General features: G+C 53.0%; 60 protein-coding genes (2 of these 60 running past the window's edge). 32 read left to right on the forward strand and 28 right to left on the reverse strand.

Going from position 1 to position 57,112, the window contains the following annotated elements; all coding sequences use genetic code 11:
• The 12 genes from AC6I8T_RS07390 to AC6I8T_RS07445 form a co-directional block, all read right to left on the reverse strand.
• A protein-coding gene (locus tag AC6I8T_RS07390) for a hypothetical protein (RefSeq protein ID WP_497833655.1) crosses the window boundary here: on the reverse strand, positions 1-517 show its 5' portion. Its footprint begins 293 nt before the window's first position; 517 of the gene's 810 nt are visible here — the first part of the coding sequence; it begins with the start codon at positions 515-517; its stop codon lies off the left edge, out of view.
• A 33-nt stretch (positions 518-550) separates the two neighbouring features.
• Complete coding sequence (locus tag AC6I8T_RS07395; protein ID WP_497833656.1) at positions 551-1,000, reverse strand: phage virion morphogenesis protein; 450 nt, start codon at positions 998-1,000, stop codon at positions 551-553.
• The gene (locus AC6I8T_RS07400) at positions 997-1,464 is read right to left on the reverse strand and encodes a phage tail protein (protein WP_497833657.1); all 468 of its coding nucleotides are present in this window, start codon (positions 1,462-1,464) and stop codon (positions 997-999) included. The genes AC6I8T_RS07395 and AC6I8T_RS07400 overlap by 4 nt, the downstream gene beginning before the upstream one ends.
• The gene (gene lysC, locus AC6I8T_RS07405; RefSeq protein WP_497834281.1) at positions 1,397-1,675 is read right to left on the reverse strand and encodes an Rz1-like lysis system protein LysC; all 279 of its coding nucleotides are present in this window, start codon (positions 1,673-1,675) and stop codon (positions 1,397-1,399) included. Before lysC ends, AC6I8T_RS07400 begins: the two co-directional genes overlap by 68 nt.
• A complete protein-coding gene (gene lysB, locus AC6I8T_RS07410; RefSeq protein ID WP_497833658.1) occupies positions 1,566-1,988 on the reverse strand; it encodes an Rz-like lysis system protein LysB in 423 nt (140 codons plus the stop codon). Before lysB ends, lysC begins: the two co-directional genes overlap by 110 nt.
• Positions 1,985-2,497, reverse strand: coding sequence for a lysozyme (locus AC6I8T_RS07415; RefSeq protein WP_497833659.1), 513 nt, complete (start codon positions 2,495-2,497; stop codon positions 1,985-1,987). The genes lysB and AC6I8T_RS07415 overlap by 4 nt, the downstream gene beginning before the upstream one ends.
• On the reverse strand, positions 2,478-2,693 hold the full coding sequence (locus AC6I8T_RS07420) for an HP1 family phage holin (RefSeq protein ID WP_497834282.1): 216 nt from the start codon (positions 2,691-2,693) through the stop codon (positions 2,478-2,480). Before AC6I8T_RS07420 ends, AC6I8T_RS07415 begins: the two co-directional genes overlap by 20 nt.
• Positions 2,694-2,701: 8 nt before the next feature.
• Positions 2,702-2,905, reverse strand: a complete 204-nt coding sequence (locus AC6I8T_RS07425; protein ID WP_497834283.1) for a tail protein X — start codon at positions 2,903-2,905, stop codon at positions 2,702-2,704.
• Positions 2,905-3,372: a head completion/stabilization protein gene (locus AC6I8T_RS07430; RefSeq protein ID WP_497833660.1), complete on the reverse strand. Its 468-nt coding sequence runs from the start codon at positions 3,370-3,372 to the stop codon at positions 2,905-2,907. The genes AC6I8T_RS07425 and AC6I8T_RS07430 overlap by 1 nt, the downstream gene beginning before the upstream one ends.
• A 91-nt stretch (positions 3,373-3,463) precedes the next feature.
• Complete coding sequence (locus AC6I8T_RS07435) at positions 3,464-4,132, reverse strand: phage terminase small subunit (RefSeq protein ID WP_497833661.1); 669 nt, start codon at positions 4,130-4,132, stop codon at positions 3,464-3,466.
• A gap of 3 nt (positions 4,133-4,135) precedes the next feature.
• The gene (locus AC6I8T_RS07440) at positions 4,136-5,248 is read right to left on the reverse strand and encodes a phage major capsid protein, P2 family (protein WP_497833662.1); all 1,113 of its coding nucleotides are present in this window, start codon (positions 5,246-5,248) and stop codon (positions 4,136-4,138) included.
• Between the two features lie 48 nt (positions 5,249-5,296).
• Complete coding sequence (locus AC6I8T_RS07445) at positions 5,297-6,142, reverse strand: GPO family capsid scaffolding protein (RefSeq protein ID WP_497833663.1); 846 nt, start codon at positions 6,140-6,142, stop codon at positions 5,297-5,299.
• 145 nt (positions 6,143-6,287) lie between these two features.
• On the opposite strand from AC6I8T_RS07445, the gene AC6I8T_RS07450 reads away from it, so the two are divergent.
• Entirely contained in the window at positions 6,288-8,051 is a 1,764-nt protein-coding gene (locus AC6I8T_RS07450; protein ID WP_497833664.1) for a terminase ATPase subunit family protein, read from the forward strand.
• Positions 8,051-9,079: a phage portal protein gene (locus AC6I8T_RS07455; RefSeq protein ID WP_497833665.1), complete on the forward strand. Its 1,029-nt coding sequence runs from the start codon at positions 8,051-8,053 to the stop codon at positions 9,077-9,079. Before AC6I8T_RS07450 ends, AC6I8T_RS07455 begins: the two co-directional genes overlap by 1 nt.
• Before the next feature lie 79 nt (positions 9,080-9,158).
• Here the strand turns inward: AC6I8T_RS07455 and AC6I8T_RS07460 are convergent, their stop codons facing one another.
• From AC6I8T_RS07460 to AC6I8T_RS07500, 9 genes are all read right to left on the reverse strand, one after another.
• Positions 9,159-10,700, reverse strand: coding sequence for a P-loop ATPase, Sll1717 family (locus AC6I8T_RS07460; protein WP_497833666.1), 1,542 nt, complete (start codon positions 10,698-10,700; stop codon positions 9,159-9,161).
• A 297-nt stretch (positions 10,701-10,997) separates the two neighbouring features.
• Positions 10,998-11,174 carry a hypothetical protein gene (locus AC6I8T_RS07465; RefSeq protein ID WP_208724202.1) on the reverse strand — a complete coding sequence of 59 codons (177 nt, stop codon included), beginning with the start codon at positions 11,172-11,174 and terminating at the stop codon, positions 10,998-11,000.
• 109 nt (positions 11,175-11,283) lie between these two features.
• Positions 11,284-13,512 carry a replication endonuclease gene (locus AC6I8T_RS07470; RefSeq protein WP_497833667.1) on the reverse strand — a complete coding sequence of 743 codons (2,229 nt, stop codon included), beginning with the start codon at positions 13,510-13,512 and terminating at the stop codon, positions 11,284-11,286.
• Positions 13,512-13,736, reverse strand: a complete 225-nt coding sequence (locus AC6I8T_RS07475) for a TraR/DksA family transcriptional regulator (RefSeq protein ID WP_497833668.1) — start codon at positions 13,734-13,736, stop codon at positions 13,512-13,514. The genes AC6I8T_RS07470 and AC6I8T_RS07475 overlap by 1 nt, the downstream gene beginning before the upstream one ends.
• Positions 13,736-13,966, reverse strand: a complete 231-nt coding sequence (locus AC6I8T_RS07480; protein ID WP_497833669.1) for a DUF2732 family protein — start codon at positions 13,964-13,966, stop codon at positions 13,736-13,738. Before AC6I8T_RS07480 ends, AC6I8T_RS07475 begins: the two co-directional genes overlap by 1 nt.
• Before the next feature lie 67 nt (positions 13,967-14,033).
• Positions 14,034-14,375: a DUF5347 family protein gene (locus AC6I8T_RS07485; RefSeq protein WP_497833670.1), complete on the reverse strand. Its 342-nt coding sequence runs from the start codon at positions 14,373-14,375 to the stop codon at positions 14,034-14,036.
• A complete protein-coding gene (locus tag AC6I8T_RS07490) occupies positions 14,339-14,527 on the reverse strand; it encodes a phage filamentation protein Fil family protein (protein ID WP_497833671.1) in 189 nt (62 codons plus the stop codon). The genes AC6I8T_RS07485 and AC6I8T_RS07490 overlap by 37 nt, the downstream gene beginning before the upstream one ends.
• A 9-nt stretch (positions 14,528-14,536) precedes the next feature.
• Positions 14,537-15,046: a phage regulatory CII family protein gene (locus tag AC6I8T_RS07495; RefSeq protein ID WP_497833672.1), complete on the reverse strand. Its 510-nt coding sequence runs from the start codon at positions 15,044-15,046 to the stop codon at positions 14,537-14,539.
• A gap of 46 nt (positions 15,047-15,092) precedes the next feature.
• Positions 15,093-15,296: a DNA-binding protein gene (locus AC6I8T_RS07500; RefSeq protein WP_497833673.1), complete on the reverse strand. Its 204-nt coding sequence runs from the start codon at positions 15,294-15,296 to the stop codon at positions 15,093-15,095.
• Between the two features lie 113 nt (positions 15,297-15,409).
• Between AC6I8T_RS07500 and AC6I8T_RS07505 the strand changes: the two genes are divergently transcribed.
• The 5 genes from AC6I8T_RS07505 to AC6I8T_RS07525 all read left to right on the forward strand — a co-directional run bounded on the left by AC6I8T_RS07505 (position 15,410) and on the right by AC6I8T_RS07525 (position 19,663).
• Positions 15,410-15,988, forward strand: a complete 579-nt coding sequence (locus tag AC6I8T_RS07505) for a helix-turn-helix transcriptional regulator (protein WP_497833674.1) — start codon at positions 15,410-15,412, stop codon at positions 15,986-15,988.
• Between the two features lie 11 nt (positions 15,989-15,999).
• Positions 16,000-16,878, forward strand: a complete 879-nt coding sequence (locus tag AC6I8T_RS07510; RefSeq protein ID WP_497833675.1) for a BRCT domain-containing protein — start codon at positions 16,000-16,002, stop codon at positions 16,876-16,878.
• A gap of 97 nt (positions 16,879-16,975) precedes the next feature.
• A complete protein-coding gene (locus AC6I8T_RS07515) occupies positions 16,976-18,016 on the forward strand; it encodes a phage integrase (protein ID WP_497833676.1) in 1,041 nt (346 codons plus the stop codon).
• Positions 18,013-18,825, forward strand: a complete 813-nt coding sequence (locus AC6I8T_RS07520; protein WP_497833677.1) for a hypothetical protein — start codon at positions 18,013-18,015, stop codon at positions 18,823-18,825. The genes AC6I8T_RS07515 and AC6I8T_RS07520 overlap by 4 nt, the downstream gene beginning before the upstream one ends.
• Positions 18,826-19,399: 574 nt before the next feature.
• Complete coding sequence (locus tag AC6I8T_RS07525; RefSeq protein WP_021182721.1) at positions 19,400-19,663, forward strand: hypothetical protein; 264 nt, start codon at positions 19,400-19,402, stop codon at positions 19,661-19,663.
• Positions 19,664-19,747: 84 nt separating this feature from the next.
• On the opposite strand, the gene AC6I8T_RS07530 is transcribed toward AC6I8T_RS07525, so the two are convergent.
• The 4 genes from AC6I8T_RS07530 to AC6I8T_RS07545 form a co-directional block, all read right to left on the reverse strand.
• Positions 19,748-19,933 carry a ribbon-helix-helix protein, CopG family gene (locus AC6I8T_RS07530; RefSeq protein WP_208725211.1) on the reverse strand — a complete coding sequence of 62 codons (186 nt, stop codon included), beginning with the start codon at positions 19,931-19,933 and terminating at the stop codon, positions 19,748-19,750.
• Positions 19,934-20,177: 244 nt separating this feature from the next.
• Positions 20,178-21,497, reverse strand: a complete 1,320-nt coding sequence (locus AC6I8T_RS07535; RefSeq protein ID WP_497833678.1) for a TolC family protein — start codon at positions 21,495-21,497, stop codon at positions 20,178-20,180.
• A gap of 4 nt (positions 21,498-21,501) precedes the next feature.
• Entirely contained in the window at positions 21,502-22,734 is a 1,233-nt protein-coding gene (locus AC6I8T_RS07540; RefSeq protein ID WP_208725212.1) for a beta-barrel domain-containing protein, read from the reverse strand.
• Entirely contained in the window at positions 22,727-24,928 is a 2,202-nt protein-coding gene (locus AC6I8T_RS07545; RefSeq protein ID WP_497833679.1) for a type I secretion system permease/ATPase, read from the reverse strand. The genes AC6I8T_RS07540 and AC6I8T_RS07545 overlap by 8 nt, the downstream gene beginning before the upstream one ends.
• A gap of 567 nt (positions 24,929-25,495) precedes the next feature.
• Between AC6I8T_RS07545 and AC6I8T_RS07550 the strand changes: the two genes are divergently transcribed.
• Complete coding sequence (locus tag AC6I8T_RS07550; protein ID WP_497833680.1) at positions 25,496-32,647, forward strand: Ig-like domain-containing protein; 7,152 nt, start codon at positions 25,496-25,498, stop codon at positions 32,645-32,647.
• Between the two features lie 56 nt (positions 32,648-32,703).
• On the opposite strand, the gene AC6I8T_RS07555 is transcribed toward AC6I8T_RS07550, so the two are convergent.
• Both AC6I8T_RS07555 and AC6I8T_RS07560 read right to left on the reverse strand, forming a co-directional pair.
• On the reverse strand, positions 32,704-34,182 hold the full coding sequence (locus AC6I8T_RS07555; RefSeq protein ID WP_208725214.1) for a SulP family inorganic anion transporter: 1,479 nt from the start codon (positions 34,180-34,182) through the stop codon (positions 32,704-32,706).
• Positions 34,183-34,367: 185 nt separating this feature from the next.
• Positions 34,368-34,616 carry a biofilm/acid-resistance regulator YmgB/AriR gene (locus tag AC6I8T_RS07560; protein WP_021186069.1) on the reverse strand — a complete coding sequence of 83 codons (249 nt, stop codon included), beginning with the start codon at positions 34,614-34,616 and terminating at the stop codon, positions 34,368-34,370.
• A gap of 440 nt (positions 34,617-35,056) precedes the next feature.
• Here AC6I8T_RS07560 and AC6I8T_RS07565 point away from each other — a divergent pair, with 440 nt between their 5' ends.
• The 24 genes from AC6I8T_RS07565 (at position 35,057) to AC6I8T_RS07680 (ending at position 56,732) form a co-directional block, all read left to right on the forward strand.
• Positions 35,057-35,488: a MarR family winged helix-turn-helix transcriptional regulator gene (locus tag AC6I8T_RS07565; RefSeq protein WP_021186068.1), complete on the forward strand. Its 432-nt coding sequence runs from the start codon at positions 35,057-35,059 to the stop codon at positions 35,486-35,488.
• Positions 35,489-35,490: 2 nt separating this feature from the next.
• Positions 35,491-37,176 carry an MFS transporter gene (locus AC6I8T_RS07570; protein WP_208725215.1) on the forward strand — a complete coding sequence of 562 codons (1,686 nt, stop codon included), beginning with the start codon at positions 35,491-35,493 and terminating at the stop codon, positions 37,174-37,176.
• Entirely contained in the window at positions 37,173-38,261 is a 1,089-nt protein-coding gene (locus AC6I8T_RS07575) for an HlyD family secretion protein (RefSeq protein WP_021186066.1), read from the forward strand. Before AC6I8T_RS07570 ends, AC6I8T_RS07575 begins: the two co-directional genes overlap by 4 nt.
• Positions 38,258-39,628: an efflux transporter outer membrane subunit gene (locus AC6I8T_RS07580; protein ID WP_208725216.1), complete on the forward strand. Its 1,371-nt coding sequence runs from the start codon at positions 38,258-38,260 to the stop codon at positions 39,626-39,628. The genes AC6I8T_RS07575 and AC6I8T_RS07580 overlap by 4 nt, the downstream gene beginning before the upstream one ends.
• Positions 39,629-39,856: 228 nt before the next feature.
• Positions 39,857-40,249, forward strand: a complete 393-nt coding sequence (locus tag AC6I8T_RS07585; protein WP_152521917.1) for a hypothetical protein — start codon at positions 39,857-39,859, stop codon at positions 40,247-40,249.
• Between the two features lie 174 nt (positions 40,250-40,423).
• The gene (locus AC6I8T_RS07590; RefSeq protein WP_036627713.1) at positions 40,424-41,152 is read left to right on the forward strand and encodes a beta-ketoacyl synthase chain length factor; all 729 of its coding nucleotides are present in this window, start codon (positions 40,424-40,426) and stop codon (positions 41,150-41,152) included.
• Positions 41,145-41,942: a lysophospholipid acyltransferase family protein gene (locus AC6I8T_RS07595; protein ID WP_021186062.1), complete on the forward strand. Its 798-nt coding sequence runs from the start codon at positions 41,145-41,147 to the stop codon at positions 41,940-41,942. Before AC6I8T_RS07590 ends, AC6I8T_RS07595 begins: the two co-directional genes overlap by 8 nt.
• A gap of 3 nt (positions 41,943-41,945) precedes the next feature.
• Positions 41,946-42,203 (forward strand): phosphopantetheine-binding protein, encoded by a 258-nt coding sequence (locus AC6I8T_RS07600; protein ID WP_021186061.1) that lies wholly within the window; start codon positions 41,946-41,948, stop codon positions 42,201-42,203.
• Between the two features lie 11 nt (positions 42,204-42,214).
• Positions 42,215-42,466 (forward strand): acyl carrier protein, encoded by a 252-nt coding sequence (locus tag AC6I8T_RS07605; protein WP_021186060.1) that lies wholly within the window; start codon positions 42,215-42,217, stop codon positions 42,464-42,466.
• A gap of 7 nt (positions 42,467-42,473) precedes the next feature.
• Positions 42,474-43,034, forward strand: a complete 561-nt coding sequence (locus tag AC6I8T_RS07610) for a COG4648 family protein (protein WP_497833681.1) — start codon at positions 42,474-42,476, stop codon at positions 43,032-43,034.
• Entirely contained in the window at positions 43,031-44,359 is a 1,329-nt protein-coding gene (locus AC6I8T_RS07615) for an AMP-binding protein (RefSeq protein ID WP_208725219.1), read from the forward strand. Before AC6I8T_RS07610 ends, AC6I8T_RS07615 begins: the two co-directional genes overlap by 4 nt.
• Positions 44,346-44,693, forward strand: coding sequence for a 3-hydroxyacyl-ACP dehydratase FabZ family protein (locus tag AC6I8T_RS07620; RefSeq protein WP_208725220.1), 348 nt, complete (start codon positions 44,346-44,348; stop codon positions 44,691-44,693). Before AC6I8T_RS07615 ends, AC6I8T_RS07620 begins: the two co-directional genes overlap by 14 nt.
• The gene (locus AC6I8T_RS07625; RefSeq protein ID WP_208725221.1) at positions 44,687-46,381 is read left to right on the forward strand and encodes a glycosyltransferase family 2 protein; all 1,695 of its coding nucleotides are present in this window, start codon (positions 44,687-44,689) and stop codon (positions 46,379-46,381) included. The genes AC6I8T_RS07620 and AC6I8T_RS07625 overlap by 7 nt, the downstream gene beginning before the upstream one ends.
• Entirely contained in the window at positions 46,374-46,790 is a 417-nt protein-coding gene (locus AC6I8T_RS07630) for an acyl-CoA thioesterase (RefSeq protein WP_208725222.1), read from the forward strand. The genes AC6I8T_RS07625 and AC6I8T_RS07630 overlap by 8 nt, the downstream gene beginning before the upstream one ends.
• Positions 46,787-47,398: an outer membrane lipoprotein carrier protein LolA gene (locus AC6I8T_RS07635; RefSeq protein ID WP_208725223.1), complete on the forward strand. Its 612-nt coding sequence runs from the start codon at positions 46,787-46,789 to the stop codon at positions 47,396-47,398. The genes AC6I8T_RS07630 and AC6I8T_RS07635 overlap by 4 nt, the downstream gene beginning before the upstream one ends.
• A complete protein-coding gene (locus AC6I8T_RS07640; protein WP_208725224.1) occupies positions 47,364-49,685 on the forward strand; it encodes an MMPL family transporter in 2,322 nt (773 codons plus the stop codon). The genes AC6I8T_RS07635 and AC6I8T_RS07640 overlap by 35 nt, the downstream gene beginning before the upstream one ends.
• On the forward strand, positions 49,682-50,254 hold the full coding sequence (locus AC6I8T_RS07645; protein WP_415175119.1) for a DUF3261 domain-containing protein: 573 nt from the start codon (positions 49,682-49,684) through the stop codon (positions 50,252-50,254). Before AC6I8T_RS07640 ends, AC6I8T_RS07645 begins: the two co-directional genes overlap by 4 nt.
• A complete protein-coding gene (locus tag AC6I8T_RS07650; protein ID WP_497833682.1) occupies positions 50,251-51,408 on the forward strand; it encodes a beta-ketoacyl-[acyl-carrier-protein] synthase family protein in 1,158 nt (385 codons plus the stop codon). Before AC6I8T_RS07645 ends, AC6I8T_RS07650 begins: the two co-directional genes overlap by 4 nt.
• Positions 51,401-51,874: a hotdog family protein gene (locus AC6I8T_RS07655; RefSeq protein ID WP_021186050.1), complete on the forward strand. Its 474-nt coding sequence runs from the start codon at positions 51,401-51,403 to the stop codon at positions 51,872-51,874. The genes AC6I8T_RS07650 and AC6I8T_RS07655 overlap by 8 nt, the downstream gene beginning before the upstream one ends.
• On the forward strand, positions 51,871-52,602 hold the full coding sequence (locus tag AC6I8T_RS07660; protein WP_497833683.1) for a 3-ketoacyl-ACP reductase FabG2: 732 nt from the start codon (positions 51,871-51,873) through the stop codon (positions 52,600-52,602). The genes AC6I8T_RS07655 and AC6I8T_RS07660 overlap by 4 nt, the downstream gene beginning before the upstream one ends.
• A complete protein-coding gene (locus AC6I8T_RS07665; RefSeq protein ID WP_021186048.1) occupies positions 52,602-53,834 on the forward strand; it encodes a beta-ketoacyl-ACP synthase in 1,233 nt (410 codons plus the stop codon). The genes AC6I8T_RS07660 and AC6I8T_RS07665 overlap by 1 nt, the downstream gene beginning before the upstream one ends.
• Positions 53,835-54,066: 232 nt before the next feature.
• Positions 54,067-56,265 carry a TonB-dependent receptor gene (locus AC6I8T_RS07670; protein WP_208725228.1) on the forward strand — a complete coding sequence of 733 codons (2,199 nt, stop codon included), beginning with the start codon at positions 54,067-54,069 and terminating at the stop codon, positions 56,263-56,265.
• A gap of 107 nt (positions 56,266-56,372) precedes the next feature.
• The gene (locus tag AC6I8T_RS07675; protein ID WP_013508612.1) at positions 56,373-56,516 is read left to right on the forward strand and encodes a hypothetical protein; all 144 of its coding nucleotides are present in this window, start codon (positions 56,373-56,375) and stop codon (positions 56,514-56,516) included.
• A 42-nt stretch (positions 56,517-56,558) separates the two neighbouring features.
• Complete coding sequence (locus AC6I8T_RS07680; RefSeq protein ID WP_013508613.1) at positions 56,559-56,732, forward strand: hypothetical protein; 174 nt, start codon at positions 56,559-56,561, stop codon at positions 56,730-56,732.
• On the opposite strand, the gene AC6I8T_RS07685 is transcribed toward AC6I8T_RS07680, so the two are convergent.
• Positions 56,729-57,112, reverse strand: partial view of a hypothetical protein gene (locus tag AC6I8T_RS07685; RefSeq protein WP_036627705.1) — the final stretch only. The gene runs 777 nt beyond the window's last position; the window shows 384 of its 1,161 coding nt (coding positions 778-1,161); its start codon lies off the right edge, out of view — the gene reads right to left on this strand; the stop codon is at positions 56,729-56,731. The two genes, AC6I8T_RS07680 and AC6I8T_RS07685, sit on opposite strands and share 4 nt — an antisense overlap.

Raw genomic sequence — 57,112 nt, forward strand, 5'->3', positions numbered from 1 at the left:
GTTTCGCCTTGTGAAATTCGTCATGGGCTTTAACATATCCCCTGTCCTTTTTTTCAGCCTTATCTATTATCCCCCTAAAAATAACCCCCACCATTTCAGTTAGAGTTATAAAACACCATCCTTTTTTTACCTTTTCAATTTCATCGGCTTCTACCCCAAGCTCAATTAACTCACTTTCAATGTCATGAACATATTGAAATAAGGAACGCCTAGATATTTCCCCTTGTCTTCTTGCCGTCTTAGAAGCAAAGACGATAGCCAACTCACTTACTGGTAGCGCTATTCCACGCAGTTGTGACAATATTTTATCCGCTTCATCTATCTTTTCTCTCAACTCCGCAGCCAGCCCAAAGACATTGAATTTTTTTACATCAAAATGAAAGAGTAATATTACTATTATCCCAGCGGCAAAACATACTGTTCCACCTGATACGTTTTTAATGGTTGCATTAATCGATCCCAATATCAAAAAAGCCACACCAAGAAATAATGCACTTTGTTTTACATTAATGTTCATCTTGACTTTATCCCCAACCTCTAAGGCAATGAATCACAATTCTAATTGTGAGAGGATTGCGTCTTCAATCAATTTCAGATCATCTGAATTGATACCCATTAATGGCCGTGCCTCATACTGCACCTCTTTACCATTACGGGCTGGTCGGTCGCGTAGCCCGTAATGATGCACGCGGGCCATACGCTGCACACGGCCCGTAAACTCAACCACGGCCGCATCTGATTCGGCCTTTGCTTTCATGTATTTTGCGGTGCGCAGTTTGGCGAACATCTCACGTTTAACCCGGCCTTTTTTACTGCGAACCGGCTGCATTTTGCGTGGTTTAAACGGCGTGCCGTCCGGTGCCTGCTGGCGTTTGATATTCTGCTGCTGGCTGGCTCGGAGCTTTTTGGCGATGTTTCGCGCCATCTCTTTACGTGCCGGGGTTGACAGGTTATTGATCAGCGCGTTCAGCCGGTCCTCGACCAGTTCCAGCCCGCTCATAACTGCCACTCGCTGATAAGCTCACCCTTTGAATACATCTGCACCGGTCGGGCGTCATTCTCCGGCAGTGGGTTCTCGCCAACGTGATTTACATGCAACTCATCACCTTCCTGCTTCACGATCACCCGTTCACTCAACTGGATATCAATACTGATATCACTGGCCGTGTCGCTGATCACATCAGCTTTAAAGGTAAAGCCGGTCTGCTGCTTCTCCTTCGTCGCCATCACATCGGGCTGGTTCACCCGCAGCCAGGCGAGCAACGGCACAATCAGCAGATCAATATCGCCGGTGTAGTCGGTGATCACCATATTCAGCTGATACTGATATTCAAACGACAGGGAAGCCGCGAGCGTCGAGACAATGCGGCCATTATCGATAAATACGTTCAGGCTGTCAGGGCTTCTTTGCAGCACCGGGACGCTGGCTGTCAGTGCCTCGCGCAGTTGTTTCGGTTTCAGCATCGTGTTCCTCCTGGCAGTCTTTAATGGTTTCCACCTGCAACCCGCAGGAGACGAGCGCCGCTTCTAACTGACGGTTATCCGCCGCCAGATCGCCCGCCGTTTTAAGGCTGTTGCCCGGTATCAGGCAGCTTGTCACGCGTGGACAGCCAGTCCAGATAATTTCTGGCGCTGGTGAAGGCGGGACGGGTGTGCAGCCGGATAACAGCGTCAGGCAAAGGAGCAGCAGACCAGTCGCGTAATGTCGGGTTCGCATCGGTTTCCCTCTGTATTTGCATTTCACGGTTGAGCGCGCCGGTACTGGCCCGCCCCTGCATCAGCCGCAATGTGGCATCGCGTTTCTGGCCTTCACGGTTTTCCGCATTCAGCCGGGTGATGGCTTTATCCCGGCTTTCGATACCGGCCGACAGAGTGCCGATAATCTTCTGTGCACTCACCAGCTCTCCACTGGCGACTGACCAGCGCCAGCCGGTAAAGAACAATGCCAGCAATGCAACGGCTAACAGCGTGGAAATAACACGGGTCATGCTGCCCCCTGAAGGCACCAGGCCATTTCCCGCCCACGGCGGTTATCCAGCCCCACGTTAAACACGCCATTCACATACACCCAGCGTTTCAGCTGATGACAGGCATCAGACCAGCGGCCCTTATTCAGCAACTGCACCAGCGTGGAGCCGCAGGCGTTGCCCGTACCGACGTTGAAGGCAAACGACACCACGGCGTCGTAAACCTTCTGTGGCAGCTGCATGAAGATGCAGCGGGAGAGGGCCGCCTCGGTGCGCAGCACGTTGGTGATGAAATTGCCCGCCGCCTGCCGTTCGGTAATGCTCCGGCCCGGAACGACACCGGACGTGTTGCCGATGCCGTCGGTCCAGACTCCGGCGCTGCACTGGTACGGTTTCAGGCGACAGCCCTCGTAATCCGCAATCAGCTTTAACCCCTCAACGGAGGTATGCAGTTGCGGGAAGCCCGGCAGCGTGGCGGCAATTGCCAGAACCGCACCAACGGCGCAGCGCTTAACGGTTTGCAGATTCATAGTCCCCCCGGCTGATGCGGCCACTTGCGAGAAGCTGATAGGTCTTGCGGCGGTAGTACCAGCTCACCAGGAACATGCCGACGCCCAGCACCATGCCGAGCAGGGTCGCCATGTCCTGCAAATTCCACTTACCGAGCCAGCCCAGCACCGCCGCCACGCAGTAGGTGATAAAGGTGCTGATGCGCTCCAGCGATATATTCATATTCAGTCCCAGAGGTTGACGGTTTCCCCGGTCGACGATTCCGGCAGGTCGGGCAACTCAACGGCATAGCCGTGTGGCAGTACCGGCCCGGCATCCGCCAGACCGTTATTGGCCGCATAAACCAGCTCCGTGACCTGCTCAGTGCGCCCGTAATAGCGGTGGCAGATTTCATCGACCGTATCGCCCTGAAGTGCGTACACCTTCATCACAGCAGGTCCACAATGCAGCCCGGACGCGAGGCGACACGGCTGATACTGAATCGCGCATCGCGCCAGTATTCGTCGGCGCTGATCTCAATCTCACCGGCCTTTTTCGTGCCGGTGGCGTCATAGCCGCGATAGCGTTCGGCAATGGTCGCGGCGGTGGCAGAAGCCACGGCCGCGATGTACTGCGTGATTTTCTCGCTGATGCCGTCCAGGGTTTCGGCCGGAACGTCAGCGAGCGTCTTAAAGCTTCCTGCCATCTGGTCGGTGCGCCAGTCATACAGCTCGGCATTCACCTCGGATATTGCCGTCAGTACCGCCTGGCGCAGCCGGGGTGCTGTGACCGTGCCTTCGTAGCGCAGCGCGTCGCGCAGCTGCTTCAGGTCAATGTCAGGCCAGAAAAACGTATTCTTTACCGGCGGCTCGGCACTCTCTGCCGGTCGCGGTGCGGGTATCACTACCGTTGTCATAGTTGGCCTCTGAATAGGTGGGCGGTGGAGGACAGCGCAGGAGCCTGAAAGGCCCGTTGCTGTCCTGCCGCCCGGCGCGGGGCGCGTCCGGTCAGCGGCTGGCCTGTGCCTGCTTTTTCATGGCAGTCGCCAGCCGCTCAATGTCTTTTTTCACGCCGCAACCCTCATGCAGTTGCAGCGCACGTTTAAGGTGGATCATCGCCTCATGAGTCCCGCCCGCGTCGCGATACACATACCCGGCGATTTTGTGCAGCTTGGCGCGCACCTCATCGGGCATGTCTTCGGCCTCGGTCAGCCGGATGGTTTCCAGCAGCGGTGCCATATCCACCGCCTCTTTTGCCGTCCAGGCGCGTGTCGCGGCGCTGGCAACTTCCTCGGCCAGCAGGTAAGGCAGGCTGTCGCGTTTGAATCCGTCGGGCGATACCAGACCGTGTTTCAGGGCATAACGGGCAATCTCCAGCGCGCCGGTTATGTCGCCTGTGTCCAGTCGCCAGATCATGACGGTCATCACGATGGCATCCTGCGCACCGCGCCCGCTGTTCATCACGCCTGCAATCCACGGCAGATAGTCGGGCAGCATCTGGCGTTTCAGTTCTGCCTTGCGTTCCTTGCCATAGATTTTTTTCAGGCGGCGCTTGTCCTCGTTGAGTTTCACGAGCATCTGCTCATAGCCGGTGGCGTGGCGCAGCGGGTTTTTATCCCGCTGCTGTGCGGCTTCGGCCTGGACGCGCATCCGGTGACGGCGGGCGGGACTCAGCATGAATTACTCTCCCGCTTCCTGGGTTTCGGTTTCGTTATCAGGTTCGGTCTGAGTCGTGGCGGCAGCTGCTGCTTCCGGCTCGCTGAAATCACCGGTCACGATGTTTTCCACCAGGCAACCGGCCGCGTAATCCTCGATCACGTAGTCCTCGTTGATGGACTCGTAGTTTTCGATGCGGTCGCGTTTCGCCACTTCATCAATCAGGCGGCGGTGTGTACCTTCCTGCCAGTAGATGGACAGGTTATCCAGACGGGTGATCATCAGGGCATTAGGCGGGAAGTACGGCACACGGACAGCGGGCAGGTTGCCGATACGCTTCTGGCTGATGATCAGATCGGCCGCCAGTTGTTCGGTGTTGGCCTGACTCTGGTTAACCAGCGGGAAATACTTGTCAGCCAGCAGCTGACGACCGCAGATAACAACCAGCTCAGGGTCTTCCTGATACCACGGCTCGATCAGGTCGTTGGTGGCATCCATCACCAGCGCGTCGAGGCTGGCGTAATCACCACCTTTGCCCACACGGATTTTGTCGGACACCGTGCCGTCTTCCGCCGTGACGTTGTTCATCACGCGGTCAGGGGCGTTATCGCGGTACTTCTGCAACCAGCCTTTCGCCACGTCCTGCAACATCGGGTTGGCCGCACGGTTGGAGGTTTTGGCGCGGCTGGTGCCGTTAAAGCCGATCATGATGCGATCAAGCGCCTGCCGTTTAATGATGGCGTCACGCAGACGGGCCTGAAAATCTTCATAGCGCGCCCACAGGTCGAGCTGGTTATAGCGGATATGAAAGTCAAAGTTGACCTGGGCACACTCGTAGCCCTCGGCATCGAGTGCGGAGAAATCAGCGGTTTCACGCTCATCGCCGCCCGCCGTGTCGGCGGTGCTGGCAATGGAGCCGGATACGCCGATCCCAATTTTTTCGCCCTTCATCTCCATCACCGGCACGATGTTGATGTGGGTCAGAAACTCGGATGACTCCTGCACGCGGTTCATCAGGGTCTGTGATACCGCCGGTTCGACGGTGAATTTCTTGTTCATGTCGCCGGTTTCGACGCCGTTCAGCTCGGCCAGGCGGGACATGTAAGCGTTAAATTTAAAGCGGGTATTCTGGCGCATTGGCGCTCCTGTTCATCAGTGTTCGGGGTGTTCTCAGACCGTGACTTATCAGCAGTCGGTCTGCGCGCTGCCTTTGCCGTCGCCACCGGTGGAAGGCGGGCGGCGGGAAAAGCTGCCGTCGGTTTTCGCGAGCGTTTTCTGTAGTGCGCTCATGGCTTCGCGGTCTTCACCGGTTTGCTTCTCCAGCGCCTCAAGGCGGTCAGAAAAGGTTTTTTCCAGCGTCGCCAGCTGCTGCGCATGTGCATCACTGTTCTGCTGAACCTGCTCGGCAACCGTTGTCACCGCCGCGCTTACGTCGCTGAAACGCTCGTCATCGGTTTTTTCTTTGCGGGAAAACAGCTCTTTCACGCGGGTCAGCAGTGACGGGCCTGCGTCGGCTTCTTCGTAGAATTCGATCAGGGTTTCTTCAGCAGCGGTAAACAGGTTGTCTTTATCCTGCTTGCGGGACGCCAGCGGGCTGGCTTTGGCGGTGGCGCTGAAACTCAGGTACTCCGTGCCGAGACTTGACGGGTCATCGGTGACAGCAAGGCCAATGAGATACGCCTCGCCGGTGTCGGCAAATTTCGGGTTTACCTCGATGGAGGTGTAAATCTTCTGGCGCGCTTTGGTCAGCTCAACCAGATCCGGGGTGGGGTCGATATAGCCATACAGGGCCAGCTTGCCTTTCAGCGCGCTGTTGGTGATTTCCTCTGCCTCGACTTTCGTCACGTCGCCAAAACGGCGAAAGGTGCTGTCAGCAGCATAACCCTTGATGTGCTCCATATTGACGCGGGCACCGTATACGGCCGGGTCGTAGTTCTTTGCCATCTGGGTGATCCACTCACGGGAAATCACGCGGCCGTCGGTGGTTGCGCCTTCCGTTGCGATGCGAAAACGCTTTGCTTTAGTTGCCATTAATCAGGCTCCGGTCTGTTGATGGGTTCGGTTCGGGGCCAGTTTCCCCGTCAGCACCGCATCCCTCAACGAATGCCCGCCCGCTCATCAACCAGCAGACAGCGAGGACAGGCGCACCCATTTTGCGGCCGGTAGCCTTAGCGGCATGAACATGACACCCGGCACCACCATCAGCGATCCGCGCCGTCAGGCGGCACTGCTTTACTGGCAGGGATATTCCGTGCGCCAGATAGCGGAGACGCTCGGACAGAAAACGCCAACCGTGCAGAGCTGGAAACTCCGCGACGCCTGGGAAGAAGTTGCGCCCATCAGCCGCGTGGAATTCAGTCTTGAGGCGCGGCTGACTCAGCTCATCCTCAAAGACGTGAAGGAGGGAAGGGATTACAAAGAGATAGACCTGCTCGGGCGACAGATTGAACGGCTGGCCCGCGTTGAACGTTACCGTGGCAGCGGTAACGAGGCGGATCTCAATCCGAACGTGCGCAACCGCAACCGGGGCGAGCGTCAGCCGGTTATCAAGAATATTTTCAGCGACGAGCAGACCGACAAACTGACCGGCCTGTTTATGGATGGCTGCTTTGAGTATCAGCTAAACTGGCATAAAGCCGGGCTGGTGCACCGTATCCGCAACATCCTCAAATCCCGCCAGATTGGTGCGACGTTCTACTTTGCCCGCGAGGCGCTGCTTGATGCGCTGACCACCGGGCGCAACCAGATTTTCCTGTCAGCCAGCAAGGCACAGGCGCACGTCTTCAAAAACTACATCATTGATTTCGCCCGCTCGGTGGATGTTGACCTGAAAGGCGATCCGATTGTGCTGCCAAACAGTGCACGCCTGATTTTTCTCGGCACCAACGTACGCACCGCGCAGAGCTACACCGGCAATCTGTACCTGGATGAATATTTCTGGATCCCGAAATTCCAGGAGCTGCGCAAAGTTGCCAGCGGTATGTCGCTGCACAAGAAATGGCGCACCACGTACTTTTCGACGCCGTCGAGCCTGTCGCACAGCGCGTACCCGTTCTGGTCGGGCGAGCTGTTTAATAAAGGGCGTCGCAACAAAGATGACCGCATTGAAATTGACCTGTCACATTCGCATCTGGCGAAAGGGGCACTGTGCGGTGACGGCCAGTGGCGGCAGATTGTCACGGTTGAAGATGCGCTGACGGGCGGCTGCAACCTGTTCGATATCGACCAGCTGCAACTTGAGTACAGCCCGGCCGAATACCAAAACCTGCTGATGTGTGAGTTTGTCGACGACGAGGCCAGCGTGTTTCCGTTCGCCGAGCTACAGGGGTGCATGGTGGACAGCCTGGAGGAGTGGACCGACTTTAACCCGTATGCGCTGCGCCCGTTCGATTACCGCCCGGTGTGGATTGGGTACGACCCCTCGCATACCGGCGACAGTGACGGATGTGCCGTTATCGCACCGCCGCTGGTTGCCGGGGGTAAATTCCGCGTGCTGGAGCGCCACCAGTGGCGCGGTATGGACTTTGCCGCACAGGCGCAGTCGATTAAAGAGCTGACGGAGAAATACACCGTTGAATATATCGGTATCGATGCGACCGGCATCGGCCAGGGTGTGTTTCAGTTGGTGCGCCAGTTCTACCCGGCCGCGCGGGAAATCCGCTACACGCCCGAGGTGAAAACCGCAATGGTGCTGAAGGCGAAAGACACCATCAGCAGCGGGCGACTGGAATACGACGCGGGCCAGACCGACATCACCCAATCCTTTATGGCTATCCGCAAAACCATGACCGCCAGCGGCAACCGCTCCACCTACGAAGCCAGCCGCAGCGAAGACGCCAGCCACGCCGACGTCGCCTGGGCAGTCATGCACGCACTGTTAAACGAACCGCTTACCGCAGCCAGCGGCGGCGCAAATCCTTCTTTCATGGAATTCTACTGATGAGCAAACGCAGAGGCCGCAAGGCATTTACCGCCCGTACTCAGCCCGCCCCGGTGGCATCACAGCCGGTAGAGGCGTTTACCTTTGGCGATCCGACGCCGGTGATGGATAAGCGCGATATTCTGGATTATGCCGAGTGCATCCATAACGGCCGCTGGTATGAGCCGCCGGTCAGCTTTCACGGCCTGGCGAAAAGCCTGCGCTCGGCGGTGCATCACAGCTCACCGCTGTACGTGAAACGCAATATTCTGGCCTCCACCTTTATCCCGCATCCTCTGATGAGCCAGCAGGAATTCAGCAAGTTTGCGCTGGATTATCTCGTCTTTGGCAATGCGTTTGCCGAGCTGCGTCGTAATGCGCTCGGCCAGCCGCTGCGCCTCGAAACCTCACCGGCCAAATACACGCGGCGCGGGGTAGATGATGGGGTGTACTGGTTTGTGAATGAATGGAAGGACGCGCATCAGTTTGAGGCCGGACAGGTGTTTCACCTTATCGAGCCGGATATTAATCAGGAGCTGTACGGCCTGCCGGAATACCTCAGCGCGCTTAACTCCGCCTGGCTGAATGAGTCAGCGACATTGTTTCGCCGCAAGTATTACCAGAACGGCGCGCACGCCGGTTACATCCTGTACATGACCGACGCGGCGCAGAGCAGCAGCGATATCGACCGGATGCGCCAGGCGATGCGTGATACAAAAGGCTTAGGTAATTTTCGGAATCTTTTCATGTATGCACCGAACGGAAAGCCTGACGGGATTAAGATTCTGCCGCTGAGTGAGGTGGCAACGCGGGATGATTTTTTCAACATCAAGAAGGCCAGCCGTGACGATCTGTTAAGCGCACACCGCGTGCCGCCGCAGATGATGGGGATTATCCCGGATAATTCGGGCGGGTTTGGTGATGCTGTGAAGGCGGCGCAGGTGTTTGTTCGTAATGAATTAACACCATTGCAAGAACGTATGAAGGAGATAAACAAATGGCTCAATCACGATGTTATTGCTTTTAGACTATATAAATTTGATGAATGAGTTTATTCAGGAGATGATTATTCGAAATCATTGCTAATGATGTTTTATGGAATGGCTCCCACTGTAAGGGAGCTTTTGTTTAGATGGATAAATGTGCAAGTAGTGCATTGTGAATGTAAATTTTTTGGGTGAAAAGAATACTATCATCACCTCTAAAAGAAAATCTCATTCGTGCTTTGCTGCCTTCGGGTTTGTTGAAATTTCCGATTACACCAATTCTATACAAATCCTTTAATATTTCGGATATTTTTGTTTTTTCAAGGAGGGTTCTTACATCCTCATGGATGTTTTTCATCTCTTCAGTGTGCTTGCTGAATTCGCTTGTGGTCGAGATCTGCTTATATCCATAAAGAATGTTTTTTATGCCTTCAATTTCTACGGATTTATACTTTGTTTTTAGTTCTTCTGTTAGCTCGTTCCAAGATAATGAAGAGTAGCGCTTCCTGATTGCCTCAAGTGTTTGTATGTTGAATTCCTTTTCATCAGGGTAGCTGTCTTGCGCTGATAATAAAAGTCTGACAATATCTCTTGGCCGATACCAAGAATTGTGAAGAAGATAAGTTTGTGGTTTTTTCCCATGAATAGTGTTGGGGAAGTATGTACTCCAAAGTTCTGCGCTTTCTAGTTTTGGAAAACCATTTTCTACTCTTGCATTATTTATTCGTTGTTCAATTATATGCATCAATGGTTGCTGTATGGCATCATACCCTGGCCTATTCCAAAAGATTTCGGTTCCAAAATCAGTTAGAGGTTTATTGATTTCCTTACCAAGGGTTTCAACTGAATTGGTTACTTCAGAACGGATGGCTCCATAAATGCAAAGGTTGAAGCCTTTTCTTTTTGCTACAGCATTTATCTTTTCGATGGTTACTATAAGGTCTCTAATCAGTCTGGAGTCTCTTTGATATTGTTTTGAAGTTGAATAATTTAACTCTAACTCATCAAAAAATATGTTTATAGAGTTTTCTGATGCTTCGAGCGATTCAAAATCATCATCAAGCTCCCGAATAAATTTAGAGAAATTTACTTTTGCAATGCCTGTATTATCCCAATCAAAATCTAAAGTAACTTTCGGGTTCTTACTTAATTCTATATTGCCTTTTCTTAGGTTTGGTATTAACTTGGCAAGGCCAGACTTGGTTTTTTCTGGGACTTCAGAATTTATCTTTGCATGGAATCTATTTAGGTCGTCCCCTTCCTTGAATAAGTTTATTTTTTCGATTTGTGAAAGTCTAGATATTGTTTTATAAATAAACCATCTCCATATGTTTTCATAATCCTTTCCATCATAACTAGTGCTGTTTTCAATAACCTCCTGAATATGAGATGCGTGATTAAAGTCTTTTCTCAAATCCTCATCTATGTCAGATTTAAATAGTATGAACTTAGAGTGATAATTTTTACTTTCATCAAGTTTGAGTGCGATATACCTAAGTAATGCCGTTTTTCCAGTGCCTTTGAGACCGGTTATAAAATATTTGTCACGAGCAAGATATTTATCGATAAGAAGAGCGGGTGGAACGACAAAAAGCTTTTTAAAACGCTCTATCTCAGTTGGTGTATTAGATAACATTTCATTCTTGGCATCTGTTGTACCAAGGTAAATATCCTTTAACTTCATTAATGTTACTCCATAATTTTCTAAGAATTTTCTTATACCACCCAGGATTTAAGATATCAACATTGATGCATTCCTAAAAATGTAGCGCGCAATGCTTTCCCCGCCACGCCTGCCCGCTTTATGCATCGCTTTTCATGCATGTGCATGTCATGTCCCAAATCGCGCCAGCCATGAGGGCAGGGACGATTAGCGATCCTATTCCGATCATGCAATCTCATGCACGCACATGCGTTTTGCTGCACCATCAAAAAAGCCGCCAAATCGGCGGCTCAGGGTAGGGGAGTGACTCAGCAGGTATCAATCTGCCTGGAAGAAGATAGCGTCCTGGAAAGATGAGGTGTCAATGGTTCCGGCCATATCACTAATCATCGACAGTGCCATTTTTAATTCATCTTCCTTGCAGTGAGCAATCAGTGAGACGTCAGCAATAAACTGGATTCTAGCCACTGTCTCGCTCAGATTATCGATATCCATCAGCGCATTAACTCCTTATCTCTAAAATATACTGTATGTATAAACAGTATCACGCCGTTAAGGAACCGTAAAGAATCGTATCACTCAGATAAGTCTGAACGGTCGTTTATTAAACATCACTGTTTCCCTTATGGCGCGCGGCCAATGCCTGGAATCGTTGCAGGGCCGTTGAGGCTTTTCTCCTGTCGCGGAAGAGATGACCACTGGTTCCACTCCAGAAAACCTGATCACCAACCTTGAGTTTGTGTCCCATCATCATGCGTGTGACTTCCCCCTCGGACAGACTCAGCCGTGAGACATCATAAAAAGTCTCTTTTAACTTCTCGCGTTGTTCCTGATATCGATCACTTTCCGGTGCTGGTCGAGGCTTTGGCGGTTTTTCAGGCGTACTTTCGTACAATCTTTTCAGAATCCGCTTTCTCTCAGCTCTGGTTGGTGGTCGTGAAAAATCAACAGGGGAATCATCTGGTGATGGCTCCGTACAGTTATTGACAGAACTCCGAGAGGGCGCAGACGCGCCCTGAAGGTCAACGGCCAAATCAACGGCACGTTTGGGGACGATCTTCCACTGTGCCAGGCGGGTTAAGATTGGCGTGTCTGCACCAACTTCAGTTGCAAAAACGCCTTTGATACGCACGGTTTCCTCGCCGTATTCGTTTACGTCATCGCTCGGCTGATACCAGGTGCGCACTGCTAAATCATCACGACGGACGAACGGCCCGCCCTGAGCGTTGACATAGCCAGCCCAATCACCAGCATCGGCTGCATCGTGCGCAGCAGCAAATTCAACACTCAGACCGTGAGCGGTTTCGCTGTCAGCCATGCGGCGGAGCTCACGATAAACCGTTACCGGCGCGCCACCCACAAACTGAAACTGGCGGATGTGCCAGCGTGCCGCCCAAGCGGAAACGGCTGATGCTGTCTCTTTAAGCTCTTTGCCGCTTTCGTCGTCCATCTCTCCATCGAGTGCATAGCCGTCGATATTTTTAGATATGTATTTCGCCACGTATCCGGTGGCGCTGCCTTTTTCCGGGTCGATAGCTTCGGCGTGAAAACGCGCTCTGAGAGCCTTTTCGCTTTTCAGCTCTTTGTTGTCTTCCTGCCAGGCGTAAGCGCTCATAACTTCACGCACGCGATCGACATTTTCAGGAAGCATAAACATCAGCATATGCCAGTGAGGGGTCGCATCATGATGAGGTTCAGCAACACGTATGCCAAAGATACGGATTTCTTCACGATGCAGCTTTGCGCGGATTTTCTGCCAGAGGTTGCAGAGGTACCGTTGCGTGTCCGCCGGGCTGGCTCCGTTCCATTTACGATTACGATGGCCGGTCTTAATAGTGGCGTGGTAGCGGGCTGGTGCGGTGAGGGTATAGAACTCGCCGATAAAGCCCATCTCGTTGCAGATATTTTCAAAGCCCCGGATGCGCGTCATCAATTCGCAGCGGCGAATAGCGGGATTAGCCACACTGCCGTCGTATTTTTCAATCAGACTGATGCGGTTGCCTTCTTCGTCTTCTAACTCCATGCCTTTAAGGAATTCACGCGTGCGACGTTTCTGCTCACGCCATTCCGCAACGGTCATATTGCTGGCGTATGGGGTGTGCTTTTTGCTGACGTTAGCGAGTGCGATCTGCAAGTGCTCGCGCCAGGCAGACGCAACACGACGCAGTCGGCCTTTCCACCATTTTTCAGTCTTCATACGCATGATGGCCGGGGTAACTTCTTCCGGATCAAACAAACGTGATGTGACTTTATCCCACAGCGGCGGTGTCTGGTTCAGTTCGCGGGTGATGGTCGCAGCGGTCATATAAACTCGATGCGTGTATTTGTAATCTGTCTCGTCGCTGCCCTGGCTATGAGCCTGTACCAGTTCGGCCATAATAAAATTAGCCACGTCACCAGCCAGCAGATCAACATCAGCACGCGCCATATCAGGCAGACGGTTAAAGCGCTTCATCAATTCCCACAGCGTACCGCCAGCGCGGGCTGCCCCCGTTTTTTCTCCAGCATTTTCGGCCAGCAGGTTAAAGGTGGCTGACTTCATTTCGTCGAGCCGATACTTTGCGTTTACGCATTCAACGCGTGGCAATGTGCGCTCAACAAAAGTTTTTGTTAAGTACGCATTGGCGCGTGCTGTTCCCTGTGCTTTCTCCAGCTCACTGGCACGACGTTTAACATCGAGTTGGATCAGTTTCGGCTGCTGTTCGAGAAGTTCCTGCGCATGTGCTAAAGCCGCAATCATCTGACTGCGGCTATATATTTGCTCATAAGTAGGATAGGGACTGGCAATGGCTTCCCGTGGAGCATTCCACGGGTAAGCGAATTCCTCATGCATCAGGAATTACCCATCAGGTGTTTGTTGCGCTGTTCCTCAATTTCCTGGCAGGAAACGCAGCGGGTTACACCCAGATAAGCGCGGCGGCGCTTTTCAGGAATTGGGGCTTCACAGTCTTCACAAAATGAGGCGCTTACAGCAGGACCGCGATTTACGATAATCGCGATGTTGCGAGCTAGCGTTTCGTCGGTGCGCTGCTGCACGATGTCCATTGAGTCAGCCATTAATGCGCCTCCTCAATTTGTGCCTGTAGCTTTTCCGCTTCCTGATAAAGAAGCTCTGCGGCCTCGACGTGGGTAAGTTCATCCCGGCGAATTTTTGAGGCCAGGATGTTAAGGCGGGAGACCATAAGGTCAGCACGACCGCGGCGTTCTTCGCGACGTGCGTCATTCAGCATCATATCAAGTTCAATATATGAAGCTGGTTGACTGGATTTAGTAAATTTATTCAGCATGTGATTTTCCTTTCTTCAGGCAAAGCGAATACCGGCGGGTTTACGCCAATTAAGTGCTTTGGGTTATTTAATTAGAAAGAGTCATTCGTTTAGGGAATAAACTCACAACGGCTTTCAGGTGGTTCATTGCGCGAATCAGCGCGTTTCTTTCTTCGGTAGTTAGATCAATAAAATCGTCTGAGTGCCGGTCTTTGCCGATGTTCGCCAGGAAAAAGATGGCGCTTAACGCACGTTTGTTATCCTGATAATTGCTGTCAGTCACATCGCGCATTTCAGCAATAAAACGGGCCACATCTTTTTCGCAATTACCGCCCATCAGTTGTGCGCGAAGCAGGGCAACATGATTAAGTGCGGCAACTCGTTGACCGGCTGTCAGTTCGACCAGCATGGAATCGCCTTCGATAGCCATGATTTGCCTCTCTTTGGTAATGCCTGAGACTTTGCTCCAGATGATGACGGCGCGGCTGGATTCCAGCGTTTACCATCTTCTCCCATAATCCAGCCGTGCCCGTAAGACATGGATGGGCTTTGGCGTTTAAGCTTTGCTGCCATTGAGATCATGAATGCACCTCAACTCATGCCGAGTGATGCACCGATACCGCTGATAGCATCGACGGTCGAGGACAACGCTGGGTTAGCCTGAATTCGCGCCTGCACCGCGATTGCTGCCAGTGTTAAGCAGCGGATACCGCTATTAACGTTTTGAAGCAAACCGCGTTTACTGCTGGCGGTCATAGGCTCTGTAGAAATTGCGCCAGCGGCTAACTGGCCCACTTCTGCGGTTGCTTTCATGACATACAGAGGTAACTTTTCATTTGCGACTTCGTTGATTGGTACGCATGGCAGGCACTGAATTTGTGCCAGCAGGCCATCGACGAGCGTTGCATCTTCAGTTACGTCGGTAAGAGTAAGCACTTCTGTGACAGTAAGCTGATGCGGCTGATCCGGGTTGAGCTTGTTGCGCAGCGTTTGAGCGCGCATCCCGGCTTTATTCGCAACGTCTTCCATGTTGTGCGCTAAGGCGAATTTCCGACAGGCATCGTCATAGTGCGCATGGGTGGAAACCTTAAAATCAAACATGTTCAGATTCCTCATTGCCCAAGATAATAAGTGGCAAATTTGAATGTTAACGTGACTGAAAATCAGCTTCTTTGGTTAAAGCGATCATGTTAACGAGAACTTTTTCCATTTTGCGAACTTTCGATCTGATTGGTAGGCGACCATCTTTCACCATCAGACGGCAGGTTTCATAAGGGATTCCGGTCACTTTTGAGAACTCAGGCAGCGACAGATAAGGGCTGCTCAAGGTAATTGAAAGTGGAGAATTCATCGTGCATCCTTATTCGTTAAGGTAAATACGGGTATATGCGTGATCTTGTTCAATTATGACTAAGTTACAATTCAAAATTGAATGAGTCAACGCTCAAATAGTGGAAAAGTTGAATGGAATTTTCAGGCGGGCAAGCTGTTGTCGATAGGTTATTGAAAGCATACGGTTTTTCCACCCAAAGGGAGTTGGTCGAAAAAATTGGTGTGGGTCATGGGACTGTAAGCACTTGGATACGTCGCGACCATTTTCCTGGAGAAGCTGTTGTTCAATGTGCCTTGGATACTGGGATTTCCCTTGAGTGGCTTGCTACTGGGAAAGGGGAACCAAATTTCAGTTCAAATCGCAAAAGTGAACAGCAGTCTGTTAAAGTTGAAATACTTCCATTCAACGTTATTGACGCCGGACAGCTTGAGCAGGGGGAACCTGTTTCTATTCAGGTATCGTTATTGCCCGCAGATCGCAAAGTTCTGGAAATCGTTCATGTACCCGAAGCCAGAACTTTCTTCCTTGTCGAGAAAGCTCTCGTAAGGCCCACTGATGGAATTTGGATTACTCAACGTGCCGATGTAGTTCGCTGCGAGTCCATTCAGAGAACACCGGGAGATAATTGGCGTATAGATGGTGTTGACTGGCCTGTCAACGATGTTGAATTAATTGCTAAGGTAATAGGTTGTATTAAACATAAAATTTAGATGGGGATGCTATGGATAGAAAACTCAGTATTTTTAATTACGCACGCAATAGAGAGAAGCTACTAACTAACCTTATCAATATCATAGAAGGTATGACCTGCGATGGTCGTATTGATGAAAAAGAATTGCTCTTTCTGGATACATGGTTGTTGGAGGCTGAAGCAATTAGTGAAAACTATTGTGTCCAGATAATCAGAGATAAAATTGCAGGCATTCTGGAGGATGGGATAATTGAAGAAGTTGAGTTAAAGCAATTCAAAGAAGATTTGCTCAATATTCAACAGAACCTTCTTGATACACCAGATGTCGACTTTTACTCAACTGAATCGGACAAACATCTCCTTGAAGGATTGTGCAAAGGCATTCTGGCAAATCATGAACTTTTAGAAGAAGAGGTACGTTATCTTCGGTGGTGGCTCTCTAGTAATAGTCTGCTGAAATCCAATTTTCCAGGTAAGGATCTCTACCTTTTAATCGAGAGAATATTAGCTGATGGTGTAGTAACACCTGAAGAAAGCGAAGAACTCAAACAAGCGATGATTGCTTTTACTGGCTGTGATTTGGAGACCGGTGCTGTAGATGGTTTATCAACACGTTCACCGCTCCAGCATGTTGACCAATTACAGCTGAATGGTGCAGTAATTTGCCTTACCGGAAAATTCTTGTACGGTTCGCGCACCTCCTGCGCTGAGGAGATAAAAGCAGCAGGTGGCATCATCGTTGACGATATCACTCAGAAAGTAGATTACCTGATTATTGGCACGTTAAGCTCCAGGGACTGGCGATATCAAAGCTATGGTCGAAAAATCGAGAAGGCCATTGAATATAGAGAGAAGGGTGGTTCTTTGAAAATTATCAGTGAAGAACTCTGGCGACAGTATTCAGTTTGATAGCGACTCGGTGGTCAATGTATAGCTTCCACAAATCAAACATTGACCACTGTTTTTATATACAGTAAAAGTTCTCCCAAAAACTTTGGGGGAGTGTATGTCAGTCAGGAAAGCAGAGAACGGCAAGTGGATATGTGATTTTTACTCGGCAGGTAGAGGAAGTAAACGTATCCGAAAAATCTTCACTACTCGTGGAGAAGCCTTACGCTATGAACGGGAACAACTGGCGAAATCTGGTATAACTTCAGTTGTTACGAAACAAGCAGAGGAACAAGCCGTTCGTTTAAGTGAGCTGATCACTGATTGGTACGAACTACATGGAAGGTCTCTGACTGATGGCGAAGCAAGGTTACAGAAGTTGAGATCCCTCTGTCTTAACATGGGGAATCCTGATGCATTTTCGATCAATCAGGAAATGTTTGCGAGCTATCGTAAGCAACGACTTGCAGGGGATTTCACGCCTAAACCTAAAAATGGTCAAAAAAGGTTGCCAAAAGAATCGACTATCAACCGCGAGCACGCATATCTACGGGCGGTGTTTAATGAGCTGAAGCGGTTGGGGCGCTGGAAATCGGATAACCCACTCGAAGGAGTGCGGCTATTTCGTGAAAGTGAAAATGAGCTTTCATTCTTGTATGAGGATGATATTAAGCGATTGCTTCAAGAGTGTGATGCATCATCTAATAAAGATCTCGGAATTATTGTCAGGATTTGCCTTGCGACAGGTGCTCGCTGGAGTGAAGCGGAACAACTTAAACAATCACAAGTTATGCCATTTCGCATCACTTATACCCACACTAAAAGCAAAAAGAACAGAACAATACCTATCTCAAAGGAACTTCATGCACTGATTCCTAAACGTCGTGGTCGCTTATTTGAAAATGCTTATGAAGCTTTCTCCTTTGCTATTGAAAGGGCCAAAATTGAGCTACCTCATGGCCAGAGAACGCATGTTTTACGTCACACGTTTGCCAGCCATTTTATGATGAATGGTGGCAATATACTCGTGTTACAGCAGATATTAGGTCATTCATCAATTCAAATGACGATGCGCTATAGTCACTTCTCTCCTGAGCATTTAGAAGCGGCAATAAATCTTAATCCCTTTGATCGTGTATGTAAGGAGAAAATAAATTGAATTCAATTAAACATTATTTTACGATGAATTCAGCTAAAAATATTTATCTTTGTCTGACTGCCGCAGGAGTGGCGGTGTTCCTTTTTTACTGCATGAGGGTTGGTTTTTTTCCAACTGGGATGTCTCTCTCTGATACCATTTTCTTTTTGTTAGTGATCGCATCATTTAGTTTTGTGTTCGGTTTTTTTATTTTCTGTTGGTATTCTATATCACTATTTTTTCTATATTTTTTAGTGCTGGTATCAAGATGGACTTGTCGGAGTATTTTCAAAGTAAAAAGTAACTTCAGATATCTCTCCACGGGGATTCATAGAATGGGGAAAAAGATCAAAATATTTGATTCTATGCCTGTACATATCCCTATCTCATTTATTGGGATTTACGTTATTACCGCTTTTGTTGAAGCAGGGAAAATTAGACTTCAGTCCGTGGTATTATCTATCACCATTACCTCTTTACTACTGGCTGCAATTATACATCTCTATTTGGCAATCAAAATAAAAAGAAAAACAAAAAATAGATTCGCGATTACGTTTGGAATAGCAATAATCGTACTATTTTTTATTTTATCAGATATATCACCACTTGCTAGTGATATGAGTATGAAGCTGATTGGGGTCCGAAAGGAAAATGCAACGTTCATTCTTAGCGGTAAAGATCTTCAGATGGCACGGTACTTGACTGGAAATGATAGCCAGTTTTTTTTCCATGGCGACGTTCTTTTTACGGGGATCGGTACAAGCTCATTGATAATTATCAACCACAAAAAACTTACTGTAAGTAACGAAAATTTAGCGCTCTCCTTTTGAGATGAGATGAGATGAGCTGAAAAATTAGTGACTACCAACAGACGTTAAAACCCAAGTAACCCCATATTTACCGTTTTTAACTTTATGATTTAAAACAACTATTTGATTTTTATGGCTTATTCAAAGTCTTTAAAATCCCTCGATCGTAAGGTCGTGCGGGTTCAAGTCCCGCCCCGGGCACCATATTTATCTGCCGATAAAACCGAATAAAATCAAAGCAATAAGCAGTGATGTCGTGACCGCCCAAGGGCGGTTTTTTTGTTTTTGTTCTGGCGTGACTGTGCGGTCTGAATACCACGCAAGCCAATCCCTCATGTAATATCTGTCAGGCTAATATTTCATCGCTTCCCACGTACAGATATCCTGGAGATCCAGGAGAATGCCTAATGATTTTTCGGCTTATTAGTCGGATATATACCGGTTATATTGTTAAAACTATCGCAACAGTATCTTCACAAATCACAACCGGGTCATGATCCGCGGCGTGTCGGGGAGTTAGTCACCTGTCACAGATGCGGGAAACGTTGGGGAAATATGAGTGACTACCGTTAGCAACTTTTGCCGGGAGAACTTAATGATTATTTCACTGGAGAAAAGTAACGCCCTACAACGCATGCTGAAAGGAGCGAAATATTTACTCCGCGGTGACAAAGCAATAGGGCTGGAAGTCAGACGTGATGACAAAACTCGCAAGCTAAAGGAAGTTAATTGCCGCAGTCTGGCACCACTGCTGCGCGATGGTCTGGTTGAGTTTGCCTATTTGCCAACTGATATCACAAGGTACTATGAAGTCAGGCTGACAGAGGCGGGTGTGAGATTGGTAAGAGAACTGACTTAATGGACGTAACCTGTGCAAACGTTTGTTTGCACTGAATCGTCGCGGCGTAATTACGCTCGCCGCGACAATATACCTGGCTTGTTGTTATTGATTAAGCGACCGCTCATAGATATCGATGGCTGCCGTTATAATCGCTCCCTGGGACATACCACCCTGGCTGGCGAGTAACTCAATCCGCGCAATTGTGTCCAAAGGAAGCTTATAGGTTTTGGGTTTGATGCCGCGCTTTTCATCGCTACGTTTCTGAATATCACTGGCTGATTGAATCATGATTAACCCCTTGGTATCAGGGACATGAACGGCTAAAAGTTCCCTTCTCATCCTGAGCACTTGCGTGATCCCGTGAAGCGTCTTGAACATCGAGTTAATTGTAGCTGATTTCGTGTTTTACTCTTTGTTTAGAAAAGTTTTTTTCAATTTTGTGCACGACTTAAAAACTCCGAAATTATGTACCCCGGAGGAAGAGGGGGGAGAGAAGTCAGTCCCCCCTCAAGATGCGAATGTTTCTCTCTTGTTATGTTTCAGGGCGAAGATCAAACCAGTCAAAGATCATACTGGCAGTTGCCACCAACTTAACGTTATTGCTGTATATGTCATGTTGGGCATTGACCGTTGCAACCTGGTTGTTATAGCGATCGTTTTCTGCCGTCAGCACATCCAACAGGGTTCTTTTACCCAGGCGTAACCATTGCTCATAGTAAATTTTGCTCACCTGATCGGTTTCTTTACTCAGCTTCTGATATTCCCGGCTTTGTGCTTCGGCGGCATCGCGGCTTTGGGTCAGGTTATGCACCTGATACTCCATATCCATTTTGGTCTGGGCATACTGCGATTTTTTGGCTGAAGCACGGGCAGCAGACGCCTGAGCAGCCGCTTTTTCTGAACCACCGGTAAAGGCATTCCACTGAACATTCAAGCCGGTGTACCACTGTCCGGCTTTGCCATTGCCATCTTTTGCCGTGCTTTTTGACACCACCCAGTTGAGTTGCGGCAGGCTGCTCGCTTTGGTTGCGGCAGTCAAGTGCTGAGCAGATTGCGCTTCCGCCTCGGCTTTTAACAGGGAGGGATGCTTGCTCACCCTGCTCATAACCAGGGCGGCCGAAATGGGCTGCATTGTCCAGTCGAGTTTTTCAGGTAACGTGACAGCATCGCCAGTCAGGCGTTGCAACATGATCTCTGATTGCCGACGCTGATCGTTAATTCGCTCCAGGGACGTTTCAGCGGAGAGCAGTTTGGCTCTGGCCTGCACCAGCTCACTGTAGCGGCCTGCATCCGTCTGGGTAATTTCACCCAGCATATTAACCAGCTCACGCATGCGCTTGACGTAACCCTGCGTAATTTTTTGATTTTGCTGATAACGGCTCAACTCAATCAACTGACTCAGGGTGTTGAAGGCAATCTGTTGTTTCTCAAATTCATATTGGTGTGCTGCGGCATGGGATTGCTGCGTCGCGCTGCCAATATTTTCGCGATTTTTCCCCCAGTCAAAAATTGTGGTGGTGACATTGACTGAAAAGCTACTGTCTTTCAGCCGATTATTGGTCGTTTCACTGCCACCGCCAAAAGAGGCCATCGGTGCCGTGCTGCCCAGCTGAATCTGCGGCCAGCGCGCACCTTTTACCTGATCGATGTCGTAATTGGCCGCCGTTTTATCCGCTCCGGCAACCTGAATTTCCGGGCTGTAACTCAATGCCTGATTAACCATCTTCGCCAACAAAGTACGCGTGTCTTTGTTCATCACGGTATCGAAGGTGCCGGACTGGATGGCATCCGGTGAGGCAATCACCCCGGTGCTGCTGGCAAGTAGTGCCAGCGTAATGAATGTCTTGCGCATATTATTATCTCTCCCTGAATGCTTCGCGCGCTTTTAAAACCGGCTTGAGCAGGTAAGACAGGATGGTTTTTTCACCCGTTTTAATCTCTACACTGGCCGTCATTCCCGGAATAATGGGAAAATTTTTCTCTTTAACCTGTAAATCCGTGCCGTGCGTGCGGACATAAACACGATAGTAAGTCGCATCTTCGCGGCCAGAGCGCATTTTGGTTTCATCAATAATGGTGTCGGGGCTGATACTCTCGATAACACCGTCGAGCCCACCATAAATGGCGAAGTCATACGCCGAGATTTTTACCGTGGCGGGTAGACCCGGACGTAGAAATGCCACTTCAGCGGGTTTGATACGCGTTTCCAGCAGCAGATTATCCTCAGAAGGGATCAGCGACATGATCTGCTCCCCACGAGAAATAACGCTGTCGATGGTCGTGGTTTTGATACTGTTAATGGTCCCTTTAACCGGTGCCGTAATCAGCGCATGGTTAATGACGTCCTTACGTCCTACCAGACGGGCTTCGACCTGCGCAAACTCGGACTCCAGTCGCGTTAACTCGCTGTTGGCATCAGAACGATATTTGTTGGTACGGTCGGCGATTTGCACCCGGAGATCATTCGCCTGACGGCGCAAACGCAGGATTTCCATGTCAGAGATCAGTCCACGCTTCGCCAGCGGTTCGGACAGGCTCACCTCTTTTTCCGCCAGCTCGAGGTTATGTGAGAGGGAGCTGATGCTATCGTCCAGCAGCTTGCGTCGGGTTTGATACGCCTTGGTTTCATCCTGAACAATAGTATGGAAATCTTTTATCTCGTCCGGGAAATCCAGTGGCAAGTCATAGGCTTCAGCACGGGCACGGGCGATGGAACCCTGAAGACCGTAGGACTTGGACAACTCCTCCTGATAGTTGGCTTCTGAGCGCGTTGAGTCGAGTCTCAGCAGCGGCTGTCCTTTTTCGACCAGTTGGCCTTCTTTTACGTACAGCTCCTGTAGTGTGCCATCCTCAAAACTCTCAATGGTTTGCTCATGGCTGGCAGGGATCACCTTAGCTTCGCCTTTGGTAACCTCTTCAACCACAGCAAAATGCGCCCACACCAGTGATGTTACGACCACAATCACCAGCAGCCAGAGCACCAGCATACTTTTTGGCGTCTTCTGCATAATGATGGCGTTTTGCAAATCGTCCAGGAAGGACATATCTTCCGCCTGAAGACGCGTTTTCGACTCTTTAGTGTTACGCATTCGTCGTCTCCTTACGTGGCGGTGCGGTGCGTGATGAATTTTTAGCTACTGAAGCCTGCGAGAGTTTGGCCATAATTTGCGCCTTAGGTCCGTCGGCCAGAATTCTCCCGTCTTCCAACACGATTATGCGATCGACCAGGCTCAACACCGGGATTCGATGGGTCACAACGACCAATGTTTTCTGTTGAATAACCTCCTTCAGACGAGCAATAAACTGCGCTTCTGAGTTGCTATCCATGGAGCTGGTGGGTTCGTCCATTAACATGATGGCCGGATCGAGCAGTAAGCATCGGGCAAGCGAAACTTGTTGTTTTTGCCCACCGGAAAGTCCTTGTCCCATTTCGCCGATCGGCATGTCATATCCTGCGGGATGGCGGCGGGCGATAGCATCGATACCGGCAAGTGCTGCGACTTGTAAAAAGCGTTCCGTGCTCACGGCGGGATTACCCATGATGATGTTTTCCCGCAGCGTTCCCTGGAACAGGCGATTGTCCTGACAAACATAGCCACAGGCGGAACGCCAGTCGGCGGGATCAATCTGGTTCACGTCAAGACCATCCATCGTCATCTTTCCTGCGGTGGGGAGGTAGAGACGGGCGAGGAGTTTTAACAGCGTCGATTTTCCACTACCAATGGTGCCTAAAATGGCTACTCGTTCGCCGGGGCGGATATTGAGATTCAACGGGTGCAGAATTTTCTCTGGCTCCTGGATCCCGGTTTTCGGGTAATGGAAGCCCACCTGACGCAATGCGATCTCGCCTTTCAGCGGTGGTGAGGGTAAGAAATGCGCCTGCTGGTCACGCTCTGTCGGCATCGCCATTAACTGGTTCAGGGAAATCAGGGCGGTTTTTGCCTGCTGATAGCGAATGGCTAACCCGACCACAGCCGCCAGCGGCGATAAAGAACGTCCGGAAAGAATCACCATCCCCACCAATGAACCCATAGTCAGGTCACCGGCATGAATCAGATACACACCCCACAGAACGATCAACACGGTACAAACCTGTTGCACGTAACTGACAAAATTACTGGTCAGGGTTGAGAGGTAACGGGTTTTCATTGAAGAGGCGGCAGCCAGCGCGCTGAAGTCGTTCCAGCGTTTTTGCATCACGCCTTCACCTTTGGCCGCTTTGAGGGTTTCCAGCCCCACGATAGTTTCGATCACCAGCCCTTGTTTCTGCGAAATTTCACTGATGTTCTCTTTCATATAACGAGACAGTGGCCACTGGATCGCCACGGCAGCGATGATAATGACCGGGATCGCCATCATCGGTATAAACGCCAGTGGTCCACCGATGGCAAACATAATGGCGATAAACAGTAAACAGAAGGGAAGATCGGACAATGTCGCCAGGGTTGCAGAGGAGAGAAAATCCCTCACTGACTCAAATTCACGCAGTTGGTTAGCAAAAGAACCGGCCGACCGTGGTTTGCACTCCATACGGATCGCCAGTGTCTTGCGAAATAGCAGTGAACCCACCACCAAATCCGCTTTTTTCCCGGCGGAATCCACCAACCACGAACGGATTTGCTTCGCGGTGAACTCAAAGCTAATGGCGATCAGCACGCCAATCGCTAATGACCATAAGGTGGCGTAAGCACCGGTTGGCACAACGCGGTCATAAACGTTCATGGTGAAGAAGGTGGTCGACAAGGTCAGGATGTTGGCGAGCAGTGCTGCCAGCGCGGCGCTATAGAAATACTGGCGGTAACGCCATAGATTGGAAAATAGCCAGTGACCAGTTTGGTCGATCTCCGGCAGGATATCTTTTTCTCCGCGTGCAGTCGGCTGGATCTTCACTTTCGACAGCAAAGCAAACCCGGCTACTTCCTCTGCCATCGTCTCCGCAGAAAGATGGCGTATCTGGCCGTCAGCGGGCGACAGCAGCGTATACTGTTTGTCCTGCTTTTCCTGGAGGATGCAATATTCACCGCGTTTGTTGGTGATAATCAGTGGGTAGAGCGATTCTGACAGCATCAGAATATCGCGCTCAACCCAACCGGCCTGAATTCCGGCCTGCTCCAGCATGCGCACAGCAATATCGGGTGTGAGTCGTTCGCCGCGCGGCAGCCCGGCATAGAGCACGTCTTCACTGGCGGATTTCCCGTGGTGTTTCACCAGCCATGTGACGGCATGAAGTAAAGTATCAATCTCCGTCTTTTCAGCCGGAGGGGGACTTAGATTTTCTTTCATAATGGGTAAGTTCCAATCCTGGATAGTAATAATTCATTTCCTGGTTTTATTAGTCAGCATGTCAGGGGTATTAATCGGTCTGGTGTCAGGCGCGAATATAAAAACCCTATCACTAATATATTATTCCTATTACGCGAATTCTCTTTTGCGGAATAAGAATTCTCTTAATTTTTTATTGTTATAATTCAATGTTAATTTCATTTTTTGACAAAGAACATATCAATCACATCGTCCTTTAAGAACGACCTGGCATGATAGTTAGGAAAGAAATCTGATGCCTGTGATTAATTTATGACATCTGAATGGAGTTGATTTGTCATTATTAATAACTATAAATAACATAATGTTATGTTTATTTTCGGTGCAAATATTTACCTTTAATAAAATACTTTACTCACAATAATTTCAGATATAAAGCTGCTTATAAATATACCTTTATGATAAGTGCGCCTTTATTATTGGTTGTGCTTACTTCCAGGAGGAGGTAATGCATGGAAAGAGTTTCTTCTCAACGTGTGACACTACGCGATGAATTGAATTATTGAATTAAGACACCAGGAAATGACTATGACATCCTCAACGTCAACAGGCGGAACGCTGAACAAAGCAGCGAGCGGCGTTATTAAGGAAAATAACGTTGTTATTAAGGTTGAACCCTTAACCCAATTAACAATTCAGTCTCCACCACAAGGTCAGATTGAAATTCAGGCAGGCGAAGATATCGCCTCAATTCAAAGTCTCAAATTTATTCGTCACGGCGACAACCTGGAAATTTTTAGCGCAGATGGCGCACGCGCCGCGGTGATTATTGAAGGTTATTACGCCCAGGAAACCCCACCGGACATCTACGGTATTGACGAGCAAGGTAATCGCTACACCTGGTCTTCCATCGGTGCCACCTCAATGGTTGCTGCATTGACCGACGGCGAAAGCAGTGTGCAGGAAGCAACTCCAGCAATGGAGGTCACTGCCGAGGCAGCTGAAGAGAAGCAGGAAGATGACGACAAAGGTGCGGCAGGTCTGTTCGGCCTTTCTCCTGGCTGGGCGGCAGCGGCAGCGGGTCTGGCAGCGGCAGTAATTGCCGGTGGTGTGATCGCCGCTACCGGCGGTGGCAAAGACGATGGCAACAGCAATAGCGGTAACAACGGTAATGGTGGCAACGGTAATGGTGGCAACGGTGGCGGCACCACAGGGCCGACCGGTACGCTGAGCAACATTCAGTTCATTAATGACAATGACCCCAATAATCCGACAATCATCACGAATGGTATGACCAACGACAGCACACCAACCATTATCGGTAAGGTTGCGGGTGCAAAAGAGGGCGATCGCGTCGCGATAAAGGACGGTGATACGGTCTTGGGTTATGCGATAGTGGATAAAAACGGCGACTGGTCATTTACCCCGATTACCAACTTGGGCGAAGGTTCACACCAGATTACTGCTGAATTGCAGGACGCAGACGGAAATGCAGGCCACTCTCAGCAGGTTGATTTGATCATTGATACCACCGCGCCGGAAGCGCCAGGCAATATCACCGTAGATGGTAAACCCGCAGATAGCGAGAACATCACCGGAAACAACACGCCAACCATTGGTGGTGACGCCGAACCGGGCAGCAATATTACCATCACTGATGGCGAAGGAAATGTTATCGGTTCTGCTGTGGCAGATGAAGACGGCCACTGGGAAATTACTCCTAATCAACCAATTGGTGATGGTAATCAAGATCTTACCATCGATGTGACCGACCCCGCTGGTAACAACAGTTCTTCTGAGTTGCCAATCAACGTCGACACCATCCCACCAACCGGGACGCTGAGCGATATCCAGTTTATTAATGATAACGATCCGGCTAACCCAACAGCCATCACCAATGGTTCCACCAACGACACTACGCCGCTGATTACTGGCAAGGTCGATGGGGCTGAAAAAGGCGATCGCGTAGCTATTAAAGATGGCGGTACGCTGCTGGGTTATGCAGAAATTGATGCAGAGGGGAACTGGTCATTTACCCCGCAGAAACCGCTGGGCGAAGGCCAACACCAGATCACCGCTGAATTGCAGGATGCTGCAGGCAATACCGGAGACGCTCAGGATGTTGGACTGAACATCGATACCACTCCGCCGGAAGCGCCAGGTAATATCACTATCGATGGTAAACCTAATGACGGTGAAAACATCACCGAAGGCAATACGCCCACTATTGGCGGAAGCGGTGAGCCGGGCAACACCATTATCATTACCGATAAAGAAGGTAATCTGATTGGTTCTGCTGTTGTTGACGAAAATGGTGACTGGGAACTCACCCCGGACCAGCCGTTGGGCGATGGCAACAACGGCCTGGTCGTTACCGAGAAAGATCCCGCAGGTAACAGCAGCCCATCGACAGATTTGCCGATGAACGTTGGTGGTGGCGGTTCGTCTGGCGGTGATACTGAAGGTCCGACCGGTACGCTGACCGATATCGTGATGACCAACGACAACGATCCGGAAAATCCTGTGGCGATCGGCGATGACGGCCTGACCAACGACCCAACCCCGGTGTTCAGCGGTAAAGTCGATGGCGCACAGCCGGGCGACAAAGTGGTGATCAAACAGGGTGAGGATGTGCTGGGTGAAGTGGCGGTCGGCGAAGATGGTAGCTGGACCTGGACCCCGACGAAACCGCTGGGTGAGGGTGATAATAACCTGACCATTGAGCTGCAGGATGAGGCCGGTAATAGCGGTGCCAGCGAGCCGGTTTATGTGAACATTGATACGGAGGCACCCAACCCGCCGACCGATCTCACTATCGACGGCAACCCGGCAAACGGCACCAGCAACGACAGTGCCAACAGCCAACCGGTCATTGGCGGCAAGGCGGAACCGGGCAGTACCATCATCATCACTGATAGTGAAGGTAATGAAATTGGCTCGACGGTCGTGAATACTGACGGCTCGTGGGAGCTGACTCCGAACCAGCCGCTGCCCGATGGTAACAACGGTCTGGTGATCACCGTGAAAGACCCGGCGGGTAACAGTAGCACAGCGACAGATCTGCCGATGAATATCGGTGACGGTACGCCGGGCGGTGATACTGAAGGTCCGACCGGTACGCTGACCGATATCGTGATGACCAACGACAACGATCCGGAAAATCCTGTGGCGATCGGCGATGACGGCCTGACCAACGACCCAACCCCGGTGTTCAGCGGTAAAGTCGATGGCGCACAGCCGGGCGACAAAGTGGTGATCAAACAGGGTGAGGATGTGCTGGGTGAAGTGGCGGTCGGCGAAGATGGTAGCTGGACCTGGACCCCGACGAAACCGCTGGGTGAGGGTGATAATAACCTGACCATTGAGCTGCAGGATGAGGCCTGTAATAGCGGTGCCAGCGAGCCGGTTTATGTGAACATTGATACGGAGGCACCCAACCCGCCGACCGATCTCACTATCGACGGCAACCCGGCAAACGGCACCAGCAACGACAGTGCCAACAGCCAACCGGTCATTGGCGGCAAGGCGGAACCGGGCAGTACCATCATCATCACTGATAGTGAAGGTAATGAAATTGGCTCGACGGTCGTGAATACTGACGGCTCGTGGGAGCTGACTCCGAACCAGCCGCTGCCCGATGGTAGCAACGGCCTGGTGATCACCGTGAAAGACCCGGCGGGTAACAGCAGCACATCGACAGATTTGCCGATGAATATCGGTGACGGTACGCCGGGCGGTGGCACTGAAGAGCCGACCGGTACCACCACCATTACTGCTGAAGACGACGATGGCAAGGTGATTAACACCGAGAACCCGACTAAAGACAGTACACCGACTTTCAAAGGTCAGGTGACGGGTGCCCAGGCAGACGATTACGTGGTGATCAAGGACGGTGAAACGGTACTGGGAACGGCGACCATAAATGAAGACGGTAGCTGGGAGTTCACGGTGCCGGAAGGTGAGGCACTGCAAGACGATGCTCACTCCATTACCGCCACTGTCACCGACAAGGCGGGCAACGAAGGGCAACCGTCCACTGCGCTGGATTACACTCAGGACACCGTCCCGCCAACCGCTACCACCACCATTGCGGCCGAAGACAACGATGGTAAGGTGATCAACGCTGAGAACCCGACCAAAGACAGCACACCGACTTTCAAAGGTCAGGTGACGGGAGCCCAGGCAGACGATTACGTGGTGATCAAAGACGGTGACAAAGTACTGGGAACGGCAACGATAAATGCAGACGGTAATTGGGAGTTCACGGTGCCGGAAGGTGAGGAGCTGCAAGACGATGGTCACTCCATTACCGCTACTGTCACCGACAAGGCGGGTAACGAAGGGCAACCGTCCGCTGCGCTGGATTACACTCAGGACACCGTCCCGCCAACCGCTACCACCACCATTGCGGCCGAAGACAACGATGGTAAGGTGATCAACGCTGAGAACCCGACCAAAGACAGCACACCGACTTTCAAAGGTCAGGTGACGGGTGCCCAGGCAGACGATTACGTGGTGATCAAAGACGGTGACAAAGTACTGGGAACGGCAACGATAAATGCAGACGGTAACTGGGAGTTCACGGTGCCGGAAGGTGAGGAGCTGCAAGACGATGGTCACTCCATTACCGCCACTGTCACCGACAAGGCGGGCAACGAAGGGCAACCGTCCACTGCGCTGGAATACACTCAGGACACCGTAGCACCAACCAGCACCACCACGCTGATCATCGAAGACGATGATGGCAATGTAATTGACGCCGAGCACCCGACTAAAGACAACACGCCGACCTTCAAAGGTCAGCTCACGCCTCCTGAGAAGGGCGCCATTGTCATCATAAAAGACGGTGAAACCGTACTGGGTTCAGTTGTGGCGAACGACGACGGTAGCTGGGAGTTCACGGTACCGGCAGGGAAGGAACTGGCTGAAACTGATCACTCCATCACGGCCACCATCACTGATGCGGCAGGCAATGAGGGGACCACCACCGATCCGGTGAACTATGACCAGGATAACACCAATCCAGAACCGGCCACTGATGTCAAAGTGACCAATGACCAAACCGATACGGATGTCGGAGCGGGTGGTCTGACTAACGACAACACGCCAACGTTGAGCGGCAAGGCAGAAGCAGGTTGCACGGTCTACATTTACGACAAATATGGTAATGCGATTGCTTCTGTCGTCACTGAGGCGGATGGCAGCTGGCGTATCCAACTACCGACGGTGTTAACCGATGGTTTGTACAACGAAATGACGGTTCAGGTCGTGGATCAAGCGGGTAACGCGTCAACTTCGACGCCGGTGCCTGACTTTACGGTGGATACCCTTAACACCAATAAAACCACGATTGAGACTGATGCGGAAGCGGCTGAATCGACACCAACCTTTAAAGGTCAGGTTGAGTTGGGTACAGAAGATACCGATTTCGCCAATATGACCATCACCATTTACGATCGCAATGGCCTTGTGATTGCCACAGATATTCCGGTTAATGCGAATGGTAGCTGGGAATATTCCGTACCTGACGACGAAGCACTCGGATCTGGCGCGCATAATATCTCGGCAGTGGTGGTTGATGCCGCTAACAACGAATCACAACCGGGCTATCTGAATGGTACTGAGGACGGAGGCTGGACGATTCCTGCGGTGCTCTACTCCGACGCAGGGGGCGGTGAAGGGGATATGTTCGGCTATGCCATGGTGGTTAGCGGTGAATATATTTACATCAGTGCACCAAATGGCGGCACAAACGCAGCCGGTCAGCCAACCAACCAGGGGATCATTTACGCCGTCAAAAAAGAATTTTCTTCCCTGTTAGATGGCAGCACCAGTATCGAGAAGTTATTCGCCGCGAACCCAGGCATGGGAACGATTATTTCGAATAATGGTGATGCTAAGGGGGATGGCCAACCTGATGTGAACAGCTATCAGGGTTATGGCATGAAAGCGCTGGACGGCGGCTGGGTGGCGATTTACATGCACGAAAAGGACACTGTCTACTTTGTGAAGGAATCGTTACTTACTGATAATAATTTCGATCTCAGTCTGATTTCTAACGCAGAGAATGGAAAGAGTCAGTATGGGTTCATGATGACCCTTGCCAATGGCCTTGACAGCTGGTTCGGTTTCAATGTCAATTCCATGGAGAATGAGGACGGAACGCTAACGTTCCTGATCGGTGACATTCATGGGGCCCGTGAGCAGACAGGTAACATCACTACTGTCACCTTTAATCCGAATGGCACCAACCCGGATGGCAACTGGACAAACATGCACCTGATCCGAGATCCGAATGACACGACGGACAATGCTGCCTGGGTTCCGCAAGAGACGCTTCCAGCTGGTATGGTGATTGGTAAAATCGGCCATGAAAATACGAATGGCACAGTCGGTTCAACCCAAAGCTATAACTTTGGTACGGATATCGTGTACATGGGGGATGTTTTTGGCAATGGTTCTAACTATGTTGCCTTTATGGATGCGGCATCTGCTCATACCGGTGCATCTTACCGGGGTTCCTGGTATTTCTATAAGATTCCAGATACCGGTTTGCCGAATGACTTCAGCATCGGTGATGTGGCCGACGAAGATTTAATTGTTATTGATAACATTGGTGCGGGGTATTTGAACCTCATCGCGAATGATGTGCTCGGAGACTTTGGTAGCAATGAGTACAAGCCGATTAGTCATAACATTGCCATGCTCGGTCATTTCGGTAGTGGTGAGCACACGGATATTGCCATTGCTTCTGCTGGTGATTCCCAGGGTGGGTCTAACGGTAAGGTATGGATACTCCATAGTGACAAAATCACTGATGACATGACGGTCGGTGTCAATGCTGATAATCCGAAGTTTAACACCGATGTAGGTTATGCCATTGTCAGTAAAGTCCAGGCTGGCCGAGGTGATAAAGGAGAAGGCTTTGGTCTGAATGTCATTGGCGGTTATGACATGAATCGCGATGGTACTCAGGATCTTATCATCAGCGATCCGTTGGCAATGAAGGATGGTAAATGTGTGGGTGCCGTCTATATCGTCTACGGCGGTCATCAAGCGGACTATCTGCAATACCTGGCTTCGTTGGGTACGGATGCGACGGGTGAGATTGATATACAGGTCATCCTGAATAACGGTTGGGGCGAGGTCCACTACGGAAGTGTTGATAATCAGAGGTTTGGTTGGTCGGTTGAAGTCGTTGATATGAACAACGATGGTGCACCGGATATGTTGGTAGGTGCTCCTTCGGAGTTGGGAACGGGCGCCACCAACACTGAAGGTGAAGCGACTAACCCGCAGTACAACGGCCAGGTGTACGTGGTTTACAACACCCATTCAGCCCCGGCTGAGGATGCCGCTCCGAGTTCTCGCAGCTACAGCTTGCCGGCTGATGAGCAAAACCATGACGATGGCGGTATCCCGCTGTTGCTGGATGGTGAACACCAGAACGTTGATCTGGCGGCCCTGACGGAGTCCCTGAAGGATACGCACAGCATCGATATGACTGACGGCAACAACACGCTGAAGGTGAATAACCAGACGCTGGATAGCTGGGAAGGCGCTGATGGTGATGCGCTGATTGTCAGCGGTGAGAATGGTCTGGTGCAGTTGACCGGTGGCATTGAGAACTGGCACAGCAACGGCACCGTGACCGTCGATGGTAAGGTTTATACGGAGTACCAGAGCAGCGGTATGGCGGAAGTACTGATTGAAGACAGGATTCACGTCAACATCCTGTAATCATTAAAGAAAGGAAAAACGGCCAGGCGTGGTGACACGCCTGGCTTTTTTGCTTCTTATCCCAGCGTACCTGTCAGACGCCGATGAAAATCGCTGCTGCGATGATCCAACCCGATAAAGGTCACCTTCGCACCATGACGTTGATAGCGGTACTCAATCGCATCTAACGCCGCAACGCTGGAAGCATCCCAAATCTGTGCATGGGTCAAATCAATCGTCACCAATGCCGGATCGTGGGCGTAATCAAAATGTTCAAACAGGTCATTGCTGCTGGCAAAAAATAGCGGTCCGCGCACGGTATAATGAACCTGTTGTCCGTCCTCACTGAGTTGACGTTCGGCCTGGATCACATGGGCAATGCGGCGCGCGAACAGCATCATGGCGAGGATTACACCCATTAACACCCCAATCGCCAGATTGCCGGTCCACACGGTAACGGCAACGGTCAGCAGCATCACCAGCGTTTCCGACCACGGCATACGTTTCAGCGTGGCGGGTTGCAGGCTATGCCAGTTGAGGGTTTTCACCGCGACGACCATCATAATGCCCGCCAGCACCACCATTGGAATCTGCGCCATTAACTTACTCAGGCCGGTCACCAACAGTAACAGCACCACGCCAGCGGCTACCGTCGAGACTCGGGTGCGCGCTTTACCCAGCTCTACGTTAACAATGGTTTGACCAATCATGGCGCAACCGGCGATGCCACCATAAAATCCGGCAAGAATATTAGCAATGCCAAGACCCCATGATTCACGGCGTTTACTGGATGGGGTATCGGTGATGTCATCCACCAGTTTCGCCGTCAGCAGCGATTCCATCAGGCCGACAAAGGCGATACTTAACGCGGTGGGCCAGACAATTTGCAGCGTTTGCACATTCAGTGGCACCAGCAAATGGGTAAAGCCCGGTAATCCGGCGCTCATCGGGCCTTCATCACCCACGTTTGGTACCCGATAGCCCATCAGCAGCGCAATTGCGGTCACTACCACAATCGCTATCAACGGCGAAGGGACGCTTTTCAGCACTTTAGGCAGCAGCAGCACAATCGCCAGCGTCACCGCAAATAACACCCACACCAGGCCGGACTGCCCCCATACATGCGGTACCTGGGCAAAAAAGATCAAAATCCCCAGTGCGTTGACGAAACCGATCATCACCGAACGCGGGATATAACGCATCATGCGTGCCATCCCGGCGAGACCAAACAGAATCTGGATCACGCCACCCAATATCACCGCTGGCAGAATATATTCTACGCCGTGCGCATGTACCATCGGGCCAATCACCAGCGCCACCGATCCTGCCGCTGCTGTCACCATCGCAGGGCGGCCGCCCAGCAGGGAAAGGGTCAGGCACAGCACCACGGACGCAACAAGGCTGACTTTGGGGTCCACTCCGGCGATCACCGAAAAGGAGATCACTTCAGGGATCAGGGCCAGTGCGGTAATCACGCCAGCCAGACATTCCCGGGTGAGTAAAACAGGCGAGCGTAAGACGCGGCTCACCGTGAGGTCTTCAGTTGGTTGGCTCATAAATTTTGCAGGCTCTTTTATTATGTTGCGCTTACCGCGAGGGTAAGGCAGTAACCAGATGCGAAACAGATAAGGGAAGGGATGTTACCGGTCAATGTGGCGGGATACCAGACTATCAACGCGAAGCGGCGCGATTTGTCGCGCAGTCTCGCAAAACCCGCGCGATGAATCGCGCGGTTACGAGCTTAAATGGCTAAATCGTCAGGTGTTTTATTCACCACTTTCTCCAACAACTGACGATAAATATTCAGTTGTGCCACATCACTTTCCTGCTCCAGTCGGGTGATCAGTACGGAGATAATGGCTTTATTGGTCACCGGCATACCTGTTTGCAGGATTTCGCCAATGATTTGAGCAAAGACCTCTGCGTTATAAGCCGCAGGTTTTAAAAATTCGGTTATATCCTGGTCATTGCTGGTTACGGTGTTTTGCATGTGTACAGCCCTAAGATGTAAACCTGCTGATGATAAAACTTTCGCGCGGACAGGCGTGAAAGACCCCAATTCACCAAACTGACAAAAAAACACCTCTGCAGGTGGAAATCCACTAACACTTGCAGAGGCGACGCAATATGCATCATTCGTTACGAGACCGTTAAAAGGTCTATGGGGAATAAACTTATACAATGAGATTAAGTCTGTACAAGTAAAATCCTGATCATTTTGTGCTATTAATTAACTTACAGCCAGATATAGCGACTTTTTTGTGATGGAACTTATACAAGGAAGCTGTACAGATTCCTTGCTGGTGACAGATTTGCACTACAATTATCGGCGCGTATGGACACTAATTTAGAGCACTTTTCATTCGCAACTGGGTCTGCGTATAATAGCGGAAAATTTAGTTAGATATCTAACCATTAGGTTGCTACTCTTTGAGCCAATATCCCCAACCCTTCTCCCGTCTGTTACATCTCACCGCTCATGCGTGGCGACTGGCTGTTGATCGCCGTCTGAAAGAGAGTGGCATGAGCATGAGTAGCTGGATGGCGATTGCCACCGTGGCGACCGCCAGTGAACCGCCAACACAAAAAGCGCTGGCGCTGCTGCTTGGTCTGGAAGAAGCCAGTGTAGTGCCATTAGTGGATCGGTTGGTGAAGCAACAATTGCTGGCGCGAGTTCAGCCGCCAGAGGACCGGCGTAAGCGCCTGCTGGTGCTGACGGAGCAGGGCGGTGTCGCTTATGCAGAAGTGAAAGCCCAGGCAGATGCGCTGCGCGCTCAGTTGCTGGCGGATATTGATCCCCAGGCGCTGGCAATAACCGAACAGGTGTTGCAACAACTTCTGGCGCGGCTGGGAACCTTGTAGCTATGGCAAAGCGTAACCCCTATGCCCAGCGTGAATGGCTACCGCATGAAAAGCCGATGCTACCGGGGTCACCCTCTACGCCTCTCCATTCACCGGCGAAACGCATTGCCTTCGGTCTGATAGGTATGCTGATCTCCCTCACCGGCGCACTCAGCAATGCGCTGGTCACGGCGAATCTCACCAATCTGCAAGGCACCTTCGGTGCGTACTCCAACGAAATCGCCTGGCTACCGGCGGTTTATGTGATGGGCAATATCTCCATCAATTTGTTGCTAGTGAAGTTTCGTCAACAGTTTGGTCTGCGACTGTTTACCGAGGCCTTTCTGGTGCTGTACGTGCTGGTGGCGTTCTTCCATCTGCTGGCTAACGATCTCAGCTCGGCGATAATTGTACGTACCGCTCATGGCATGGTTGGCGCGGCGCTCAGTTCATTGGGTATCTACTACCAAATCCAGGCGTGGCCCGCGAAGCACCGCCTGAAAGCGCTGGTCATCGGTCTGACTGCCTCGCAGCTGGCAATTCCGCTGGCGCGGCTGTTCTCCACTGAACTGTTGCAGCTGGATGAATGGCGGGGGTTGTATCTGTTTGAACTGGGTCTGGCAATGATCGCGCTGGGGTGCGTGCTGGTAGTGAAACTGCCGCCGGGTGATCGTATTAAAGCTTTCGAAAAACTCGATTTTCTCACCTTTATTTTGCTGGCGCCTGGCATGGCGTTGATCTGCGCGGTGCTGTCGCTGGGACGCATTGAATGGTGGTTTACCACGCCGTGGCTGGGCATCGCGCTGGCCATTGCGTTGGTGTTGATTGTCACCGCCGTGGTGCTGGAGCATAACCGGCAAAATCCGCTGATTAACACCCGCTGGCTGAGTAACGGCATGATGATCCGGCTGGGAATTGTGATGATTATGATGCGCATCGTACTGGCGGAGCAAAACACGGGTGCGGTGGGTTTCTTGCAGCAACTGGGTTTGCTTAATGACCAGATGCGCGGTATGGCACTGGCAATTATCTGTGGCGTGATGGCTGGCATGGCGCTGAGTGCGCTGACCATCAGGCCCAGCCATCTCAGCTGGCCAATTGTCTTCTCGCTGGTGGTGATGATCATCGCTTCACTGATGGACGCGCAATCCAGCCCGCTGACACGCGGCGATAACATGTATTTCAGCCAATTTTTATTGGGCTTCAGCAGCGTTTTCTTTATGACGCCAGCCATGCTGTTTGGCATCGGCAGCGTGGTGACGCAGCCGAAAAACCTGGTGAGCTTTGTGGTGTTGTTCGGTATGAGCCAGAACCTGGGGGGGCTGATTGGTGCGGCGATCCTCGGCACTTTCCAGACGTGGCGCGAAAAATATCACTCCAGCCTGCTCGGTGATCAACTGTCGCAACTCAATCCCAACGTGACTGAGCGTTTAAGCCAGTACAGCGCGCTATTCAGCAGTCAGCTCCCGGATGGCTCGCTACTCAGTGCGCAAAGCGGCAGTCAGCTGCAAACCGTTTCTACTTTGCAGGCCAATATCCTGGCTTATAACGATACCTATTACCTGACAGCGGGCCTGGCGCTGATGACCCTGATGTGGGTGTTATGGCGTCTGACGCGCCTGCGTTATCTCAACTGGCGTCAGGCACGACGCAATTTGGCGGAACAGCGCCAGCAGGCATTAGCAGCTAACCGAACGGAGACATCATGAGTCAACAGGACGATCTTCAGGCCGCAGAGCGTGAGCGCATCAACCGTCGACGTATCCTCTCAATTGCCGCAGGCAGCGGCATCGTGCTGGTCGGGGTGTTGGTGATCCTGTATGCCTGGCAGTTGTGGCCATTCACCAGCACCATCCAGTCAACGGAGAACGCTTACGTCCGGGGGCAGGTGACGTTTATCAGCCCGCAAGTCAGCGGTTATCTGACGTCAGTCAACGTGGTGGATTTGCAGCCGGTGGAAAAAGGGCAGTTGCTGATGACCATTGATGATCGTATCTATCGTCAGCGGGTGCATCAGGCACAGGCGCAACTGGCGATGAAACAAGCGGCACTGAATAACAATCAGCAGCAGCGAAAAAGCGCGCAAGCCACTATCGTCAGTAACCAGGCGTCACTGGACAATGCCAAAGCGCAGGCGTTGAAAAGTGGTTTTGACCTGAAACGAGTGGAAAATCTTACCGCCGACGGCTCCTTATCGGTACGGGAGCGCGATGCGGCACGCGCAGCGGATGCCCAGGCGCAGGCGCAGGTGCGTCAGGCCGAGGCGCAATTGGCGGTTGCGCAGCAGAATCTGCAAACGGTGATTGTGAATCGCGCTTCGCTCGAGGGGGATGTCGCCAATGCGCAGGCGGCGCTGGAGCTGGCGGAGATCGATCTCGCCAATACCCGCATCATTGCCCCGGATAACGGCCAACTCGGCCAGTTGTCGGTGCGCAAAGGCACCTATGTCACGGCAGGCACGCGCCTGACGTCAGTCGTGCCGGACAATAAATGGGTGATCGCCAACCTGAAAGAGACGCAGCTGGCACGTATCCGGCCAGGGTTGCCGGTGACCATTCGTGTGGATGCGCTGGATGGCAAGCGTTACGACGGCACGGTGGAGTTCATCTCTCCTGCGGCAGGCTCTGAGTTCAGCGCGATTTCGCCGGATAACGCCACCGGCAATTTCGTCAAAATTGCGCAGCGCATTCCGGTGCGAATCAAGGTACATGGTGATTTACAGCAACTGCGTCCCGGGATGTCGGTTGAGGTGGATATCGACACGGCAGCAGAGCCGCGTGAGGACAAACTATGAGTCGGTTGCTGCTGACAACGCTCGCCGCCTTATGGCTGAGCGGTTGTGCCACCGAAGTGGATAAAGCGCCGACCTCCTTGCCGATTCCGGAAAGCTGGCGTCAGCAGGTGGGGCCGGGCGCTGTGCCGGAAGCGCAGTGGTGGCGTGCCTTTGGCGATGACAACCTCAACCGCCTGGTCAGTCAGGCGTTGCAGCACAACAGCGATATTCTCACCGCCCGTGCCCGTGTCGATCAATATCGTGCGCAACTGCGCGCCGCACAGGGCGATGACTACCCGAGTCTGACGGCAGGGGCAGGCGCCACGCATCAGCGCGCCATCTCTGCGGCTACCGGTTTGCCTTATGAGAATGCGGTGTTTCAGGCATCATTACAGGCCAATTACGAGGTGGATTTGTGGGGCAGCCGCAGCAATAGCATCAGCGCGGCTGAGGCTTCACTGGAAGCCCAACGCGCGGCGGCTTCAGCGGCGGAATTAACCGTTGCCAGTTCGGTAGCATCGGGTTATCTCAGCCTGTGTGCCCTGGATGAACAGTTGCGCGTCACCGAGGATACGCTGACCTCACGCGCCAATTCGCTCAGGCTGGCGCAGCGTCAGTTTGAAACCGGCTACTCGTCACGGCTGGAGTGGATGCAGGCGTCGTCAGAGTATCAAACGGCCAAAGCGCAGGTGCCGCAGTTGCAGCACCAAATTACCCAGCAGGAAAATGCCCTCAGCGTACTGGTAGGGATGAACCCGCGAGAGATTGCCCGCGCCGATCATTTCAACCAGGTGATGCCGCAGACGCTGCCGAACCTGTTACCGTCGCAACTGCTCAACCGCCGTCCGGATATCGTTCAGGCGCAGCGTCAGTTATTGGCTTCCGATGCCTCGCTCGCTTCGGCGCAAGCGCAATTGCTGCCCACCCTGAATCTCACGGCCAGCGGTGGCCTGGAAAGTTATCATCTGCATGAATTGCTGGCGAATCCATTCCGTCTGTGGAGCATTGGCGGCAGCGTGCTGGCACCGATTCTCAACCGCGAAGCCCTGACGGCACAAGTTGATGTGGCGATGGCGACACGCAATCAGGCGCTGTATGGCTATGAAAAAGTGGTGAGAAATGCCTTTGCCGAAGTGGATACCGCACTGGATGCGATTCGTCGCAATCAGGAACAGTTGACGGAACTGGAGAAACAGCAAAACTACGTCAGTGAAGCGCTGCGCATCGCCCGTAACCGCTATCAAAATGGTTACGCCTCCTACCTTGATGAACTGGACGCCCAGCGTACCCTGTTCAACACCCAACTCAGCGTCGTCAGTGTGAAAAACACCCTCTTATTGGCGCAAATCGAACTCTATCGGGCATTGGGAGGAGGATGGAAAGGTTAATCATTGCCCGATAACTGCATTTTCTGGCAGGTATGTCTGCACCATCAGCGATTTATCTGACTTTTAAAGGCTTGCTTCGGGTCTTTGAGTCATTCATGCTTTTTTTTACTTGTCTTTACAATAAATGGTATTATCCGCGCCATTTCACGCTGTCTTTACGGAAGAGTGTAGGTTTTTTTACACGCGCGGCCGCTTTAGTGGGTTGCCATGACAAGGGAAAAAAAGGAAATGATGAAGAAAACATTGGGTAGCGCTTTGGTTATTGCGGCAGTGCTGTTAACCGGATGCGTATCACGCACCCAGCCAATCGATAATATCAACCAGTCGCTGAGCCAGCATTACAGCGATAGCCAAATGAAAAGCGCCATTATTGAGGCGGGCATCAGTCGCCAGTGGGTAATGACACCTGCCGGACCTGGCGTGATCAATGGCCGCCTGGCACAGCGCGGTCACTCAGCTGACATTCGCGTGACTTACACCCCTCAGAGCTACAGCATTCAATATGTAGGCAGCCAGAACCTGTTGGCCAGTGGTGGTCAGATTCACCGTAATTACAACCGCTGGGTTCACAACCTTGACCAGGATATCCAACTGCGCCTTGCGGCACAGGCTGCAAAATAGTCGCCTCGACCATACGTAGATAAAGTTAATCAGTATACTGCCGACATATGATCAGCTGGGCCGTTGGCCCAACTGATGTTGGCAGAGATTTGCCGGATGACGGGAGTCAGGCAAGGAAGGGATGCCACACAGTGACAATTTCACCGTCCCTATAGCTCATGAAAGAATGCAGGTATGAAACTCGCTTACACGCTTATTGACTGGCACGCTATGGCGCCCGGGCTTGACCTGGTCAGCGACTGGCACCAGTGGGCGCAACAGCCCCCATTGATTGATGCCACGCAACCTCTCGCAAAATCACAATTTCTGCCGATGATGACTGCCCGTCGCCTGAGCAATGGCAGCCGTGCGGCGGTGGAGTGTGGATTGGCGTTGTTGTCCCGTCAGCAGGTCGATGCGGTGGTCTTTACCAGCCGTCATGGAGAGCTGGAGCGTAATCTGCGCATCCTCACGGCGCTGGCACATCAGCAAGCGCTATCGCCTACCGATTTCGCCATGTCGGTTCACAACTCGGCGGTTGGCAGTTTGACCATTGCCGCACGTCAGCCATTGGTTGCGACGTCCGTTGCGGCAGGCATGGACAGTTTCCAGCAAGGGCTGATTGAAGTGGCCGCCTTACATCAGGCGGGTTATCAGCAGGTTTTGCTGGTGGATTTTGACGGGCAGGTCCCGGACTACTATCGCCCCTGGCTGGCGCAGATGCCATTCAATGCACCTTATGCGGTCGCGTTGTTGCTGGGGACGGGCACCATGTGGCGCTGTCAGGCCCAACCTGGACACACTGACCAGGCCGATACTCTGCCACAGAGCCTGCTGTGCCTGCATGGTCTGTTAAGCCAGCAGGTAGCGTTTAGTATTCAGGGTGAACGCCATCGCTGGCAGTGGGAGCGTGAACATGGCTGATAACACATTGTCACTGCAACGTTCAGGCTTCAATTATTACTGGCGGCTGGTGATGACCGCCGTAAGTTTTACCTTGTTCAGTGTGGGAGGCTTACTGCTGTCCCTGATCTGGTTCAATGTGCTACTGCTGGTGCAACGCGACGCGACGCGACGGCGGCAGCTTGCGCGTCGCAGTATCGCGTGCAGTTTCCGCTGTTTTTTACGCTTCTGCCGTTGGGTTGGGGTATACGACTACCGCATTGAAGGGGCGGAGTTACTGCAACAGGATCGTGGCTGCCTGATTGTGGCCAATCACCCCTCACTCATCGACTACGTGATGATTGCCTCGGTGTTACCGGAGATGGATTGCCTGGTCAAAGCCGAGTTGCAGCACAGCTTCTTTTTACGCGGCGTTATTCGTGCTGCCGATTACCTGATCAACAGCGAAGCAGAAACGCTGTTGCCGGATAGTCAGCAACGCCTGGCGCGCGGCGATACCATTCTAATTTTTCCTGAAGGTACCCGCACCCGTTATGGCGAACCCCTGAAACTGCAACGCGGTGCGGCGAATATAGCGGTCCGCGCCGGATGCGATCTGCGCGTGGTTCATATCAGCTGCACCCAGCGTATGCTGGATAAACAAAGTCGCTGGTATCAGATTCCGCCGGTTAAACCCCTTTTTACTGTACGCGTACAATCGCGTATTGATAGCCAGAGCTTTAGCGAAGCCAATGAAGATGCACAGCCGCTGGCAGCGCGTCGCCTGACGCGCCACCTGCAACAGGCACTGGTCCCTGACGAGATAAAGTAAGTTATGCAATCACTGAACAACGAAATAAAACAAATGATTATCGACACGCTGAATCTGGAAGATATCAGCGTTGATGATATTGACACCGATGCCCCCCTGTTCGGCGAGGGATTGGGGCTGGACTCCATCGATGCTCTGGAGCTGGGACTGGCGGTAAAGAATCGTTTTAGCGTTCAGCTCTCCGCTGAAAGTGAAACGTTGCGCGCGCACTTTTTTTCCGTGGCCACGCTGGCTGCGTTTATTGAACAACAGCAAGCCTGAGAGCGGTAAATATGATGAATAAAGACGAGATTTACCAGGAAGTTGCGGCGCTGCTGACCTCATTGTTTGAAATTGATGCTGACGACATTCGTCCGGATGCGCGTCTGTATGAGGACCTCGAACTCGACAGCATTGATGCCGTCGATATGGTGGTGCACCTGCAAAAACGTACTGGTCGCAAGATCAAACCGGAAATTTTCCGCTCGGTGCGTACCGTGCAGGATGTGGTGGATGCCGTTGACCAATTGATGCGTGAAGCCTGAGAACAAAATGCGTGCGGCACTGCGTCTGCTGAATGGCATCGCCCTGCTCGCATGGCCGTTGCTGGTCTGGCTGGCGCTGACGTATCCGCACTGGCGCGCCTTGTTGTTGGTGCTTGCCGTGCTGTTTGTGCTGCGCGGCTGGAGCTTACGTAAGTCTCACGGTGCCCTGGCGCGAGGTGGGTTGCTGCTGGCGCTGGTGGGAAGCCTGCTGTGTCTTGCCAGCCTGGTGCTGCGTCAGCAACATCTGTTGCTGTGGTATCCGGTGGTGGTCAATGCCCTGATGTTGCTGCTGTTTGGCACGTCATTATGGCGAGGCATGCCGCTGGTGGAACGCATCGCCCGGTTACGTGAACCGCAGCTACCGCCTCGTGCTGTGCGCTACACCCGACATGTGACTCAGGTGTGGTGCCTTTTTTTTGTTTTTAACGGCAGCGTGGCGTTAATGACCTGCCTGCGGGCGGATCTCGCGCTATGGACACTCTGGAATGGATGCATCAGTTATCTGCTGATGGGAATGCTGATGGGCGGCGAATGGCTGCTGCGTCAGCGGATGAGGAAACAGGCATGAACGTACAGCCCATCGCCAGCTGGCTCAACGCAGAGGATCGCCTGGTGGCCTGGCAGGGTCAGCAGGAATATCGCTTATCCACGCTGCGCCAACAGGTGATTGCGTTATCTGCACGCATTAAGACGCAGCCGGGACAACATTGGGCGTTGTGCTTCGACAACAGTTATCACTTCACCGTCGCCCTGCTGGCGTTATGGCATCTGGGGAAAACCCCGGTGATCCCGGGTCATTGCCGGGCAGCACAACTGGAAGAGATGGCGGCCAATATTGATGGGGTGATCAGCGATATGCCGCTGACCATTTCGTTGCCGCATCTGCTTTGGGATGGCGCGCAGGCGGAAGGGGAGCTGACTGCGATTGCCGCTGACGCAACCCTGGTGTTGTTTACTTCTGGCTCAACAGGAACGCCACGTCCGGTGGTGAAATCCGTTCGCGCGCTGGACCTTGAAGCGCAATGGCTGGCCACGTTGTGGGGAGAGCGCCTGCAACACAGCCATGTCATTGCCTCCGTCAGCCATCAGCATCTCTATGGCCTGAGTTTCCGAATCGTATTGCCAATGGCACTGGGTTTACCCTTTGCCGCGCAGCAGTTGTTTTACAGTGAACAGCTCGCTGATCAGACCCCTACACGCCGTTATGCGTTTATCAGCAGCCCGGCGTTTTTACGTCGACTGGACGCGTCACTGCATCTGCCGCGCTGTGCGTTAATCGTTTCCGCCGGCGGGGCGTTACCCTGGCCCGATGCACAGCGCACGCAGCAATGGTTGGGTTGTAGCGTCGATGAGATCTATGGCAGCACTGAAACCGGCGTGATTGCCTGGCGTTATCTCAGTGCCGGGCAGACGCCGTGGCAATGTTTCCCGGCAGTAGAACTTTGTCGTCAGGAAAATGCGCACTGGCGTGTGTTCTCCCCGTTGCTGGAAACACCTGCAGGTTGTGCGCTGGACGACCGTATCCTGCCGCAGTCGGAGGGGCGATTTCAACTGGCTGGCCGCCAGGATCGGGTGGTAAAAATCGAAGATAAGCGCGTCTCACTGAGCGAAATCGAACGACGTCTGTTGGATTTGCCGGGTGTGAACGATGCGGCAGCGCTGGCGATCCAGCGTCATGGTCGCCAGGCGATTGGCGTGGTGCTGGCAATCACACAGCTTCCTGAACCTGCTGCGCTGTCACACTGCAAACAGCGTTGGAGACAGGCGCTGCAACCCTGGCTGGAGCCGGTGGCGATGCCTCGCTACTGGCGTGTAGTGACGACCATCCCGGTTACCGCGCAAAGTAAGCGCGCCTGGCCGCAAATTGAGGAGCTTTTTCATGTTGCCGATTGAACTTGATGTGCAGCAACAGGAGACAGCGCTGACGCTGCGATTACGTGTACCTGGCGACCTGCTATGGTTTCAGGGCCATTTTCCGACGCTCCCTATTTTACCCGGTGTGGCGCAACTCGATTGGGTGCTCTATTACGGGCTGACGCGTCTGGTGCCAGGCAAAGCCTTCTCGTCGATTGAGAACATCAAGTTTCAGCAGCCGGTGCCACCGGACGCTGAACTGGAACTCCAGCTCAACTGGCAGGCAGAGAAATCCCTGCTCAGTTTTCAATATCGGTTACTGTCTGACGGCGCCCAACCTATTGCCAGCAGTGGGAAGATTCGCCTGTGCTGAGTGAACCTTTTTCTCCCTGTGTGCTGATCCCTTGCTATAACCACGGCGCGATGCTGGCGTCGGTGTTGCAACGTCTGGCACCGTTTAATTTGCCAATTATCATCGTGGATGATGGCAGCAATGCTCAAACCCGCCAGCTGATTGATGATCTCAACGCGCCCGATCTGCATGTCCATCGGTTGTCAGCCAATCAAGGTAAGGGTGCCGCGGTGATCGCTGGAATGCGCGTTGCCGCAGCCAGAGGATACAGCCATGCATTACAGCTGGATGCGGACGGTCAACATCAGGTGGAAGACACGCCCCGTATGCTGGAGGAGGCACGGCGCTATCCGCACAGCCTGATTTCCGGTCAGCCGCTGTATGATGCCTCGATTCCTAAGTCACGTTTATATGGCCGCTACATCACCCATTTTTGGGTCTGGATAGAGACGCTCTCGTTTTCGTTAAAAGACAGCATGTGTGGCTTCCGCGTCTATCCGCTGGTGCCATCGCTGGCGTTATGCGATCGCCAGCCGATTGGGCAGCGGATGGATTTTGATACAGAAATTATGGTGCGCCTTTACTGGCAGGGTACGCCGAGCCGCTTTCTGTCCACGCGCGTGACCTATCCGGTAACCGGTGTGTCGCATTTTGATGCGTTGCACGACAATCTGCGCATCTCGTGGATGCACACCCGTTTATTCTTCGGCATGCTGCCGCGCATCCCACAGTTGCTCCGTCAGCGGGGCAGTGACCGCCATTGGTCGGCAACCCCGGAACGTCGGGGTCAATGGGGGCTGCGGTTTATGTTGTGGTTGTATCAACATGCCGGGCGGGGACCTTTTGTGCTGCTGCTGTGGCCGGTGGTTGCGGTGTACTGGCTCAGCGGACGCCATGCGCGCGCGGCGTCACAGCAGTGGCTGGCAAAGATTCAGCGCTGTGCGCAACAGCAACATCTCAGGTTGCCTGCACCCCTCAATAGCTACCGCCATTTTCTGCGCTTCGGTTACAGCATGTTGGATAAGGTGGCGAGCTGGCGCGGTGATGTGCAGTGGGGACGTGATATTGATTTCGCACCAGGGGCGGAAGCGGTCATTCGTGCCGCCGATGGCAAAGGGCATCTGATCCTGGCTTCACATCTGGGCGATATCGAAGCGTGCCGCGCCATGGCGAAGCAGGTCAGCGGCCTGGTGATCAACGCATTGGTGTTTACCGATAACGCGCAACGCTTTCGCGAAGTGCTGGAAAGTATCGCGCCGCAGGCAGGGGTTAATCTGATGCCGGTCACCGATATGGGTCCGGATACAGCGATCCTGCTGCAACAAAAACTGGACGCCGGAGAGTGGGTGGCGATTGTTGGCGATCGCACAGCGGTCAATCGCCAGCGTGGCGGTGAGCGACGCGTGATCTGGAGTGAATTTCTCGGCCAGCCAGCACCGTTCCCACAGGGACCGTTTTTACTGGCAGCCGCGCTACGTTGTCCGGTTTTGCTGATGTTTGCCTTGCAGCAGCATGGCAAATTACGGGTGTATTGCGAAAACTTTGCCTCCCCTTTATCTCTGCCCCGTGCCACTCGTCAGCAGGCATTGCAGCAGGCGGTGGATCGCTATGCGCAACGTCTGGAGCATCACGCCTTTCTGGCTCCGCTGGACTGGTTCAATTTTTATGATTTCTGGAGCTTACCGGGAGAGGAGAGTCGCGATGAGTGAGTCGAACCACCGTGCCGAGGTGGAAATTGTGGTTTCGTTTAACGACTGCGACCCAATGGGAGTGGTATGGCACGGCCATTATTTCCGCTTTTTTGAAGCGGCACGCGAGGCGTTGTTGCGCAGCGTGAATTACAGCTACCACGAGATGGCGGCCAGTGGCTACGTCTGGCCGGTGGTAGATACGCGGGTGAAATACCGTCAGCCACTGCGCTGCGAAGAGCGCATTCGGGTCAGCGCGACCATCGTGGAATATGAAAACCGTTTGCGGATTGATTACCACATCCACAATGCCGCCGGACAACTGACCACCAAAGCCCACACCATTCAGGTGGCGGTGGATCAGGCCACGCAGGAAATGTGTTTTGTCTCGCCCGCCATATTGTTTGAACGCCTGGGGGTACAACCGTGAAACGATTTTTGCTGACGTTGCTGTTGTTGTGGAACGTCGCCGCGCATGCGGTGACCCTTGAGCAACTGCAACAACGTTTTGCCAGTCAGCCGGTTATTCGTGCCAACTTCGTTCAGGTACGCACCATCGCCGGAATGGCGCAGCCGTTGGTCTCACGCGGACAGTTGCTGATTGCCCAACAGCAAGGGCTGTGGTGGCAACAGAATACGCCTTTCCCGATGACGCTGATTCTGGATGATAAACGCATGGTGCAAAGCATGAGCGGTCAACCGCCACAGGTGATCACGGCTGAAAGCAACCCACAAATGTTCCAGTTTAATCATCTGCTACGCGCCCTGTTCCAGGCTGATGAAAAAGTGTTGAAAGAGAATTTCACCCTCGATTTTCAGGATAAGGGCAATGAAAACTGGCAACTGGGACTGACGCCGAAAGCGGCACCACTGAATAAAATTTTCAACCGTATCGAGTTGCAGGGGGGCGCGTATCTTAACCGCATCCAGCTGGACGATAAGCAGGGAGATAAAACCGATATCACCCTGAGCGATACCCGGACCGAACCCGGCCATCTGACCGATGAGGAGCGCGCGCGTTTTGCTCCGACACCGTGAAAAAAATCTGGCGCTGGTGTGGTTGACGGTCTGCCTGGCGCTGGCTATCGCATTGGCCTGCCTGTTACCGCGTAGCCAGCTAAACAGCAGCGTGCTGGCGCTGTTGCCGCAGCAGAATCTCGGCCAGGCTCCTGCCGAGATTCAGCAGGCTTTTATGCAACGTCTGGATCGTCAGTTGGTCTGGCTGGTGAGCAGTAACGCCGATGACGGTGATGCCGTGGCGGCCTGGTGGCAGGCGCAGCTCAAGGCTTTACCGGAACTGAAGCAAGTCAGTGGCGCAATGGACGATCTGCAAATGCAGCGCTGGGGTGCCTTCGCCTGGCAGAATCGCAATGGTTTGATTGACGACGCCACGCGTGCGCGGCTGCAAAGCGGCGGGGCAGACCAGGCAGACTGGATTCTGGCGCAACTGTTTTCCGCTTTCGCCGGCGTGAGCAGCCAGGAGTTACAGCACGATCCGCTGCTGCTGGTGCGTGGGGCGCAGCTGGCCTTACAGCAAAATGCCAGCAAAATGGTGCTGCACAATGGCTGGTTGACGGTGAATGACCCACAGCAGCGGCGCTGGTATTTTTTGCACGGCGAGCTGGACAGCAATGCCTTCAGTATCCGGCAAAGTCATCAACTGGTGACGGCACTCAACCAACTGGAGCAGCAACTGAAAACGCGCTGGCCGGATGCCCGGCTGTTGACGCGGGGCACGGTGTTATTTAGCGATGATGCCAGCCAGCGCGCGCAGCATGATGTCGAGACGTTGGGGAGTGCGACGCTGGCGGGATTGTTGCTGCTGATCTGGCTGGTGTTCCGATCGCTGCGACCACTCGCGTTGTGCGCATTGTCGGTGGCGATTGGCGCGATGGCGGGGACGGTAGCGACCTTGCTCTGTTTTGGCGAGTTGCATCTCACCACGCTGGTGATGAGCCTGAGTATTGTTGGCATTTCAGCGGATTACACCCTGTACTACCTGACCGAGCGCATGGTGCACGGCAACGAGGCATCGCCCTGGCAAAGTTTGCAGAAGGTGCGCGCCACCCTGCTGCTGGCGCTGGCCACCACGGCTATCGCCTGGCTGCTGATGCTGCTGGCACCCTTTCCCGGTCTGCGCCAGTTGGCGGTATTCGCCGCCAGTGGCCTGAGTGCTTCCTGCCTGACGGTGATCTGCTTCTACCCCTGGCTGGTGCGGGGGCTGCCGGTGCGCCCGATCCCCGGCATGGTGTGGCTGGCCCGCTGGCTCGCTGCCTGGCGACGCCAGCGGGTGCTGATGTGGGGATTACCGGCACTGGTCGCCATGTATGCGCTGCTCGGTATCCTGCAACTGCGGGTGGATGATGATATTGCCCATCTGCAAAGCGCACCGCAGCAGCTACTGGCCCAGGATCGGCAACTGGCGCAGCTTACCGGGCAGCAGGCCGATCAAACCTGGTTTGTGGTGTGGGGGGATAACCCGCAGCAAACGCTGCAACGGGTGAGCGAGCTGGCTCCTGCGTTACAGCAGGCCCGGCAGCACCGATGGCTGGAAGGGTATCGTATCCTGCCACTTAACTCGCTGGCACGACAGCAGCAGGATTTGACCTTGCTGGCACAAGCAGCCCCCACCATTACGGCACGGCTGAAGCAAGCGGGCGTGACGCTGGCAGAAGCCGATCTGCACGCCATGCCAGTGACGCCGGAAAACTGGCTGGCAAGTCCGTTGAGTGAAGGCTGGCGTTTATTGTGGCTGTCGCTGCCGGATGGACGCAGCAGCGTGTTGGTGCCGGTGAATGGTGTGCGTGACAGTGCGGCGCTGGCACAACTGGCGGCGCAACAACCTGGTGTCAGCTGGGTTGATCGCAAAGCCAGCTATGACCAGCTGTTTGGTTTCTGGCGCACATTATTGAGCGGGCTGTTGGCGTTAGCGTTGCTATTGATCACCCTGAGTTATGTGATACGGCTGGGGTTGAAAGCTGGCTTGCGTAGCGCGTTACCTTCCTGGCTTTCGCTAGCGGCGGCACTGGCGACGCTTGGCTGGATTGGGGCCAGTCTCAATCTTTTTGCCTTGCTGGCTCTGATCCTGGTGCTGGGTATCGGCATCAATTACACGCTGTTCTTCAGTAACCCGCGCGGCACACCGCTGACTTCAATGCTGGCAGTGACGCTGGCAATGATGACGACGTTGCTGACGCTGGGCATGTTGGTGTTCAGCAGCACCAGCGCCATCAGTAGCTTTGGTGTGGTGCTGTGCAGTGGCATCTTCTGCGCATTCTTACTGGCGCCACTGGCGCTGGCCCCCCGGAAAAGGAAGCAATCATGAACAAGGGCCTGATTTTTCTGCTGATCGCACTGTTGCTGGGTGGCTGTGCCCGTCAGACAGAGCCCACTCATCGGCCAACGGCGTGGCTCAAACCGGGGGTACGCGTCACGCTACCGGCTCCGGGGATTACACCGGCTTTCGAACAGCAGCAGCTGTTAACCGGTCACGTTAAAGGGAAAACGCAATCGTTGCTGGTGCTGTTGGCGGCGGATGAGCAACATATCAGCCTTGCCGGGTTATCGTCGCTCGGCATTCGTCTGTTCCGCGTCACGTATGATGCGACCGGCATTCATACCCAACAGATGATGGCGCTGCCGGAGATGCCGCCCGCCAGCCAGGTGTTGGCAGATATTATGCTGAGCCACTGGCCGATCAGCGCCTGGCAGCCACAATTACCTCAAGGCTGGCAGTTGCAGGATATTGGCGATCGTCGCGAGCTGCGTGATCCATCCGGTACGGTGGTGACGTTGATCCGTTATATGCAACGTGGCACGCAACGTGAGCCGATCAGCATTGATCAGCGCGCTTTTGGTTATCAAATTCAGATTCAACACCTGGACGCATCATGATTTACATCTCGGCTTACGGCATGGTTAATGCACTTGGCAACAGCCTCGAGCAGATCGCTGCCCAATTGCAACAGGGCGAAGCACCGGGGATGCAGCCGCGCGAGAGCTGGTTGCTGGCGGGGAAACGCTGTTGGGTTGGCGAAGTTCTGGGCGAGCTTCCTACCATCCCCACCGAACTGGCCGCGCATAACACCCGTAACAACCAACTGCTGCTGGCTGCGCTGGCGCAGATTCGCCCGGCGGTCGAGGCGGCGGTAGCGCAGTACGGTCGCGATCGTGTGGCAGTGATCCTTGGCACCAGCACCTCGGGGGTTGATGAGGGGGATCGTCAGGTTAGTGCCGGCTTAAGCGGCTATGACTACCGGATGCAGGAGTTGGGCGATCCTTCACGCTTCCTGACGCATTATCTGCAACTGGATGGCCCGGCTTATACCCTCTCCACGGCCTGTTCTTCCAGCGCGCGCGCCATTATTAGCGGCGAGCGCCTGATTGCGGCAGGCCTGGCGGATGTGGCGTTGGTGGGCGGGGCGGATTCGCTCAGCCGGATGCCGATCAACGGCTTTGCCAGTCTGGAATCACTTTCTGAACACCATTGTGCGCCCTTCAGCCGCGATCGTGACGGGATCTCGATTGGTGAAGCGGCGGCGTTGTTGTTGTTAACGCGCGAGCCTCAGCCCCTGGCGCTGCTGGGTGTTGGCGAGTCGTCGGATGCCTGGCATATGTCGGCACCGCACCCGGAAGGTGTGGGAGCAGAACGAGCAATGACAATGGCGTTGCAGCAGGCAGGTTTAGCACCAGAGCAGGTTGGTTATATCAATTTGCACGGCACCGCGACGCCGTTGAACGATCAGGTGGAAGCCGCCGTGGTGCAGCGGCTGTTTGGTGATCGCGTACCCTGTAGCTCCACCAAACACCTCACGGGACATACGTTAGGCGCAGCAGGTGCCACCGAAGCCGCGTTGTCGTTGCTGTTGCTGGAGCAACATTTACCGCTGCCTCCACAGGATTTTTCTCGCGCGGAACGCGACACCACCTTAGCGGATTGTGGCCTGATTACCGCACCAGTGCCGCTGGGGCGTCCGGTTATCGCGTCTAATTCATTTGCTTTTGGCGGGAACAATACCTGCCTGATTACAGGACGCGTCGATGGTTGATTTTCTGCCGGTAAGTGAATATTTACCGCACCGTGCGCCGATGTTGCTGCTGGATCGTGTTATCGCAGTCAGTGCTGACCATGTCATCTGCGCAGTGACCATTGACGGGCAGGGCGTACTGGCACCGTTTCTGACGCCGCAAGGGGAGCTGCCCGCCTGGTTCGGTGTGGAGATCATGGCGCAGACCGTGGGCGTCTGGTCGGGTTTTCATGCCCGGCAGCAGGGGGAAACTCAGATCCGCCCCGGCATGTTGCTCGGCGGGCGGGGGTATCGCCCGATAGCAGCCACTTTTCCAGCCGGAGCGCATTTGCAGGTGGAGATGCATTTGCTGATGCGTGATGACCGGCTTGGCAGTTTTGAAGGGAAAATAAGTCATCAGTCTGAGTGTCTGGCGACTGGCCGCCTTAACACTTATCAACCCGATGACGATGAATTACAACGACTATTACAAGGACATCAGCCATGACACGTAGCGTTTTAGTAACCGGCGCAAGTAAAGGAATCGGGCGTGCCATTGCCCTGCGGCTGGCGCAGGATGGTTTCTATGTGACGGTGCATTATCACCGTGACGCCGCTGGCGCAACGCAAACGCTGGAGCAGATTATCGCGGCGGGCGGTAGCGGTCGCACCATACAATTTGATGTCGGGCAGCGGGAGGCAACGCGCGCAGCGCTGGAGCAGGATATCGTCCGCTTTGGTGCCTGGTATGGCGTGGTAAGCAATGCCGGTATTACCCGTGATGCGGCTTTCCCGGCATTGAGCGATGAAGAATGGGACAGCGTGATCCACACCAATCTCGATAGTTTTTATAACGTGATTCAGCCTTGTGTGATGCCGATGATCGGCCTGCGCCAGGGGGGGCGGATTGTCACCTTATCGTCAGTCTCGGGCATCATGGGCAATCGCGGGCAGGTGAACTACAGCGCTGCCAAAGCTGGCATTATCGGTGCCAGCAAGGCGCTGGCCATTGAACTGGCTAAACGTAAAATTACCGTCAACTGTATCGCGCCGGGATTGATTGATACCGGTATGACCGATTTGGAACCGCAGGTCATCGACGAAGCACTGAAGCTGATCCCGATGAAACGTATGGGGGGAGCTGAGGAGGTGGCAGGCCTGGCCAGCTATCTGATGTCGGATATCGCGGGTTATGTCACGCGTCAGGTGATTTCAATCAATGGGGGTATGCTGTGATGCAACGTGTGGTAGTCACCGGAATGGGCGGTGTCACGGCGTTTGGAGAAAGTTGGTCTGCGGTAGCTGAGCGCCTGAAACAGGGTAAAAACGCGGTGCGTAACATGCCGGAATGGCAGATCTACGATGGTCTGCATACGCAACTGGGCGCGCCGGTGGACGATTTTACGCTCCCGGATCACTACACCCGCAAACGCATTCGTGCCATGGGGCGGGTGTCGCTGCTGGCGACCCGCGCCACGGAACTGGCGCTGGAGCAGGCGGGGTTAATTGATCATCCGGTATTGACCAGCGGGGAAACCGGTATCGCCTACGGCTCCTCGACCGGCAGTACCGGGCCGGTGAGTGAGTTCGCCACCATGCTGACCGAAAAACACACCAACAATATCACCGGTACCACTTACGTGCAGATGATGCCGCACACTACGGCGGTGAACGCCGGGTTGTTTTTTGGCTTGCGTGGTCGTGTCATCCCGACATCCAGCGCCTGTACCTCGGGCAGCCAGGCCATCGGCTATGCCTGGGAAGCCATTCGTCACGGCTATCAGACGGTGATGGTTGCCGGAGGAGCCGAAGAACTCTGCCCTTCGGAAGCGGCGGTGTTTGACACCTTATTTGCCACCAGCCAGCAAAACGCGGCGCCTGGACTGACGCCAGCCCCGTTCGATCAGCAGCGCGATGGGCTGGTGATTGGTGAAGGGGCCGGCACCCTGATTCTTGAGTCGCTGGAGCATGCGCAGGCGCGTGGGGCGACGATCTATGCCGAACTGGTCGGGTTTTATACCAATTGCGATGCGGCGCATATCACACAGCCGCAGCGGGAAACCATGCAAATTTGCATCGAGCGTGCCTTGCAAATGGCGGGAGTGACCCCGGAGCAAATTGGCTACATTAATGCCCACGGCACCGCTACCGATCGCGGTGATATTGCCGAAAGTCAGGCCACCGCTGCGGTGTTTGGCGAAAATACGCCGATTTCCTCCCTGAAAAGCTACTTCGGCCATACGCTGGGGGCATGTGGGGCACTGGAAGCCTGGATGAGTATTGAGATGATGCGTGAAGGCTGGTTTGTGCCGACGCTGAACCTGACACAGCCCGCCGCGGAATGCGGAAAGCTGGATTACATCATGGGCGAAGTACGTCAGCTCGAAACGGATTATATCCAGTCAAATAACTTTGCTTTTGGCGGCATTAATACGTCTCTGGTGTTCCGCCGTTGGCAAGGGATGTAACGCCACCATTCCCGTAGCCGTGCGATTTATCGCGCGTTATTTGTCTGTAGCATTAAAGTCAAAGGCGCGCGATAAATCGCGCCGCTACGTCTCAACATCAATTTTCTGTCATGCCCCGTCAGGAATTCGTTAAGAAAATGCCTGGATTTTTCTTGCATTCGGCGCAGTCCTCAGCATAATCGCAAACCGCAATAAAAATGATTATCAATTAAGTTTGTATCAGGGGATATCCATGCGCACTACGCCTTTCAATCCCGGACTGAAACCGACACTGCTGGCTGTAATGGTCAGTGCCGGTTGTTTGCCAGTGATGGCTGCTACCACCAACACCACCGCAGATGCGGCAAAAAAAGAACAGCAGACACTGACGGTGACAGCGACACCGCAGACTGATTTCAAACCTGGCGGTAACGATCTGGTTCCCGCTTACCTGGATGGACAGGTGGCGCACGGTGGCCGTCTCGGCATGCTGGGCGAACAAAATGCCATGGATGTGCCGTTCAACGTGATCGGTTTTACTTCCAAAGCGATTCAGGATCAGCAGGCAAAAACCATTGCCGATGTGATTCGTAACGATGCCACCGTGCAGAACGTGAAGGGCTACGGCAACTTTGCTGAAAGCTATCGTATTCGTGGTTTTCGCCTGGATGGGGATGCCATGACTTACGGTGGTCTGGCAGGCATCGTGCCGCGTCAGGTGATGGATGCCTCACTGATTGACCGGGTGGAAATTTTCAAAGGGGCTAACGCGCTGCTGAACGGATCTGCCGAGACGGGTGTCGGTGGCATGATCAACCTGGAACCAAAACATGCTGAAGACACACCACTGACGCGCGTGGGTGTGGATTACACCTCAGATTCGCAATTAGGCACCACCGCAGATATTGGCCGTCGTTTTGGTGATAATAACCAGTTCGGTGTGCGCCTGAATGCTGTTCACCGTGAAGGTGAAACCGGTGTTGACGGTGAAAAGAAACGCACCACCGCTGCTTCATTGGGTCTTGATTACCGTGGCGATCGTCTGCGTACCTCGCTGGATGTGGGGTATCAGAAGAAAACCTTCCATGATGCCCGCAACGGTATCAATATTGGCGGTATCGACTTTATTCCAGACGTACCTTCTAATAGCACCAACTACAGCCAGAACTGGATATTCAGTGATATCGAATCTGAATTCGGCCTGGCAAAAGCTGAATACGATCTCAATGATCAATGGACTGTCTATAGTGCGCTGGGTGCGCAGCACACCCACGAAATTGGTAACTACGGCACGCCGAAAGTGTTGGATCGCGCTGGCAACGCCACTATCGGCCGTTTCGATACTAACCGTATTCAGGACACCATGAGTGGCAGCGTGGGCATCCGTGGTGATTTCACCACCGGTTTTGTGACGCACAAAGTCAACATCGGTTACTCGGCAATGACCTCGAATGCGAAAAATACCTATCGCATGTCTTCGGGTAACGATGCGGATATCAACATCTATAATCCGCACGATGTGGCGGAACCGGATACCGTCTTCGCTGGGGGCACCAAATTCAGCGATCCGCTAACGACTTATCGTTCACGTTCGCAGGGGTATCTGCTGAGTGATACGCTGGGCTTCTTTGATGATTCGTTGCTGCTGACTTTAGGTGCACGTCATCAGAAAGTGGTGGTGCGTAACTACGGTTATGATGGTGTGGAAGATACCGGAACACGCTTTGACAGCAGCCGCTGGTTACCGGCATATGGCTTACTGTACAAAGCGACCAGCAATATCTCGCTGTATGCCAACCATACTGAATCACTCACGCCGGGCACGGCTGCGCCGTTCACTGCCTCTAACTACGGCAGCGTGACGGGTATTGTGCATGCCAAACAGAACGAAGTTGGAGTGAAAGCAGACTACGGGCGTATTGGTGGCACGCTGGCGCTGTTCGAAATCAAGCAACCGGTCGGTGTGCTGAACGACGGCGTCTACAAACTGAATGGCGAACAGCGCAACCGTGGTGTGGAACTGAACGTATTTGGTGAACCGCTCCTGGGTCTGCGTCTGAACGGCAGTGCAACCTGGATCGATCCGGATATGACCAAAACCGGTGACAGCAACGAAAATGGTAAAAACGCGATTGGCGTACCCCGTTTCACTGCGGCACTGGGCGCTGAATATGATATCAAACCAGTTGATGGCCTGACGGCAACCGCTCTGCTGAACTATACCGGTTCACAGTATGCTGACCTCGCCAATACCATGAAAATGGACGATTACACCACGTTGGATCTGGGGCTGCGCTACCGGATGAAGGTCAACCAAAACGACATGGTATGGCGTGTTGGAGTGGATAATGTCACCAACGAGAAATATTGGGCGAACGTCGATGACAGTGGCACTTACCTGACGCAAGGGGAGCCACGTACCGTCAAAGTCTCACTCACCTACGATTTCTAATCCCATCAGCGGGGCGCGATTGCGCCCCGTTTTCATTTTGCTGGCTTTCTATTACACTCGGAACGGTAATCCAGTCGGTCGATCCCTTTATTTTTTGCTGAGTTAACATGAGTTCACCTGCGCCACCTGACGATCATGACGAACCCCTGCGGCAGCCGCTGGACGATGCGCAGTTTGCCATTGTGGTACTTGCAGTGACCTCGGTTACCCTTATAATCTTTGTCCTGATGATGACGTTATGGATGAGCTAAGGCTTGTTGCAACGGGTATCGGAAGCCTGTAAGGAGATGTCGATGGAATCCCGAGATGACAAACTGATCGCCATAATAGGCCTGCTTTCTGCCTGTCTGATTGGTGTGGTGTTCCTGTTTACCATGACCTGGCTCACCGATGTGCGCCATCCCGCCGATCAATCCCTTGATGTACAAACCTGCGGTCCCAAACATCCCAACTCGCAACAATCTTAACTTTGCTGACGTTTTTGCCACTTAATTTGCTGACTGCGCAACTCCAGCGCTAAACCCTCATGCAACGTGCGATTGCCGTTGGGATCACCCAAACCAAATAACGCACCGGGCGAACGCCGGTCATCGGCCCACGCCGGATACTCCACCACCGGATAAAGCGAAATCCCTTCCAGCGCCACCCCTTCATCCAGCGCCAGCATTGCCTCTTCACTCACCTGATGGAACCAGGACGCACGGGCATCGCCTTCGGCACCGGTCTCGGCCAGCAGCATCGGGCGCTGATAACGCTGCCAGCATTGCCACAGCAGACGATGTAAGGGCAATCGTGCAGGGTGATCTACCGGCAATGGTTCACCGGGGAAAAACCAGTGATTATCCGG

The sequence above is a fragment of the Pantoea sp. X-Soil-OKNW-556 genome (genome assembly GCF_059730695.1).

Coding starts and splice junctions, on each gene's coding strand:
- AC6I8T_RS07515 (WP_497833676.1), top strand. CDS start 16,976: ATGTCAGTCAGGAAAGCAGAGAACGGCAAGTGGATATGTGATTTTTAC.
- AC6I8T_RS07580 (WP_208725216.1), top strand. CDS start 38,258: ATGAGTCGGTTGCTGCTGACAACGCTCGCCGCCTTATGGCTGAGCGGT.
- AC6I8T_RS07470 (WP_497833667.1), bottom strand. CDS start 13,512: ATGCATGAGGAATTCGCTTACCCGTGGAATGCTCCACGGGAAGCCATT.
- AC6I8T_RS07460 (WP_497833666.1), bottom strand. CDS start 10,700: ATGAAGTTAAAGGATATTTACCTTGGTACAACAGATGCCAAGAATGAA.
- AC6I8T_RS07615 (WP_208725219.1), top strand. CDS start 43,031: ATGAACGTACAGCCCATCGCCAGCTGGCTCAACGCAGAGGATCGCCTG.
- AC6I8T_RS07665 (WP_021186048.1), top strand. CDS start 52,602: ATGCAACGTGTGGTAGTCACCGGAATGGGCGGTGTCACGGCGTTTGGA.
- AC6I8T_RS07590 (WP_036627713.1), top strand. CDS start 40,424: ATGAAACTCGCTTACACGCTTATTGACTGGCACGCTATGGCGCCCGGG.
- AC6I8T_RS07630 (WP_208725222.1), top strand. CDS start 46,374: ATGAGTGAGTCGAACCACCGTGCCGAGGTGGAAATTGTGGTTTCGTTT.
- AC6I8T_RS07660 (WP_497833683.1), top strand. CDS start 51,871: ATGACACGTAGCGTTTTAGTAACCGGCGCAAGTAAAGGAATCGGGCGT.
- AC6I8T_RS07600 (WP_021186061.1), top strand. CDS start 41,946: ATGCAATCACTGAACAACGAAATAAAACAAATGATTATCGACACGCTG.
- AC6I8T_RS07550 (WP_497833680.1), top strand. CDS start 25,496: ATGACATCCTCAACGTCAACAGGCGGAACGCTGAACAAAGCAGCGAGC.
- AC6I8T_RS07445 (WP_497833663.1), bottom strand. CDS start 6,142: ATGGCAACTAAAGCAAAGCGTTTTCGCATCGCAACGGAAGGCGCAACC.
- AC6I8T_RS07505 (WP_497833674.1), top strand. CDS start 15,410: ATGGAATTTTCAGGCGGGCAAGCTGTTGTCGATAGGTTATTGAAAGCA.
- AC6I8T_RS07435 (WP_497833661.1), bottom strand. CDS start 4,132: ATGCTGAGTCCCGCCCGCCGTCACCGGATGCGCGTCCAGGCCGAAGCC.
- AC6I8T_RS07480 (WP_497833669.1), bottom strand. CDS start 13,966: ATGCTGAATAAATTTACTAAATCCAGTCAACCAGCTTCATATATTGAA.
- AC6I8T_RS07585 (WP_152521917.1), top strand. CDS start 39,857: ATGATGAAGAAAACATTGGGTAGCGCTTTGGTTATTGCGGCAGTGCTG.
- AC6I8T_RS07395 (WP_497833656.1), bottom strand. CDS start 1,000: ATGAGCGGGCTGGAACTGGTCGAGGACCGGCTGAACGCGCTGATCAAT.
- AC6I8T_RS07680 (WP_013508613.1), top strand. CDS start 56,559: ATGGAATCCCGAGATGACAAACTGATCGCCATAATAGGCCTGCTTTCT.
- AC6I8T_RS07620 (WP_208725220.1), top strand. CDS start 44,346: ATGTTGCCGATTGAACTTGATGTGCAGCAACAGGAGACAGCGCTGACG.
- AC6I8T_RS07495 (WP_497833672.1), bottom strand. CDS start 15,046: ATGTTTGATTTTAAGGTTTCCACCCATGCGCACTATGACGATGCCTGT.
- AC6I8T_RS07560 (WP_021186069.1), bottom strand. CDS start 34,616: ATGCAAAACACCGTAACCAGCAATGACCAGGATATAACCGAATTTTTA.
- AC6I8T_RS07570 (WP_208725215.1), top strand. CDS start 35,491: ATGGCAAAGCGTAACCCCTATGCCCAGCGTGAATGGCTACCGCATGAA.
- AC6I8T_RS07675 (WP_013508612.1), top strand. CDS start 56,373: ATGAGTTCACCTGCGCCACCTGACGATCATGACGAACCCCTGCGGCAG.
- AC6I8T_RS07650 (WP_497833682.1), top strand. CDS start 50,251: ATGATTTACATCTCGGCTTACGGCATGGTTAATGCACTTGGCAACAGC.
- AC6I8T_RS07595 (WP_021186062.1), top strand. CDS start 41,145: ATGGCTGATAACACATTGTCACTGCAACGTTCAGGCTTCAATTATTAC.
- AC6I8T_RS07490 (WP_497833671.1), bottom strand. CDS start 14,527: ATGATCTCAATGGCAGCAAAGCTTAAACGCCAAAGCCCATCCATGTCT.
- AC6I8T_RS07670 (WP_208725228.1), top strand. CDS start 54,067: ATGCGCACTACGCCTTTCAATCCCGGACTGAAACCGACACTGCTGGCT.
- lysB (WP_497833658.1), bottom strand. CDS start 1,988: ATGACCCGTGTTATTTCCACGCTGTTAGCCGTTGCATTGCTGGCATTG.
- AC6I8T_RS07640 (WP_208725224.1), top strand. CDS start 47,364: ATGAGGAGCGCGCGCGTTTTGCTCCGACACCGTGAAAAAAATCTGGCG.
- AC6I8T_RS07545 (WP_497833679.1), bottom strand. CDS start 24,928: ATGAAAGAAAATCTAAGTCCCCCTCCGGCTGAAAAGACGGAGATTGAT.
- AC6I8T_RS07430 (WP_497833660.1), bottom strand. CDS start 3,372: ATGACAACGGTAGTGATACCCGCACCGCGACCGGCAGAGAGTGCCGAG.
- AC6I8T_RS07555 (WP_208725214.1), bottom strand. CDS start 34,182: ATGAGCCAACCAACTGAAGACCTCACGGTGAGCCGCGTCTTACGCTCG.
- AC6I8T_RS07450 (WP_497833664.1), top strand. CDS start 6,288: ATGAACATGACACCCGGCACCACCATCAGCGATCCGCGCCGTCAGGCG.
- AC6I8T_RS07400 (WP_497833657.1), bottom strand. CDS start 1,464: ATGCTGAAACCGAAACAACTGCGCGAGGCACTGACAGCCAGCGTCCCG.
- AC6I8T_RS07415 (WP_497833659.1), bottom strand. CDS start 2,497: ATGAATCTGCAAACCGTTAAGCGCTGCGCCGTTGGTGCGGTTCTGGCA.
- AC6I8T_RS07610 (WP_497833681.1), top strand. CDS start 42,474: ATGCGTGCGGCACTGCGTCTGCTGAATGGCATCGCCCTGCTCGCATGG.
- AC6I8T_RS07510 (WP_497833675.1), top strand. CDS start 16,000: ATGGATAGAAAACTCAGTATTTTTAATTACGCACGCAATAGAGAGAAG.
- AC6I8T_RS07465 (WP_208724202.1), bottom strand. CDS start 11,174: ATGGATATCGATAATCTGAGCGAGACAGTGGCTAGAATCCAGTTTATT.
- AC6I8T_RS07425 (WP_497834283.1), bottom strand. CDS start 2,905: ATGAAGGTGTACGCACTTCAGGGCGATACGGTCGATGAAATCTGCCAC.
- AC6I8T_RS07455 (WP_497833665.1), top strand. CDS start 8,051: ATGAGCAAACGCAGAGGCCGCAAGGCATTTACCGCCCGTACTCAGCCC.
- AC6I8T_RS07475 (WP_497833668.1), bottom strand. CDS start 13,736: ATGGCTGACTCAATGGACATCGTGCAGCAGCGCACCGACGAAACGCTA.
- AC6I8T_RS07540 (WP_208725212.1), bottom strand. CDS start 22,734: ATGCGTAACACTAAAGAGTCGAAAACGCGTCTTCAGGCGGAAGATATG.
- AC6I8T_RS07575 (WP_021186066.1), top strand. CDS start 37,173: ATGAGTCAACAGGACGATCTTCAGGCCGCAGAGCGTGAGCGCATCAAC.
- AC6I8T_RS07605 (WP_021186060.1), top strand. CDS start 42,215: ATGATGAATAAAGACGAGATTTACCAGGAAGTTGCGGCGCTGCTGACC.
- AC6I8T_RS07525 (WP_021182721.1), top strand. CDS start 19,400: ATGATTATTTCACTGGAGAAAAGTAACGCCCTACAACGCATGCTGAAA.
- AC6I8T_RS07645 (WP_415175119.1), top strand. CDS start 49,682: ATGAACAAGGGCCTGATTTTTCTGCTGATCGCACTGTTGCTGGGTGGC.
- AC6I8T_RS07530 (WP_208725211.1), bottom strand. CDS start 19,933: ATGATTCAATCAGCCAGTGATATTCAGAAACGTAGCGATGAAAAGCGC.
- AC6I8T_RS07655 (WP_021186050.1), top strand. CDS start 51,401: ATGGTTGATTTTCTGCCGGTAAGTGAATATTTACCGCACCGTGCGCCG.
- AC6I8T_RS07440 (WP_497833662.1), bottom strand. CDS start 5,248: ATGCGCCAGAATACCCGCTTTAAATTTAACGCTTACATGTCCCGCCTG.
- AC6I8T_RS07535 (WP_497833678.1), bottom strand. CDS start 21,497: ATGCGCAAGACATTCATTACGCTGGCACTACTTGCCAGCAGCACCGGG.
- AC6I8T_RS07485 (WP_497833670.1), bottom strand. CDS start 14,375: ATGGCTATCGAAGGCGATTCCATGCTGGTCGAACTGACAGCCGGTCAA.
- AC6I8T_RS07500 (WP_497833673.1), bottom strand. CDS start 15,296: ATGAATTCTCCACTTTCAATTACCTTGAGCAGCCCTTATCTGTCGCTG.